The 57,063-nt window shown below is 65.0% G+C and carries 54 protein-coding genes and 1 tRNA gene (2 of these 55 only partly in view); 17 read left to right on the plus strand and 38 right to left on the minus strand.

Going from position 1 to position 57,063, the window contains the following annotated elements:
- The 9 genes from J2W22_RS15135 to J2W22_RS15175 all read right to left on the minus strand — a co-directional run.
- Window positions 1-297, minus strand: partial view of a hypothetical protein gene (locus J2W22_RS15135; RefSeq protein ID WP_307119067.1) — the 5' portion only. 126 nt of this gene lie to the left of the window's left edge; only the first 297 of its 423 coding nucleotides appear in the window; the start codon lies at window positions 295-297; its stop codon lies off the left edge, out of view.
- Window positions 267-626, minus strand: a complete 360-nt coding sequence (locus tag J2W22_RS15140) for an N-acetylmuramoyl-L-alanine amidase (RefSeq protein WP_307119068.1) — start codon at window positions 624-626, stop codon at window positions 267-269. The genes J2W22_RS15135 and J2W22_RS15140 overlap by 31 nt, the downstream gene beginning before the upstream one ends.
- Window positions 627-723: 97 nt before the next feature.
- Entirely contained in the window at window positions 724-1,062 is a 339-nt protein-coding gene (locus J2W22_RS15145) for a hypothetical protein (RefSeq protein ID WP_307119069.1), read from the minus strand.
- Window positions 1,063-1,278 (minus strand): tail protein X, encoded by a 216-nt coding sequence (locus J2W22_RS15150; protein WP_307119070.1) that lies wholly within the window; start codon window positions 1,276-1,278, stop codon window positions 1,063-1,065.
- The gene (locus tag J2W22_RS15155) at window positions 1,275-1,739 is read right to left on the minus strand and encodes a head completion/stabilization protein (protein WP_307119071.1); all 465 of its coding nucleotides are present in this window, start codon (window positions 1,737-1,739) and stop codon (window positions 1,275-1,277) included. The genes J2W22_RS15150 and J2W22_RS15155 overlap by 4 nt, the downstream gene beginning before the upstream one ends.
- A 144-nt stretch (window positions 1,740-1,883) precedes the next feature.
- The gene (locus J2W22_RS15160; protein WP_307119072.1) at window positions 1,884-2,027 is read right to left on the minus strand and encodes a hypothetical protein; all 144 of its coding nucleotides are present in this window, start codon (window positions 2,025-2,027) and stop codon (window positions 1,884-1,886) included.
- Between the two features lies 1 nt (window position 2,028).
- Window positions 2,029-2,766, minus strand: a complete 738-nt coding sequence (gene gpM / locus J2W22_RS15165; protein WP_307119073.1) for a phage terminase small subunit — start codon at window positions 2,764-2,766, stop codon at window positions 2,029-2,031.
- 8 nt (window positions 2,767-2,774) lie between these two features.
- Window positions 2,775-3,800, minus strand: coding sequence for a phage major capsid protein, P2 family (locus J2W22_RS15170; RefSeq protein ID WP_307119074.1), 1,026 nt, complete (start codon window positions 3,798-3,800; stop codon window positions 2,775-2,777).
- A gap of 35 nt (window positions 3,801-3,835) precedes the next feature.
- Window positions 3,836-4,681: a GPO family capsid scaffolding protein gene (locus tag J2W22_RS15175; protein ID WP_307119075.1), complete on the minus strand. Its 846-nt coding sequence runs from the start codon at window positions 4,679-4,681 to the stop codon at window positions 3,836-3,838.
- A gap of 216 nt (window positions 4,682-4,897) precedes the next feature.
- Here J2W22_RS15175 and J2W22_RS15180 point away from each other — a divergent pair, with 216 nt between their 5' ends.
- Both J2W22_RS15180 and J2W22_RS15185 read left to right on the plus strand, forming a co-directional pair.
- A complete protein-coding gene (locus J2W22_RS15180; RefSeq protein ID WP_444875419.1) occupies window positions 4,898-7,042 on the plus strand; it encodes a DUF1804 family protein in 2,145 nt (714 codons plus the stop codon).
- Window positions 6,951-7,868, plus strand: coding sequence for a phage portal protein (locus J2W22_RS15185; RefSeq protein ID WP_307119076.1), 918 nt, complete (start codon window positions 6,951-6,953; stop codon window positions 7,866-7,868). Before J2W22_RS15180 ends, J2W22_RS15185 begins: the two co-directional genes overlap by 92 nt.
- Before the next feature lie 26 nt (window positions 7,869-7,894).
- Here J2W22_RS15185 and J2W22_RS15190 read toward each other — a convergent pair whose 3' ends face one another.
- From J2W22_RS15190 to J2W22_RS15200, 3 genes are read right to left on the minus strand one after another with little or no spacing between them, the layout of a single operon-like run.
- Window positions 7,895-8,458, minus strand: coding sequence for a hypothetical protein (locus J2W22_RS15190; protein ID WP_307119077.1), 564 nt, complete (start codon window positions 8,456-8,458; stop codon window positions 7,895-7,897).
- The gene (locus J2W22_RS15195) at window positions 8,455-8,790 is read right to left on the minus strand and encodes a hypothetical protein (protein ID WP_307119078.1); all 336 of its coding nucleotides are present in this window, start codon (window positions 8,788-8,790) and stop codon (window positions 8,455-8,457) included. The genes J2W22_RS15190 and J2W22_RS15195 overlap by 4 nt, the downstream gene beginning before the upstream one ends.
- 54 nt (window positions 8,791-8,844) lie before the next feature.
- Window positions 8,845-9,426, minus strand: coding sequence for an SOS response-associated peptidase family protein (locus J2W22_RS15200; RefSeq protein ID WP_307119079.1), 582 nt, complete (start codon window positions 9,424-9,426; stop codon window positions 8,845-8,847).
- A gap of 119 nt (window positions 9,427-9,545) precedes the next feature.
- On the opposite strand from J2W22_RS15200, the gene J2W22_RS15205 reads away from it, so the two are divergent.
- The 5 genes from J2W22_RS15205 to J2W22_RS15225 all read left to right on the plus strand — a co-directional run bounded on the left by J2W22_RS15205 (window position 9,546) and on the right by J2W22_RS15225 (window position 13,912).
- The gene (locus J2W22_RS15205) at window positions 9,546-9,983 is read left to right on the plus strand and encodes a hypothetical protein (protein ID WP_307119080.1); all 438 of its coding nucleotides are present in this window, start codon (window positions 9,546-9,548) and stop codon (window positions 9,981-9,983) included.
- 2 nt (window positions 9,984-9,985) lie between these two features.
- On the plus strand, window positions 9,986-10,291 hold the full coding sequence (locus J2W22_RS15210) for a hypothetical protein (RefSeq protein ID WP_307119081.1): 306 nt from the start codon (window positions 9,986-9,988) through the stop codon (window positions 10,289-10,291).
- Between the two features lie 465 nt (window positions 10,292-10,756).
- On the plus strand, window positions 10,757-12,688 hold the full coding sequence (locus tag J2W22_RS15215) for a hybrid sensor histidine kinase/response regulator (protein WP_307119082.1): 1,932 nt from the start codon (window positions 10,757-10,759) through the stop codon (window positions 12,686-12,688).
- Between the two features lie 224 nt (window positions 12,689-12,912).
- Window positions 12,913-13,353 (plus strand): hypothetical protein, encoded by a 441-nt coding sequence (locus J2W22_RS15220; RefSeq protein WP_307119083.1) that lies wholly within the window; start codon window positions 12,913-12,915, stop codon window positions 13,351-13,353.
- Between the two features lie 151 nt (window positions 13,354-13,504).
- Entirely contained in the window at window positions 13,505-13,912 is a 408-nt protein-coding gene (locus J2W22_RS15225; RefSeq protein ID WP_307119084.1) for a hypothetical protein, read from the plus strand.
- 385 nt (window positions 13,913-14,297) lie between these two features.
- On the opposite strand, the gene J2W22_RS15230 is transcribed toward J2W22_RS15225, so the two are convergent.
- The 3 genes from J2W22_RS15230 to J2W22_RS15240 all read right to left on the minus strand — a co-directional run bounded on the left by J2W22_RS15230 (window position 14,298) and on the right by J2W22_RS15240 (window position 16,638).
- The gene (locus tag J2W22_RS15230) at window positions 14,298-15,119 is read right to left on the minus strand and encodes a hypothetical protein (protein WP_307119085.1); all 822 of its coding nucleotides are present in this window, start codon (window positions 15,117-15,119) and stop codon (window positions 14,298-14,300) included.
- Between the two features lie 22 nt (window positions 15,120-15,141).
- Entirely contained in the window at window positions 15,142-16,389 is a 1,248-nt protein-coding gene (locus tag J2W22_RS15235) for a tyrosine-type recombinase/integrase (protein WP_307119086.1), read from the minus strand.
- Between the two features lie 159 nt (window positions 16,390-16,548).
- Window positions 16,549-16,638: transfer RNA gene (locus J2W22_RS15240), tRNA-Ser, on the minus strand.
- Between the two features lie 128 nt (window positions 16,639-16,766).
- On the opposite strand from J2W22_RS15240, the gene J2W22_RS15245 reads away from it, so the two are divergent.
- The 5 genes from J2W22_RS15245 to J2W22_RS15265 all read left to right on the plus strand — a co-directional run bounded on the left by J2W22_RS15245 (window position 16,767) and on the right by J2W22_RS15265 (window position 21,640).
- On the plus strand, window positions 16,767-17,792 hold the full coding sequence (locus tag J2W22_RS15245; RefSeq protein WP_307119087.1) for a lytic murein transglycosylase: 1,026 nt from the start codon (window positions 16,767-16,769) through the stop codon (window positions 17,790-17,792).
- The gene (locus J2W22_RS15250; RefSeq protein WP_307119088.1) at window positions 17,776-18,933 is read left to right on the plus strand and encodes an SPOR domain-containing protein; all 1,158 of its coding nucleotides are present in this window, start codon (window positions 17,776-17,778) and stop codon (window positions 18,931-18,933) included. Before J2W22_RS15245 ends, J2W22_RS15250 begins: the two co-directional genes overlap by 17 nt.
- Window positions 18,934-18,950: 17 nt before the next feature.
- Window positions 18,951-20,120 (plus strand): D-alanyl-D-alanine carboxypeptidase family protein, encoded by a 1,170-nt coding sequence (locus J2W22_RS15255; RefSeq protein WP_307119089.1) that lies wholly within the window; start codon window positions 18,951-18,953, stop codon window positions 20,118-20,120.
- 170 nt (window positions 20,121-20,290) lie between these two features.
- A complete protein-coding gene (locus tag J2W22_RS15260; RefSeq protein ID WP_307119090.1) occupies window positions 20,291-21,268 on the plus strand; it encodes an AAA family ATPase in 978 nt (325 codons plus the stop codon).
- A gap of 51 nt (window positions 21,269-21,319) precedes the next feature.
- A complete protein-coding gene (locus J2W22_RS15265) occupies window positions 21,320-21,640 on the plus strand; it encodes a hypothetical protein (RefSeq protein ID WP_307119091.1) in 321 nt (106 codons plus the stop codon).
- Between the two features lie 247 nt (window positions 21,641-21,887).
- Here J2W22_RS15265 and J2W22_RS15270 read toward each other — a convergent pair whose 3' ends face one another.
- Both J2W22_RS15270 and J2W22_RS15275 read right to left on the minus strand, forming a co-directional pair.
- A complete protein-coding gene (locus tag J2W22_RS15270) occupies window positions 21,888-22,340 on the minus strand; it encodes a hypothetical protein (protein ID WP_307119092.1) in 453 nt (150 codons plus the stop codon).
- Window positions 22,341-22,392: 52 nt separating this feature from the next.
- Window positions 22,393-23,031 carry a hypothetical protein gene (locus tag J2W22_RS15275; RefSeq protein ID WP_307119093.1) on the minus strand — a complete coding sequence of 213 codons (639 nt, stop codon included), beginning with the start codon at window positions 23,029-23,031 and terminating at the stop codon, window positions 22,393-22,395.
- Between the two features lie 180 nt (window positions 23,032-23,211).
- Here J2W22_RS15275 and metG point away from each other — a divergent pair, with 180 nt between their 5' ends.
- The 4 genes from metG to J2W22_RS15295 all read left to right on the plus strand — a co-directional run bounded on the left by metG (window position 23,212) and on the right by J2W22_RS15295 (window position 27,041).
- Window positions 23,212-24,729, plus strand: a complete 1,518-nt coding sequence (metG, locus tag J2W22_RS15280) for a methionine--tRNA ligase (protein ID WP_307119094.1) — start codon at window positions 23,212-23,214, stop codon at window positions 24,727-24,729.
- Window positions 24,726-25,505 (plus strand): TatD family hydrolase, encoded by a 780-nt coding sequence (locus J2W22_RS15285; RefSeq protein WP_307119095.1) that lies wholly within the window; start codon window positions 24,726-24,728, stop codon window positions 25,503-25,505. Before metG ends, J2W22_RS15285 begins: the two co-directional genes overlap by 4 nt.
- Before the next feature lie 127 nt (window positions 25,506-25,632).
- Window positions 25,633-26,400, plus strand: coding sequence for an MBL fold metallo-hydrolase (locus J2W22_RS15290; protein ID WP_307119594.1), 768 nt, complete (start codon window positions 25,633-25,635; stop codon window positions 26,398-26,400).
- Window positions 26,397-27,041, plus strand: a complete 645-nt coding sequence (locus J2W22_RS15295) for a retropepsin-like aspartic protease family protein (RefSeq protein WP_307119096.1) — start codon at window positions 26,397-26,399, stop codon at window positions 27,039-27,041. Before J2W22_RS15290 ends, J2W22_RS15295 begins: the two co-directional genes overlap by 4 nt.
- 11 nt (window positions 27,042-27,052) lie before the next feature.
- Here J2W22_RS15295 and J2W22_RS15300 read toward each other — a convergent pair whose 3' ends face one another.
- The 14 genes from J2W22_RS15300 to J2W22_RS15365 form a co-directional block, all read right to left on the minus strand.
- On the minus strand, window positions 27,053-27,220 hold the full coding sequence (locus tag J2W22_RS15300; RefSeq protein ID WP_307119097.1) for a hypothetical protein: 168 nt from the start codon (window positions 27,218-27,220) through the stop codon (window positions 27,053-27,055).
- A 621-nt stretch (window positions 27,221-27,841) separates the two neighbouring features.
- Complete coding sequence (locus J2W22_RS15305; RefSeq protein WP_307119098.1) at window positions 27,842-30,559, minus strand: hypothetical protein; 2,718 nt, start codon at window positions 30,557-30,559, stop codon at window positions 27,842-27,844.
- A complete protein-coding gene (locus J2W22_RS15310; RefSeq protein WP_307119099.1) occupies window positions 30,556-31,605 on the minus strand; it encodes a hypothetical protein in 1,050 nt (349 codons plus the stop codon). Before J2W22_RS15310 ends, J2W22_RS15305 begins: the two co-directional genes overlap by 4 nt.
- On the minus strand, window positions 31,605-32,633 hold the full coding sequence (locus tag J2W22_RS15315; protein WP_307119100.1) for a trypsin-like serine peptidase: 1,029 nt from the start codon (window positions 32,631-32,633) through the stop codon (window positions 31,605-31,607). The genes J2W22_RS15310 and J2W22_RS15315 overlap by 1 nt, the downstream gene beginning before the upstream one ends.
- Window positions 32,634-32,866: 233 nt before the next feature.
- Complete coding sequence (locus tag J2W22_RS15320; RefSeq protein ID WP_307119101.1) at window positions 32,867-33,691, minus strand: matrixin family metalloprotease; 825 nt, start codon at window positions 33,689-33,691, stop codon at window positions 32,867-32,869.
- 288 nt (window positions 33,692-33,979) lie between these two features.
- Complete coding sequence (locus tag J2W22_RS15325; RefSeq protein WP_307119102.1) at window positions 33,980-34,969, minus strand: CHAT domain-containing protein; 990 nt, start codon at window positions 34,967-34,969, stop codon at window positions 33,980-33,982.
- A 45-nt stretch (window positions 34,970-35,014) separates the two neighbouring features.
- Entirely contained in the window at window positions 35,015-35,881 is an 867-nt protein-coding gene (locus J2W22_RS15330; protein WP_307119103.1) for a hypothetical protein, read from the minus strand.
- Window positions 35,878-39,264 carry a hypothetical protein gene (locus J2W22_RS15335; RefSeq protein ID WP_307119104.1) on the minus strand — a complete coding sequence of 1,129 codons (3,387 nt, stop codon included), beginning with the start codon at window positions 39,262-39,264 and terminating at the stop codon, window positions 35,878-35,880. Before J2W22_RS15335 ends, J2W22_RS15330 begins: the two co-directional genes overlap by 4 nt.
- Window positions 39,265-39,279: 15 nt before the next feature.
- Window positions 39,280-39,666 (minus strand): hypothetical protein, encoded by a 387-nt coding sequence (locus J2W22_RS15340; protein WP_307119105.1) that lies wholly within the window; start codon window positions 39,664-39,666, stop codon window positions 39,280-39,282.
- Between the two features lie 372 nt (window positions 39,667-40,038).
- On the minus strand, window positions 40,039-42,801 hold the full coding sequence (locus J2W22_RS15345; protein ID WP_307119106.1) for a phospholipase D-like domain-containing protein: 2,763 nt from the start codon (window positions 42,799-42,801) through the stop codon (window positions 40,039-40,041).
- A gap of 4 nt (window positions 42,802-42,805) precedes the next feature.
- Window positions 42,806-44,053 (minus strand): ferritin-like domain-containing protein, encoded by a 1,248-nt coding sequence (locus tag J2W22_RS15350; protein WP_307119107.1) that lies wholly within the window; start codon window positions 44,051-44,053, stop codon window positions 42,806-42,808.
- Window positions 44,050-45,714 (minus strand): GMC family oxidoreductase, encoded by a 1,665-nt coding sequence (locus tag J2W22_RS15355; RefSeq protein WP_307119108.1) that lies wholly within the window; start codon window positions 45,712-45,714, stop codon window positions 44,050-44,052. Before J2W22_RS15355 ends, J2W22_RS15350 begins: the two co-directional genes overlap by 4 nt.
- A complete protein-coding gene (locus J2W22_RS15360; RefSeq protein ID WP_307119109.1) occupies window positions 45,711-46,025 on the minus strand; it encodes a hypothetical protein in 315 nt (104 codons plus the stop codon). The genes J2W22_RS15355 and J2W22_RS15360 overlap by 4 nt, the downstream gene beginning before the upstream one ends.
- Window positions 46,026-46,090: 65 nt before the next feature.
- A complete protein-coding gene (locus J2W22_RS15365) occupies window positions 46,091-46,960 on the minus strand; it encodes a phosphate/phosphite/phosphonate ABC transporter substrate-binding protein (protein WP_307119110.1) in 870 nt (289 codons plus the stop codon).
- 417 nt (window positions 46,961-47,377) lie between these two features.
- Here J2W22_RS15365 and mazG point away from each other — a divergent pair, with 417 nt between their 5' ends.
- Complete coding sequence (gene mazG / locus J2W22_RS15370; protein ID WP_307119111.1) at window positions 47,378-48,136, plus strand: nucleoside triphosphate pyrophosphohydrolase; 759 nt, start codon at window positions 47,378-47,380, stop codon at window positions 48,134-48,136.
- Between the two features lie 20 nt (window positions 48,137-48,156).
- On the opposite strand, the gene hflX is transcribed toward mazG, so the two are convergent.
- From hflX to dusB, 7 genes are all read right to left on the minus strand, one after another.
- The gene (gene hflX, locus J2W22_RS15375; RefSeq protein ID WP_307119112.1) at window positions 48,157-49,446 is read right to left on the minus strand and encodes a GTPase HflX; all 1,290 of its coding nucleotides are present in this window, start codon (window positions 49,444-49,446) and stop codon (window positions 48,157-48,159) included.
- Between the two features lie 8 nt (window positions 49,447-49,454).
- The gene (hfq, locus tag J2W22_RS15380) at window positions 49,455-50,009 is read right to left on the minus strand and encodes an RNA chaperone Hfq (protein WP_307119113.1); all 555 of its coding nucleotides are present in this window, start codon (window positions 50,007-50,009) and stop codon (window positions 49,455-49,457) included.
- 394 nt (window positions 50,010-50,403) lie between these two features.
- Window positions 50,404-51,783, minus strand: a complete 1,380-nt coding sequence (gene ntrX, locus J2W22_RS15385; RefSeq protein WP_307119114.1) for a nitrogen assimilation response regulator NtrX — start codon at window positions 51,781-51,783, stop codon at window positions 50,404-50,406.
- Window positions 51,780-54,092: a sensor histidine kinase NtrY-like gene (locus J2W22_RS15390; protein ID WP_307119595.1), complete on the minus strand. Its 2,313-nt coding sequence runs from the start codon at window positions 54,090-54,092 to the stop codon at window positions 51,780-51,782. The genes ntrX and J2W22_RS15390 overlap by 4 nt, the downstream gene beginning before the upstream one ends.
- A gap of 60 nt (window positions 54,093-54,152) precedes the next feature.
- A complete protein-coding gene (ntrC, locus tag J2W22_RS15395; RefSeq protein WP_307119115.1) occupies window positions 54,153-55,598 on the minus strand; it encodes a nitrogen regulation protein NR(I) in 1,446 nt (481 codons plus the stop codon).
- Window positions 55,595-56,698 (minus strand): two-component system sensor histidine kinase NtrB, encoded by a 1,104-nt coding sequence (locus J2W22_RS15400; RefSeq protein ID WP_307119116.1) that lies wholly within the window; start codon window positions 56,696-56,698, stop codon window positions 55,595-55,597. The genes ntrC and J2W22_RS15400 overlap by 4 nt, the downstream gene beginning before the upstream one ends.
- Window positions 56,674-57,063, minus strand: the final stretch of a protein-coding gene (gene dusB, locus J2W22_RS15405; protein ID WP_307119117.1) for a tRNA dihydrouridine synthase DusB. It continues 609 nt past the right edge of the window; 390 of the gene's 999 nt are visible here — the last part of the coding sequence; its start codon lies beyond the right edge, outside the window; the stop codon is at window positions 56,674-56,676. The genes J2W22_RS15400 and dusB overlap by 25 nt, the downstream gene beginning before the upstream one ends.

Consider the following 57,063-nt stretch of genomic DNA (forward strand, 5'->3'; position numbering starts at 1 on the left):
GCGATACACAGGGCGATCGACCGTGATGCGTTCGATTTCATGGCGAACCTCCGTCATGGTGTTGGTCCGTTGGGCCTCGGCCTGGACGGCGCCGGCGCCGACCTGGTCGACGCGCTGCTCGCGCGCTGCGCGTTCTTCCGCGACGGCGCGGGTGGCAGTTGCCTGCTTGCCCTGCTCGATGGCCTGGCCATCGCCGCGGCCGACGACATAGGCGCCGGCGAGCAGCGCGATCGCGGCCAGGCCGCCGCCGAGAACCGCCCAGGGGTTCATGCCGCCAAGCCGATCGACGCCAGCCATTTGGCGACGTCGAAGCTGGGGCAGGCCTTCGCGACGCCCGGCCAATCGCGATGACCGCGGATTCGTGCGCGCGGGAATTGGCGACGGAGATCCTTGACCAGGCGCGCCATCGCCTCCTTTTGGGCCGCCGTCCGGGTGTCCTTCGGCGCGCCGCCAGCGTTCAGCGTCGCGGTGCCACCGACATAGCTGATGCCCAGATTGCCGGTGTTGCGGTTACCGACATGCGCACCCTTCTGATCGTGGCGCAGCGTTGGCACGACGTCGCCGTCCAGCTCGATCACATAGTGGTAGCTGGCCTGCCCGAAGCGCTCGACGTCCCAGCGGGTCACCTCGGCCGCGGAATTGTCGCGGCCCTCAGGCGTCGCGGGCAGTGGATCGTGATGTCCGTGATCCGGTTCGGGTCCATCCAGGCGGGCGAGCCCATGGTCATTCTCCTTTCGGAAGGTAGCGATCGCGGATGATGCCGGGGACGCCGGCCACGACGTCGACGGCCGAAGCGATGAAGCGGGGCGTGGCCTTGAACGCGATCATGCCGATCGTGAACTTGACGCCGTCCATCACGAATGGATCGAGGCCGTGCCAGATCGCGCCGACCATGCGCGCGGCGTAGAAGCTGACCACGGTGCCGACCGCGAGCTGCAGGAAGCGCTGGCCCCAGGTGAGGCCGCGCTCAAAGGCGAGGGTGACGGTGGCGCCGATCGCGCCAGGCACCAGGCCGGCGAGCAGGGTGCCGGCGGCATCGAGGAGGGCAGGGAGCTTTTGCATCTACAGGTCCCAGAGCTGGACGAGCTCGGCGGTGGCCGGCGCGGAGACGTTGTCGGGAATGGTGACCTCGAGCCCTTCGGGCAGGGCGGACGCGAGATCGGCGAGGCCGGGATTGGCGGCGAGGGTGCGTTCGACCGCCTCGGGACCGCCGCCGGTGGCGCGCCAGACCAGCGCGTCGAGGGTTTCGCCGGCGAAGGCGGGAGGCGAGAGGCTCATATCAGCGTGGCCCGGTTGCGCGTGCGGCCGCGGATCCTGCGAATCGCCGCGGTAGCGTTCCGCCGATGCTCGACGGCGGAGGTAGCGCGGATCTCGTTGCGCTGGCGGCCCGCGTCGGTTGCCGAGATATCGTTGGACGTGTCGGCAAGATCCGCGCCGGCAAGCGCGAACACCGCGCGCCGATAAAGCGTGACCAGTTCGCTCTCGCCGGCGAAGGTCGGCGCGTCGACCAGCTCGAGCGACGAGGCGCCGGCGGCTTCCTTCAGTTCGCGCCAGCTGGCGAGCTCGCGCGTTGCCTCGATCATGCCTGCGACCAGGGCATCCTGGATTCTGGCGGTTGTGAGGTCGCTTGGCACGCGGATTCCGGCCTTGAACGCGTTCAGGGACAGGCTCGGCCACCAGCCGTCGCCGGCGACGATCGTGTCCGGAGCAGCAGGTGGGTTGGCGACGAAGCCGGTCATCGGGATCCTCGAGGCGGCCGCGGTTTACGGGGGGTGAGGCGCGCGCGGGCGGGGCGATGGCCGAAGGCCGGTCCCAATCCGTTCGTTCCGCCCCCCGAGCGCCGCGGGGCGAGCTGGTGAGACGCCGGCGCGCCGGCGGGAATGTCAGTTGCCCTTGCGCGGGGCGCGCGGCGTGGCCGGGAGCAGATGATCGTGGGGGCGCGATGCCGTGACGCGGTGGCAGGCGTAGAGGCCGCCGAAGATCACCAGCAGGGCAAGGAGCGAAGTGAGGATGACGAGCCAGTCCATGTCAGCTCTCCGGCACGGCGAGCTTCTTCAGCTCGCGCTCGAGGCGGGCGATGTCCTTCTGCACGCCCACGGTGGAGTTCTTGGCGAGGGCCTTGCGGAGGTACTCCAGGCCTGACGCCATGCCGGCCTTGCGGGCGCCCGCGGGCCCATCGGCCGCGGGATCCATGGCTTCCGCCTGCTCGGCGACGAGCAGGCCGATCTCCTTCAGCAGCTTGGCCCGTGCCTGGTCGGGCATGTCCTCGTCCGCGGTCAGCTCCTCGATCGAGAAGAGCAGCTCGAGCGGGAAGGCTTCGCCGATCTTTCGCGCTTTCGCGGCTGCGTCGGCCGCCGTATCGACCATGAACGTGCCTGCGGTGCTCTCGAACCGCGAGGGCATATCGAGGTGGTGCCGCAGGACGTAGCCGCCCAGCCTAAGCGCGGCGTCCCAGTCGCCGATATCGAACGACCATATCATTACCTGGACGAGCACATCGTCGGCGGCGCCCGTGTCCGCGCCGAGCACGCCCAGGACCCAATCGGCATAGCCCGGGACCAGTTCGCGCTTCAGCTCGATCTTGCGGTCGATCGACTGGATCTCGCTCAGGCGGCGGAGATCCACTCCCAGACGCGCCCGCTGCAGCTCGTATTCGGACGCTGCGGCGGTGACGCGCGCTTCCGCGCCGTTGCGAGGCGTGGAGGCCTCCACAGCGGCACGGGCTGCCATTTGCCGGGCATAGTGGCGCTGGGCAGGGGTGATCATCGCCGGCCTCAGCCTTCGTCGATGTCGATCAGCTCGATATTCTCGAGCAGGATGGCCTGTTCGTAATCCTCGATCACGAAGCCTTCGTTCGACGAGGAATAGTCGGCGACGCGATCATATTCCGGCTCGTCCTTGATCAGCCGGCGGCGCTTCTCGTCCTGGTAGTAGATCGAGAGGTTCTTGAGCGGGGTGAGAAAGACTGAAGCTTCCGGGAAGTACGGCACGACGCCGGCCTGTTCACCCCCCAGGCGGCGGGTGGACAGGATGATGTCGCGCGCGACCTGTTCGGTCGGCTTCTCGTCCTGGTTGACAAGGCGGAAATACTTGTCGTGGAGTAGGTTCGAGCCGCAGATGGCGACCATGTCGGTGCGGTTGCGCTGCCAGCTGGGAAGCAGGCTGTGCTTCGCGTCCATGACCAGGGCATCCAGCGTCTTGTAGTCGCCGCCCTGGCCGATGCGGATCTTGTTCGAACCCTCGACGCCTTCCGACATAACCCGGGCCGCGTTGTTGGTGCGCATGTCCTGGAGCCAACCGATGTTGACGTCCTGGAGCAGTGGATTGGCGGCGCGATCCGTGGCGGCGGCCGCGCTGGTGCCGTTCCACCCGATCATGATGCGATCGAGCGCGGCGCGCTCCATGAAGGCGCCCTGCAGCAGCGTCTGGAACTCGGGGAACTTCGCCCAGGCGTCGAGCAGCGCGTAGGAGATGAAGGTGTCGAAATTGGTCTGCTTCAGCTCATAGCCGGTGGGCGAGGTGCCCTGCGGGCTGCGCGGATTGCGGCGATTGCCGCCGGCGGTGTCCGTGCGGCCAGCGATCGTCGAGTTGACGCCCAGGCCGACCTTCTCACCCTTCAGCTCGGGCACGCCAATGATGTTGATCATCGACAGGAAGGCGCTCGATTCCTGGGTCTTCACCTCGAGCGTCTGCTGCACCGAGGGATCGACGTTGAACTTCGAGCGGATGTCGACGCCGGGGTTCAGCTGCTCGACGCGAGCGAGATAGGTGTTGAAGGCAAGGCGGGTTTCGGTGCGCATCGGGAGGGAACTCCGGTCAGATCAGCGGGGGAGGGTCAGAAATCGGCCTGCGGGCCAGTGCCGCCGCCGCCGGTGGAGAAGGTCCGTCGCGGGCCGCCGGCATCGGTGTTGCCCAGCTTGGTCTTGAGCTCGGCGTGGCCGGTCTCGATCGCGGTGAGGCGGGTGCCGAAGCCATCGACCGAGGCGCTGAGCTTCTCGACCGCGCCCGCGAACTTGCCCAGCTCGGTGAAGAGGACAGACATGTTGTCGTTGGCTGGCGCGGGGGCCGGGGTGGGGGCGGGCGTCGGCGTCGGGGTCTGCTCCTCGGGCGTCTTGCTGAAGCTCTTCAGGAATGCCGTGAAGCTCTTGGCGAGGGTGGTAACCTCGCTATCCGGCGCCGGCGGCTCGGGCGCTTCGAAGGCGAGGTTGGTCTCGTGAGCGGCCGAGAGGGCGTTGCCGCTGACCTTGGCGCTGAACGCCAGGCGCTCCGTGCCGAGCGAGGCCGGCGTATCGGTCATCGCCATGCCGACCAGCCCGGCTTTGCCGGTGCCGGCATAGTTGGGCGCGATCTCGACGCTGGTGAACACCTTCTGGTCGGCCGAGTTCACCTTCACGGCCTGGTCGTTGACCTCGAAGCGCGCATACAGGCTGCGCAGCTTCTTGGGCTTGCCGTCGATCTGCAGCTCGTCGTCCTGGCTGCGCAGCTCGATCACGTCGCCATAGGCGTTGAACGGCGGCTCGGGGCTGAAGCCCGGGATATGCTCGAGGTTGATCCGCGGCGTGTAGGTGGCGGTGTTGAAGTTGCCGACCATCTGATCGATCCAGGCGCGCTCGATCGTGCGGCCATCGACGGTGGGGCCCTCGACAGCGACGCGGAAGAACTTGGTCTTGATCTTTGCCATGGCGGGCACGCGCTCCAAAAGGGGTGGCGACCGGATCTTCGGAGAGGAGAGGTCAGCCGATCCGGTCGCCAGGATTGGACCGGCTAAGGGGGCACCGATCCTTCGCGGGAAGAGGCGCGGGGAGGGGAATTTTCGCAACGAGGGGCTGTTGTAAGCGCCCCGGTTACAACAGCGGCACCGGTGGCGCGGCGGCGCGCCCGGCTAGCGTCGGCCCCGATGACCGGGACGATCCCCTTCGATGCCCGCCGGCGGGCAAAGCACCTCTATTGGGCCTGCCACACGCTGGAGCAGGTGGCCGAGGTGCTGGACGTCAGCGCGGCGACGGTACGCAGCTGGAAGGCGCGGGACGCCAAGGCCGGCGCGGATTGGGACAAGGCGTCGCCGCTCGAGCGCATGGAGGGCGTTACCGAGGCGGTCTACTGCGCGAAGGTGCTGAAGGAGCACAAGAACGGATCGGACTATAAGGAGATCGACCTGCTCGGCCGCCAGGCGGAGCGTTTCGCCCGGGTGCGCCGCTATGAGGCGCCGGGCGGGCATGAGGGCGACCTCAATCCCAATATCGAGGCGCGCAACGCCGGGCCGAAGAAGCGGCAACGCAAGAATCACCTGACGGCCGAGCAGATCGCCGCGGTGATCGACGCTTTCGAGAACGACTTGTTCGAATATCAGCTGGCCTGGCGCGGCCCGCGGACGAAGGGCGAGCTGCTCGCGTCGACCACGCGGTTCATCCTGAAAAGCCGGCAGATCGGCGCGACCTTCTATTTCGCCCGCGAAGCATTCATCCGGCTGCTCGAGACCGGCAACAACCAGATCTTCATCTCGGCGAGCCGCGCCCAGGCGAACAATTTCCGCCAGTACATCGTCGACTTCGTCCTTTCGGTCACCGGCGTGAAGCTGACCGGCGATCCGATCGTGATGGACCTGGACGAAGTGAAGGGGCCGCTGGGTGAATCGCCGAAGCTCTACTTCCTGGGTACCAATTACCGGACCGCGCAGAGCTATCACGGCGACGTCTATGTCGACGAGTGCTTCTGGATCTACGGGTTCGAGCAGATCGACGACGTCGCATCGGGCATGGCGAGCCAGGCGCGCTACCGGATCACCTATTTCTCGACGCCGTCGACGATCGCGCACGAGGCGTATCGTGCCTGGTCGGGCGAGCGCTACAACGAGGATCGGCCGAAGAGCGAGAGGGCGGACTTCAAGTTCAGCGACGAGGAGCTGCGCAAGGGCGTGCTCGGCGCCGACGGGGTGTGGCGCCAGCGGGTGACGATCGTCGACGCGGAGGCCGGCGGCTGCGACCTGTTCGACGTCGACCGGCTGAAGCGCCGCTATGCGCCGGACGTCTTCGACAACCTGTTCATGTGCAAGTTCGTCGACGACAGTGACAGCATGTTCCCATTCGCGTTGATGCGCCGGGCGATGGTCGACAGCTGGGAGACCTGGAAGAAGGATTTCGATCCATATGCGCTGCGCCCCTATGGCGATCGTGAGGTGTGGATCGGGTACGACCCCGCGGAGAGCGCTGCCGGCGACGACGCGGCGCTGGTGATCGTGGCGCCGCCGTTGGTGGCCGGCGGCAAGTTCCGGGTCCTGGAGAAGTTCCGCCTCAAGGGCCGCGACTTCCAGGAGCAGGCGGCGAAGATCATCGAACAGCTCGATCGCTACAATGTCGGTTATATCGGCATCGACAGCACCGGCGCCGGCGCCAGCGTGTGGAAGCTGGTGAAGGCGCGCTTCCCGCTCGCGAAGCGGATCGACTACAACGTCGCGGTCAAGACCGAGATGGTGCTCAAGGCGAAGAACGTCTTCATGGCGGGCCGCATCGAGTTCGACAGCGGCGCCCAGGACATCGCCAACAGCTTCATGGCGATCCGCGCCGAGCTGACGCCCAGCCAGCGCCAGGTGACCTACAAGGCGAGCCGCGCCGGCGACACCGGCCATGCGGACCTCGCCTGGGCGATCATGCACGTCCTCCACAACGAACCGCTCGACCCGGCCAACCTGGGCAAGCGCAAATCCCGAGTAAGGATCTCCGGAAATGGCAGAGAAGAACCAGGTGCCCGCGGTGGTCGCGGGCGCGAGCAGCAGCACCGCGATCGCCGCGACGCAGACGGGTGGCGGCGCCGGCAAGGCGCGGATCTTCCGCTTCGGCGATCCGGAGCCGGTGCTCGATCGCCGGGAGTTCCTGGGGTACGCCGAGTGCTGGCAGAACGGGCGCTGGTACGAGCCACCGGTGCCGATGAGGGGGCTGGCGCGCTGCTACGACATGTCGCCGCACCACCGCAGCGCCATCATCTTCAAGCGCAACCAGCTGCTGCGCCACTTCGTGCCGCTGGACCGCTTCGGAAATCCGGTTGAGGACTACATCGACGACGACGGCATTAAGCGGAAGGGAAGCGGCCTGGCGCCGCTACTCGATCGGCGCAACTTCGGCGAGCTGGCGCTCAACCTGCTGCAGATGGGCAATTGCTATCTCGAGCGGCGCGACAGCATGCTGGGCACGCCGCTGGTCCTGGTCAATTCGCCGGCGATCCATACGCGTCGCGGCGTAGAAGAGGGCGCCTTTTGGTGGGTGCCGGGCTACAAGCTTGAGACGCCGTTCGCAGCCGGCGCGGTGTTTCACCTCTACGAGGCGGAACTTACGCAGGAGATTTATGGCCTTCCCGAATGGACCAGCGCCATGCAGTCAGGCCTGCTCAATGCCGACGCGACCGTGTTCCGGCGCAAATATTATCAGAACGGCAGCCACATGGGTTACATCCTCTACGTCAGTGAGGAGACCCTCAGCGACGAAGACGGCGATGCCATCGAGGCCGCAATGGACGAGGCCAAAGGGCCCGGCAACTTCCGGAACTTCTTCCTCCACCTGCCCGGTGGCAAGGAGAAGGGCGTCCAGGTGATCCCGGTCGGCGAGGCCACGGCCAAAGACGAGTTCATGGGCATCAAGAACGCGACGCGCGGCGATATCCTGACTGCGCACCGCGTGCCGCCGGTGCTGATCGGCGTGGTGCCCGAGGTGAACGGCGGATTCGGCAAGCCGAGCGAGGCGGCCGACGCCTTCCATTTCGCCGAGATCGAACCGCTGCAGCTGCGGTTCCTGGAGGTCAACGCTTGGCTTGGCCTCGAGGCGGTGCGCTTCCGGCGGTATGAGAGGCAGGCAGCGCCGGCGGCCGCGGCCGCATAGTCGCCTTCAGCCCGCGAGCGACGCGCCTACCACTCGCCCTGGTCCTCGATCGAGGCGAGGACATGCTCCTTCTTGCGGGCGAGGCGATCCTCGACCGTCTCGATCCGATAGAGCCAGATGTTGTCCGCTGCGGGCAGCTCGTCGTGGCGGGGATCGTCGTCGTCCGCATCGTCGAGCGCCCGCCAAAGCTCGCCTGGATCGCCCGGAGGCAAATCTCGGCCGCGATAGGCATTGCCCATCGTGAAATCGCCGGCATCGGCGATCGTGATCACGAGGCATTCCTCGTCGTGCTCGTCGTCGGCGGCGGGAAACCGGACCATCGCCTTTTTCGGAAGCCTGGTGACGGTGCCCTTGGCACCGGAGCTGCAGGTCGCCTCGGCACCATCGATCAGCACGACGCGGGCGCTCCCGGCCTCATAGGGTTCCTCGTCGACCAATATGACCCATTGGCCGTCCAGCGCGAAGCTGGGCGAGATGCCGGCAATGCGCTTTGCCTGTTGCTGGCTCAGGCCGATGCTCTCCAGCTCGGCGACCGACAATGCCCATGCCGGCGCCGGGTTCATGCTTCCGCCTTCCAGGTCGAGCATCATGCGCGCCCTCCCACCGAATCCACCGGCCAGGCGAAGCGCGTCGCAGCACCCTCGTCGTGAGAGCTGGCGACGCTCCGCAGGATGCCCTTGACCACGTCGCGTACGTCTTCGCCGATCTGACGAGATCCGCGCGGAGTCCGATACTCGGGAACGTTGGATGCCATCCAGCCGATCGCAGTGGCGACGCCATCGATGACGAGCGCGATATCGAGGATCGCCTTGTCCGCGTTCTCGCCGCCGCAAGTCTCGATGACGGTGTCGACTACCGCGTGCGTGATACGGTTGCGAAGCTCCCGTTCTTGCTCGCTAATTTCGTTCCGAATGTAGTGCATTGCCAGCTCCGACCGAGTCGAGCCGATATAGAACAAAATTAGAACAAATGCGAGTCAGCGGACCTGGACAACCTCGAGGGTTCCTGCCGGCGACGGGCGAAGGAGCTCGCTGGCGGGGACGGCGGGATTGAGCCAGGCCATCCAATCCTTGAAGGCCAGCGGCACGATCTGGCGGCTATGATAGGGCGACACGTCCGGGCCGGGCTCGGTGGTCAGCATCGTGAACGCCTCCCCGACGGGCGTGTCCGTGCGGCAATAGCCGGCGATGGCGAAGAATGGCTCCCCGCGCATCGTGAAGAGCCACTTGTCCTTTAGCCTCTTCTTCGGCGCATCGTCGGCGGGTGCGGGCGTGGTGAACTCGTAGAACCCGTCCGCGATGATGAGGCAGCGGCCGACCGGGAACTCTCGACCCTCCGAGCGGAAGTTGTAGACCGGCTTGGCGCTGCCCGGGCCCGGCCAGCTCCACCGCCTCGCGACCAGTTCGACGCCTTGGTCGCCCTCGGCCGATGCCCTGACGATGGTGCCGGTGTCGGTGATCCTGATGTCATCGCGAGGCTCGCGGTTCGGCGCCCCCTCGGGAAAATGGACGGGGATGCGGAGCTCCGAAAACTTCGCGCGGAGATCGTCCAGCAGCACGTGGTCGCGGTAATCGTTGCACATAATCCACAGCTTGGCGCGGGCGCGGCAATGAGTCGAGGCCTTGCTGCCGACGGGAACAAAATGCGAACACTCCGGCTTTTGAAGTCGGAGGGCATATGCGGAAGGTCGATCGCGACGAACTGGTCTTCGTAATCTATCACGAGCTGCGCAATTGGGGCGTCGGCTATCGACGCGCGATTTTCAAACCGAGTCACGACCCGACCGCTTGCCCGGAGCATATCCCTGCGATGAAGGTCGCGGAGGTGCTGCGCAGGGTTGAGATCATCGACCCTGCCGAGCCGAGAAGAGTTCTGTCGCTCGATGAGCTCGTCGCGATATTCGTTCCCGCGATCCGCGCCTTTCCGGGCGCGATCGGCAAGCTGTGGTTGTCGCGGATCTCCCAGCACGAGACCGACGCCCGCCAGGCGGCGGCGATCCTGCTGGCCAAGACCCTCGATCCGTATTTCGTCCTCTCGGCCGGCAAGGAGATGGTGCTGCCGAGTTACCCGCGCTTCGAGATCAAGCCCTACGCGCTTCAGCCCAGCTGGCCCTGAGCATGGGCGCGAACATCAAGATCCTGTCCCTGGGCGACATCGTGCGGCGTGGCTGGAACGTCGAGATCGAATGCCGATGCGGCCACAAGGGCGTCGTCGACGCGGCGAAGATGGACCGGTGGTACATGTGCCACATGTGGTCGACCTCGATCTCTGCGCTTCGTCAGCACCTATACTGCCTGGGGTGCGGTGGGATGCCGCCGGCGGTCCGCATCCGGGCCACCGCCGCGGCGCCTAACACAGCGCGCGGCCGCTTCCCAGCCAACGAGGAGGGGTGGAAGCGCCTGGTCAGGGGCCTCCGCGGCTAAAAAGGGGCAGGGTGTCGCCGCTCAACGTGACGAGCCGCGCTAGCCCCCGCGCCTCGCCTGCGGTCTTTTGATATCGAAATCGTTGCAGTCGACGCCGTCGCGGAGGTCTATTTACGGCGAGAAACTGCATTGAAGCGCGTTGCGCCACGTTGCATCTCGACGCATCTGCCTGGTCGAGCTCGCGTTCGTGAACCCATTGACGACCGCTATCGTCGGGACCGCTGAACGGCCGAATATGGGTGGAAAGCGGAATCGCAGCTTTTGGGCCGAATGCCGCGAAAACGGACGTTCCTGCGCCTCGTCGTTCTAATGTCCGCTACCGCCCACTGCCCGTCATTATGCGCGAGTGCGCCGGGCCGAGAGGCGACCGCTGCACCGCCGCTCGCAAATAGCAAGGCGTGTGATATAGGAACAGTCCGTGATCGCGCTCGTTTGTCGTCGCTACGGTGAGAGTACCAAAGGGCAATGACTGAATCCGAGCGCGCATCCACTCCCAGCAGCAAGTTCGAGCTGCTGGTCCAAAGTGTCACGGACTATGCGATCTACATGCTCGACCTTGAGGGGCGCGTGACCAGCTGGAATGCCGGTGCCCGCCAATACAAGGGGTATGAGGCGGAGGAGATCATCGGCCAGCACTTCTCTCGGTTCTACACACCCGAGGAAAGGGAGCTGGGGATACCTCGGATCGCCCTGGAGACTGCCGAACGCGAGGGCCGCTTCGAGGCGCATGGCTGGCGGGTCCGCAAGGATGGCAGCCGGTTCTGGGCGAATGTCGTTATCGATCCCATCCGGGACCCTTCCGGGAGCCTGATCGGCTTCGCCAAGATCACGCGCGACCTTACGGAGCGCCGGGCGGCGGAAATGGAGCTTCGCGCGAGCGAGGAGCGGTTCCGCCTGCTCGTCCAGAGCGTCACGGACTATGCGATCTACATGCTCGACCCCGAGGGCCGGGTCAGCAGCTGGAACGCCGGTGCGGAGCGCTTCAAGGGCTATGCCGCCGACGAGATCATGGGCGAGCACTTCTCGCGCTTCTATACCGAGGAGGATCGCCAGGCCGAGATCCCGCGCATCGCGCTGGAGACTGCTCGCCGGGAGGGACACTTCGAAGCCGAAGGATGGCGCGTCCGCAAGGATGGGACGCGCTTCTGGGCGAGCGTGATCATCGACCCGATTCGCAACGATGATGGCGAGCTTATGGGCTTCGCCAAGGTCACGCGCGATCTTACCGAGAAACGCGCGATCGAAGAACAGCTTCGCCAGTCGCAGAAGATGGAAGCGGTGGGTCAGCTCACCGGAGGGATCGCGCACGACTTCAACAATCTGCTGACCGGCATCAGTGGCAGTCTCGAGATGATGCAGATGCGGATGGCGCAGGGACGCACCGCCGAGTTCGACCGGTACTTCATGGCAGCCCAGGGCGCGGTCCGGCGCGCGTCCGCCCTCACGCACCGCCTTCTGGCGTTTTCGCGGCGCCAGACCCTGGATCCGAAGCCGGCCAATGTGAACCGGCTGCTCACCGACATCGAGGAGCTCGTCCGGCGCACCATGGGCCCGGGCATTTCGGTAGAGGTCGTCGGCGCCAGCGGCTTGTGGACCACGTTGGTTGACACCAACCAGCTCGAAAACGCGATCCTCAACCTTTGCATCAACGGCCGCGATGCGATGCCGGACGGCGGCAAGCTGACGATCGAATCTTCCAACAAATGGATCGACGAGCGCGCCGGGCGAAGGCACGACCTGCCGCCCGGGCAATATGTCTCGATCTGCGTGACTGATACAGGCACCGGCATGGCGCCGGAGGTGATCGCCAAGGCGTTCGATCCCTTCTTCACTACCAAGCCGCTCGGCGAGGGGACCGGCCTCGGGCTCTCCATGGTCTATGGCTTTGCGCGCCAGTCCGGCGGTCAGGTGCGGATCTATTCCGAGCTCGGACAGGGCACGACCATGTGCATCTATCTGCCGCGTCACGACGAGGATCCGTCGGTCGAGAAAGAGGCGACCCATTCGGCCGCCCTCGCCCCGACCGGGGAAGGGGAAGTTGTGCTCGTCATCGACGATGAACCCACGATCCGAATGCTGATCGCGGAAGTCCTCTCCGAGCTCGGCTATGCCGTGATCGAGGCGCCGGACGGCCCCGCGGGCCTCAAGGTCCTGGAGTCGAACGCACGAATCGACCTGCTCATCACCGATGTCGGCCTTCCCGAAGGAATGAACGGCAGACAGGTAGCCGATGCAGCACGGGTCAACCGGTCCGACCTGAAGGTGCTCTTCATCACCGGCTATGCCGAGAATGCGATCCTCAGCCGCGGCCGCCTCGAAAATGGAATGTTCGTCATGACCAAGCCATTCCAGATGGAAATGCTTGCGGACCGCATTCGGGAGATCATCGAGAAATAGTGCTGCGGCGCCTCGAGCGCGGAAGCTATAACGGAATCTGCTGCGCGAAGCCGTTAGTCGGGAAAAGGCCAGCTTGTGACGAAAAGCAGCTATGTCCGCTTTTGGGAAACGCTGGTCCACACTTGAACGGCAAGAGGTGGGTGGGAAGCGGCGAGGCGGCTTGCGAGCCACGATATTGAAAAAGCAGCCGTTGTCACCACGCCGAGATTGTGGATGCTGTGTCTATGGCCCCCTCGTTTTCAATAGACCGGCAGACCGGCAATATCCGTATTGGCGACACTGTAGTGCTCAAGTCAGGCGAGCAAAGGGCCGCCGTTGAGCCACAGGTTGCGACACTGGCAGACAGCTCGCGAGATCACGGTAACGGCTTTGATTGGCTCCACCTGCGCGGACTGACGTTCGGTGGTCAACCAGCGCACCTCTCGTTGTGCTTTCATGATAATTTGCTCGAACAAGCATCTTGGAGCGTACGGCTGCCAGATGCCGAAACGGATGGTGGTTGGCCGACAAGAGACGCGATCGATGCAGAGGTCGCGTTCGTTCACCGCACGCTGACTAACGAGATGGGAATACGCGCTGGCTCGTTACCATGGGGCGAGGTTTGGAGCAGCTTTGATGCCAAGGGGTTTTTGGCAGCTAATGGGCTTCGCTATTATCGCGCTTAACGTCCGCTTCTGGGGCGTTGGCTGCCTGTCCGCTCCTGGACCGGCGGCTGCCCGGCTGAGCGCCCGACAATGGGTGGATAGCTGCCTGACGGCTTAGCCGCATTTCTAGTTGGAAGCCGTCATTCGGTGTGTCAGCTTGAACGGCATGCGAGTGCTTGAAACTTTCGAAATTGAGCGTGGGCTGGTGATCGCAGTCGAAGCATCGACCGGCCTCCCGGTTGGCAAGCGACTTACCGCCTCCGTGACGCGCGAGGATGGGACCACCCTTTCAGCAGTTGCGTTCAAGGAGTGGCTGCTGCGGCGCGATCCGCGCCCACTTGAGAATGAAGCCTACCTACTGCCGGGGTTGAAGAAGACGGATGTTCCCGTCGGCAGCGAGGTTAGGCTTGAACCAGCGTTCGCACTCGGAACGGCTCATTCCGCCAGCGTTGCAGCACAATTTCAATCGCTGGGCTGGTCGCTGACCAAGGAGTTTCGCGTCGCAGGCGATATCGAGCCCTACGAGTACCTGTTTGAATGGCACCGGGAGGGTGAGCCCGTTTATCCGACGAACCAGTAAACAGTCGCCGTCTCTGGTTTCGCGGCAGGAACCGCCCGTCGGCTTTTAGAGGCGTCGGCCGCAACCCGGAACGTCTGCAATTGGGGCGATAGCCGACAGGCCGCTTTCGTGAATTCCCCGGAATGCGCTGCGGACCCTCCCGCGGTTTCGGACACCTCTTCCCCAACGCAGCTCCCGACCGGCGGCGCCGCAGACTCTGCGGAACGAGGGGAGTGGCACGGTTCATGCTCGTCCCCCCTCGCATACCCATCGGGCGGCGCAGCCGCCCGGGCCCGACGGCCAATTCTTGGCTGTCGGGTGGTAGAGTGCTCGACATTTCGGGGTGGGGGACCAGCTTACAGGAGCATCGGGTCGCCCAAGCGACCCGATTCCTCACTGGGCTATATCATAGCCCCCCGGTCTCATCGCCCGTGGAAGATTCGCCCCTCTGCCTCTCACGGCGGTCGACAGCGGCCGCCAAGCTCCTCAGCGTTTCGCCAAGAAGGGTGCTGCCGGTCCAGGTGGCGGCGATCTTTTCCTCGTTCGTGAGGCGCGCGAGCATGGCCTCGTACTCCGCCTTCTCGCGCTTGCGGCGGTCCTCCTCGCACTCGGGCATCGGAGCCTTACCGATCAGGCGGCCCAGCCACCCGCGCATGCCCTCCGGGCAGAGCAGGGCGTAGGCGTTGCTGACCTGGCGAACGATCTGTCCGCCGGGCTCGGGGTCTTCCACGGGCTCACTGCGGCGGATCCAGGATAGGAACCCATGCTTGCGAAGGCGCTCGATCGCCTGGTGCACGGCTTTGTAGGAATGGCCGATGGCGTCGGCGATCGTCCGCAGCGCCGGCTCGAGGCGGCCTGTGGCGTAATCAACCGTCTCGTACATGAAGGCCAGGACCTCGATGCCGATCGGGCCGAGGGCTCCGTTGCGCGCGCCTGGTTCAACTTCACGGCGCGCGGCGCGGGTCTTCAGCTCAAAGCTCTTCGCTGCCTTCAGCAGCGCCGCCGTCCAGCGCTTGCCGCCGCGCGCGGTACCGCCGTTGATCGGCTTCCAGATGCAGTCCTCGATCTGGCCTACATAATAGCTGTTGCGCCAGACCGGCTGGCCCGATCGAGGGCTGTCGCCCCGCTGAAGGCGGGCGCGTGTCTGCCGGTCCTGGACCCGGCCGGCGACGCCGGCTGCGAACGCGCCGATAGGGCGCGCGGTGCTGAACGGGGGCTGCTCGCTCATGCGCGTGCACCCCCGGCAAATGTTAGCGCCTCGGGCCCTCCAACAGCGACACGGCCGGAGGAAGCCCCTCCAAGACCATATCGGCCCACAGCTGCGCCAACTCTCGTCGACGAGCCATGAAGGCGGCGCGGTTGTATGCGGCCTCCACCCCCTTGGGGATGTGTGCCAGCATCAGGTCGATCACAGCGCGATCGCCAGGCCGTTCCTCGCGTTCGGCCAGCTCGTTGAGCTCGGTCGAGAAGGTGGCCCGCCAGCCATGCGGCACATGCCGGCCCCTGAACGCCGGCAATCGATTGTACATCGCGCCGATCGTACCATCGCTCATCGGCCGGTGCGCATTGCGGGTGCTCGGGAAAAGGTACGGCCCGGGCTTCGTAAGCGCGATCGCCATCTTGAACAGTTCGACCGCCTGCGACGAAAGCGGCATGACGAACTCGAACGAGGGGTCTTCCTTCCGATCCCGCGCGAGCTTCATTTTTTCGGCCGGCACACGCCAGATCGGCTCGGGCCCGTCGAGGGCCTCCAATTCGCCGGCCTGTGCCCACCGAATCACACCTGGTCGCGCCGCAGTCAGTGCGAGCAGGCGCGATGCTATCTTCACCAGGGGTTGACCAGGTTGTGCTTCGCTCTGCCTCAGGAGTTCGCGGGCGTCCTCGATCTTGCGCAGAGCCGGCTGACGGCCGCGCCGAATCGGCGTCAGTGCACCCTGGACGGCTGCAGCGGGATTGTTCTCGCACCTGGCCGAGGCAATCCCGTAGGCGAAGATCGCGTCCAGGCGCTGACAAACCCGGTGCGCCGTCTCCACCGCGGGGCGCTTCTCGATCTTGCGCAGCACCGCCAGTACGTCCGGCGGCTTGATCTCGGAGACGAGCATGTTGCCCAGCTTGGGGAAGACATGCGTATCGAGGCTGCTCAGCACATCGGCCGCATGCTTTTCGACCCACCGAATCTTCTGCAGCTCGTGCCACTCGGTGGCGAGCTCCTGCAGTGTGGGCGTGCCGATCGGCCCACCACGCTTCTTCTCCAGCGACGGATCGCCACCCTCCCGAAGGATCCTGTGAGCATCGTCCCGCTTGTCGCGCGCCCTCGCGAGCGACAGGTCCGGGTATGGGCCAAGGACGAGCGTGCGCTCCTTCCCGCGAAAGCGATACTTCCAGCGAAACGAGCGGAAGCCCGTCGGGGTGACGAACAGGTACATCCCGCGTGAATCGGCGAGCTTGTAGGCCTTGCCCGTCTTCGCGGCCGCGCGGCATTTCGCGTCGGTTAGCACGCGGTGCCCCCTTGGAAAGAGGTGCGTGCCCCCGAAATACCCCCAGTTCGGCTGCGCTCGTATGCGACTCGTTGCGACATTTCGCGACCGGGCTTAGAGTAATTTGTCTCCTTGGCCAGCCACTTACGCAACACGATGCATCACTATGCGACAATCCCTTGGCGGAGAGGGTGGGATTCGAACCCACGGTGCGCTTCCACGCACGGCGGTTTTCAAGACCGCTGCCTTAAACCACTCGGCCACCTCTCCGCGTCGCGGCACTCGCTATCCGGATTGTCGACGGTCCGCTACAATTTGTTGACGAAAGCGGACGCCGGGGGGTTCTGCATCCCGTCTCCCTGTGGCACAAAAAGCGCATGCGGGGATCGAGTAGAGTGATGCGTAGCCTGTTGGCGCTCGGCGTGGCCGTGATTGCGGCGGCGCCGATGGGTGCCCCTGCGATCGCGCAGGACGAGAGCGGGTTCCAGACCTATCTGGGCGAGCTTTCGCGCCAGGCTGCGGCGCAGGGCGTGAGCCGGCGGACGATCGACAGCGTGATCCCGACGCTGACCTACAATGCCCGGGTAGTGCAGCTCGACCGGCAGCAGCCCGAGACCGCGCCCAACGCCCCGATCTCCAATTTTGAGCCCTATCGGGTCAAGCATGTCGACGCGGCGCGGATCGGGCAGGGCAGGGCGGCCTATCAGCGCCAGCGCCCGCGGCTGCAGCGGATCGAGGCCGAGACCGGGGTGCCGGAATCGATCATGGTGGCGATCTGGGGCCACGAGACCAATTACGGCAAGGTGATGGGCGGGTTCGACCTGCCGCGCGCGCTCGCCAGCCTGGCCTATGAGGGGCGCCGCCGCGACCTGTTCGCCAGCGAGTTCATCGCGACGCTCAAGATGATCGACCGTGGCGTGCCGCGCGAGAAGCTGGTCGGCAGCTGGGCCGGCGCGTTTGGCGGGCCGCAATTCCTGCCCTCGGTCTATCTGCGCCTCGCCCGCGACGGGGATGGCGACGGCATGGCCGATATCTGGACGAGCGAGGCGGACACGCTCACCTCGATCGCCAATTATTTCGTCAATGCCGGCTGGCGCAAGGGCCAGCCCTGGGGCTTCGCGGTAACCGTGCCGGCCAGTCTCGACCGCAGCGCGATCGTCAACAGGACCGTCGCGCCGCGCTGCCCGCGCGTGTTCGACCGGCACAGCCGCTGGAAGACGATGGCGGAGTGGCGCGCGCTGGGGATCGTGCCGCAAACCCGCGCCTGGCCGGGCGACAATGTCCAGGCGACTTTGCTCGAGCCTGACGGCCCGGGGAAGACCGGCTATCTGCTCACCGGCAATTATCGCGTGATCCTCGACTATAATTGCTCGAATTTTTACGCTTTGTCGGTAGGCCTGCTCGCCGATGAGGTCGAACGCTAGCATTTTCGCGCTCTCGCTCCTCGCCGCGCTTGGCGGCGGAGCCCCGAGCTATGCCCACGCCCTGCAACAGGGCTCTGTGGGCGCGCAAGCCTATGGCGGGCAGGATCAATCCGCCGAGACCTGGCGCGCCGCCGACGGCACGATCCGCTCGCGCCCCGCACGGGTGCAGCCGAACTATCAGCCGGCTCCCGAGCCGGTCGCGCCGCCGCCCGAACCCCAGCCCGAGCCGCAGCCGCAATGGGCAGATCCCGCGCCCGCGCAGCAGTCGGGCGCGCCGGGAGCCTCCTATGCGGTACCGGGCAGCACGCCTGCCCCGCAGAAGAAGGGAAGGGCGCCCGCGCCGGTCCGGCATCAGCCGCAGCCGGCTCCTTCGCTGCCCCAGGACTATAGCGACCCCACCGCCGGCGTGACCGGGCCGAGCGGTTCGTCGCAGCCCGGCCCGGGCGAGACGCCGCGCTATGACGAGATCGGTTATGCCGGCATCCGCCCGGTCAGCGACGCGGCGGACAAGGCAGTGGTGGCGGTGCACCGCTCGCTGCCGGCCAACTCCTATGTCGAAGTCACCTCGCTCGACACCGGCAGGACGATCCTCGTGCTGGTCACCGGCTCGGACCCCGGCGCCGATCACCCGATCGACCTCTCGGCCGGCGCCGCCCGCCTGCTCGGCGCGCAGGGCGATTCGATCGCGGTGCGCATTCGCAGCGTCAACCCGCCTTCCATGGACAAGGCCGCGCTCCAGGCCGGACGCCCGGCCGGCGACCGCGCCGACGCGCCGCAAGTGCTGCTCACCGCGCTGCGCAAGCGCCTGCCGAACCAGCCCAGCTATGCTGCCGCGCCACCGCGGGTGACTCCGCCCGCCTATAGCCCGCCGCGTACCGCTGCGCCGCGCCCGGCCCCCGTCCGGACCTCCCCGCCAGCCCCGCGCCCCGCCGCGCAGGGCAAGTTTCTCGTGCAGGTCGCCGCACTTTCTAACGCCGGGCGCGCACAAGCGCTTGCCCAAAGCCTTGGTGGGTTCGTAAAGCCGGGTGGCGGGCTCTATCGCGTCCAGCTCGGTCCCTTCGCCACGGCGGGCGAGGCCGAAGCGGCACGACGGCGCGCCGCGGGCGCGGGCTATGGAGATGCACGCGTCCAAGCCAACTGAAAGGCCGGACGGACCCCATGAAGAAGTTTTTGCTTGCCGCATCGTTCCTGGCGCTCGCCGCCGCCCAGTCGACGAATGCCGCCGGCCCGCCGCCTTTCGACACGCCGGCGCCGATCGCCTACATGGAGGACCTGTCCTCCGGCGCGGTGCTCTATGCCAAGGATGCAGATCGCCGCATCCCGCCGGCGTCGATGGCGAAGATGATGACCGTCTATGTCGCCTTCGACCTGATCAAGCGGGGCGAACTGAGCCTCGACAAGCAGATCGAGGTGCAGCCCGAGACCTGGAAGAAGTGGCACAGCCAGGGCTCGACCATGTTCCTGGCGGTGGGCGAGAAGCCGACCGTCTCCGACCTGCTCAAGGGCATCGTCACCCTGTCCGGCAACGACGCCTGCGTCGTCCTCGCGGAGGGCATTTCGGGCACCGAGGAAGCGTTCGTCCAGCGGATGAACGAGGCGGGCAAGAAGCTCGGCCTGACCAACAGCCATTTCGGCACGTCGAACGGCTGGCCGGACGAGGGCCGCACCTATGTGACCGCGCGCGACCTGGCGCATCTCGCCAAGGCGACGATCAAGGATCATCCGAAGCTCTACAAGGACTTCTACGCGCTGCCGAGCTTCACCTGGGGCAAGACGCTGGGCGCCGGTGCCGCGATCAGCCAAGCCAATCGCGACCCGCTGCTCGGCAAGGTGCAGGGCGCCGACGGCCTGAAGACCGGCCATACCGACGAGGCCGGCTATGGCTTCACCGGCTCGGCCGAGCAGAATGGCCGCCGTCTCGTCATGGTCGTCGCCGGGCTCGACACCTATGGCGGCCGCGCCGAGGAATCGGTGAAGTTCATGAACTGGGGCTTCCGCGCCTGGCAGGCCCGGCCGATCGTCAAGAAGGGCCGCAAGGTCGGCGAGGTGCAGGTGCAGGGTGGCACCACGGGCAGCGTCGGCGTGATCGCGCCGAACGACCTCAACGCCACCGTCCCCGCCGGCACCGCGCCCGAGATGCAGGGCCGCATCGTCTATAACGGCCCGGTCCCGGCCGGCTTCAAGGCGGGCGACCATATCGCCGACCTCGTCATCGACTCGCCGGGCCTGCCCTCGCAGACCGTGCCGCTGGTGGCGGAGCAGGACGTCGCCGAGGCGGGCTTCTTCGGCCGGGCCTGGCGCGGCTTCTGGTCGTTGTTCGGCTATTGATGCTGAAACTCCCCTCCCTGAAAGGGAGGGGTTGGGGGTGTGTTGCGCCCCCGGCCTTCCGGGGGCGCCCGGCGAGACGGCCCGAAGAAAAGAAAAGGCCGGGCGTCGAGCCCGACCTTTTCTAACCCACCCCTTGCCCCTCCCTTGCAGGGAGGGGAATAAGAGAAGCCATGCCCCTGATCGGCAACGAACCCGCCCGTGAGGCACTCGCCGCCGCTATGCGGAACGGCAACCTGCACCATGCCTGGCTGATCGCCGGGCCCGAAGGGGTGGGGAAGGGGAGTTTTGCCCGCCAAGCGGCGCTGCGGATGCTGTCCGAGGCGGCGGGGCGCGATCATCTCGCCCCCGGCTGGGACGTGCCCGCCGAAAGCCAGACCGTCCATCTCGTTGATGCCGGCGCGCACCCGGATTATCGCGAGCTCGTGCGCCTGCCCAAGGATCCGGACAAGCCCGACGAGGCGTTGGCCCGCTCGATCACCATCGCGCAGGTCCGCTCGCTCCAGGCGTTGTTCGCCACCAAGCCGAGCTTCTCGCCGCGCCGCGTGATCGTGATCGACGCGATCGACGATCTAGAGCGCGGCGGCGCCAATGCGCTGCTCAAGAACCTCGAGGAGCCGCCGGCGGGAACGATCTTCCTGCTGGTGAGCCACGCACCCGGCCGGCTGCTGCCGACAATCCGCTCGCGCTGCCGGCTGCTCCGCTTCGAGGCGCTGAACGACGGCGACGTGGCCGAGATACTCCATGCGCAGCTGCCCGATGCAAGCGGCAGCGAGATCGCCGCGCTAGTGAAGGCGGGCGAGGGCTCACCGGGCCGGGCGCTGGGCTTTGCCGGGCTCGATATCGCCGCGATCGAGGCGGAGATGGTCGCCCTGGCCGAAACCGGCGACCCTTCCAACCAGATCCGTGCCCGCCTCGCCAAGCTGCTCGGCGCCAAGGCCGCGCAGCCGCGCTACGAGGCGTTCCTGGAGCGCGCCCCGAGCTTCATCGCCGAGCGGGCAAGGATGATGTCGGGCGATGCCCTGCGCACCGCGCTCGACGCCTATGCCGCCGCCCGCGAACTGGGCGGGGCGGCGACCGGCCTGTCGCTCGACGCCTCGGCGACGGTATTCGAGATGAGCGGCATCCTTGCCCGGCTGGGACGCGCTTAACGCTGCCTTAGCCATCCGCGGTTATTCCGGCCCCGAAACAGGGGATATCTCATGACCGCGATCACCGGCATCACCGGCATTGGCGCCAACTCGACCTCGCAGGCTGCTGCGACCAACGGCTCCAGCGACCTGAACTTCGACGCGATCCTGGAGGCCTTCAAGAAGGCTGCGAGCGAAACGCCCGAGCAGCGCGCCCGCGACGCGGTGCTCAAGAAGCACGACCTCTCCGAGGAGGACTACAAGAAGCTCCCGCCCAAGGAGAAGGAAGCGATCGACAAGGAGATCGCCGAGGCGGTGCGCAAGGTCCACGAGCGCAAGACTGGCGTGGCGATCGGCGATTCCCCGGTGCCGACGGAGAAGCTGTTCGGGTGATCGTGCGTCTTCCTCTCCAAAGAGAGGGGAAATGTGGCACACTGCCCGTCCTACTTCTTCGTCGCCCCGGCCTTGTGCCGGGGACCACAGTGCCGCAGGGGATGTCCTGGAGCCTCTGTTCCATCGCCAGCCTCCCGGTGGACCCCGGCACAGGGCCGGGGGACGGACGAGGTTATACCGCCTCCGCTTTGCTCTCCAACTTGGTTCCCAAAGGCGGGGAACGGAAGGGGTGAGCTCTATTTCGCTATCAACGGAAGAACTCGGCCTCCATCCCGCTGATCAGCGCCTTCCGCGGCGGTCCGTGCGAGAAATCCAGGGGGAGATTGCCGTCGCCGGGCTTCTCGGCAATGCGCAGCACCGATCCGTGGACGGAAAGCGAGACAGGGTGCGGCGGCGATGCGGCATATTGGCCAAGATATTCCCCGCCGCGAAAGACGAGTATCCTCTGCCCGCCATGGTCCACGGCTGCCTGGGGAGGGCGGTAGCGGTATCGATAGTCGTAGATCGCGTACCCGTCCCTGGCCGTCTTCCCCACCAGCGTGAACGTTGCGTCCTGGGGCGCGCAGATGATCGGGCCGCTGAAATGCCCCGCTGCCAGCGCCTGTCCCATGCCGGCCATGCAGGTGCCCCGCCCAACCGCCGTCGAACTGGCGGAGACCGAGAAAAGGGCGATCAGGGACGTCGCGACAAGGCTCTTCACCGGTTTTCCTTTCTCGCTATCCGGTGCGGCTCGGCAGATGGCGGCCGGAAGCCTATCCGCCACCCCAGCCCAGCAGCTCGTCCGGATCGGGCGTATCCTCCATGTATAACGGCAAGCTCGGCTTCTTGCTCTTCTTCTCGATGATCCGGTCATAGGCGGCATCGCCCTTGCCGCTCTTGTTGAGCTTCATCTCGCGGGTGATGTAGTCGCCGGTCAGCAGGTTCCAGCTGATCTCCAGCCCGTCATGCGCATAGGTGCGGCTGTAGAGCGTCGCGTCGAGCCCGATCAGCCGCATGCGCGGCTTGGGGCCGGGGACCAGCCGGTAGCGATAGACGGTGTTCACCGCGGTGGTGCCGCCGACCAGGTCGGTGATCTTCAGCACGCCCTTGGCGACGCTCACCTCGGCCGCGCCGAGCGGATAGCTGTCGAGCTTGAGCGTGCCGATGGTGACCAGGTCGACATCGAACTCGCCCCTGGCGAGCAGCATCGCCTTGACCGTGCGGCTCTCGTCGCCGCGGCCGATCAGCACGGTGTCGGCCTGGCCGTCCCCGTTCAGGTCTCCATCGGTGCGGCTTTCGACTTCCTCGCCCTTTTCGAGCCAGGACTTGAGGGACTCGTCGCTGATTGGTGAGGCCGTCTGCGCTGCCGCCGGCGTGGCGATAAGCAATGCCGCGAGTGCCCAGATCCGCATCTTGGTGCCTCCCCCTAGGTTCGTGTATTCCATATCCTATTCCGTCACCCCCGCGAAGGCGGGGATCCGGGATTTCTCCGCCGGGCCGCTCTTGGCTCTGGATCCCCGCCTTCGCGGGGATGACGAGGGAAGGGTGTGAGCCGGGGTGACGCGACGAAACTGATCGCCTAAAGGGCCGGGATGGCCGACCCCTTCTACATCACCACCGCGATCCACTATCCCAATGGCCGCCCGCATATCGGGCATGCCTATGAGATGATCGCCGCCGACGCGATCGCCCGTTTCCAGCGCCAGCAGGGCCGTGACGTCTTCTTCCAGACCGGCACCGACGAGCATGGCCTCAAGATGGTCAAGACGGCGCGCGACCGCGACATGACCGCACGCGAACTCGCGGACGAGATGTCATCCTATTTCAGCGAGATGGCCGAGAAACTCGATATTTCGTGCGATCGTTTCATCCGCACTTCCGAAGCCGATCACTACAAGGCCAGCCAGGCGATCTGGCAGGCGATGGCCGATGCCGGCGACCTGTACCTCGATCGCTACGAGGGCTGGTATTCGGTGCGCGACGAGGCGTTCTACGAAGAGAAGGAGCTGGTCGAAGGGGAAGGGGGCGAGAAGCTCTCCCCCCAGGGTACCCCGGTCGAGTGGACCGCCGAGGAGACCTGGTTCTTCAAGCTGTCCAAATACGAGAAGCCGCTGCTCGATTTCTACGCCGCCAACCCGGACTTCATTCGCCCGGAATCGCGCCGCAACGAGATCCTCCGCTTCGTGGAAGGCGGGCTCGCCGACCTGTCGGTCTCGCGCACCAGCTTCGATTGGGGCGTGCCGGTGCCGGGTTCGCCCGGGCATGTGATGTATGTCTGGGTCGACGCGCTGACCAACTACCTGACCGGTGCCGGCTATCCGGACGACCAGGAGCGGCTGGCGCGCTATTGGCCGGCGGATATCCACCTGATCGGCAAGGACATCGTCCGCTTCCACGCCGTCTATTGGCCGGCCTTCCTGATGTCGGCGAAGATCGCGCTGCCGAAGCAGGTCTTCGGCCACGGGTTCATGCTCTATCGCGACCGCAAGATATCGAAGTCCGAGCTTGCGCAGATGGAGCGCCCGCCGGTTGTCGATCCGCTGGCACTGGCGGACTATTACGGCGTCGATGCGTTGCGCTATTTCCTGCTGCGCGATGTGAGTTTCGGACAAGACGGGAGCTTCAGCGACGAAGCGATCGTCACCCGTGCGAACGCCGACCTTTCGAACAGCTTCGGCAATCTCGCCCAGCGCACGCTCTCGTTCATCGCCAAGAATTGCGAAGGCAAGGTCGAGACCGGGCGCGTCGAAGAGGCAGACGGCGTGCTGATCGCGGAGGTCGAGAATGCCTGTGGTGGCTTCATCCGCGCGTTCGAGGATCTGGCGCTCAGCCAGGGCGTCGAGCTGTGGATGGCCGGGGTGTTCGCCTGCAACGCCTATATCGATGCCCAGGCGCCCTGGGGGCTGCGCAAGACCGATCCCGAGCGGATGCATGCGGTGCTGAACACGCTACTGCGCGCGATCCGGCGTCTTGCCGTCACGATCGCGCCGGTGGTGCCGGGCTCGGCGCAGAAACTGCTCGACCAGCTCGGGCCGCAGGGCGACGCGGACTTCCGGATCGCGCCGCCGACCCCCATCTTCCCTCGCCTGGAGCTTAGGCAAGAACCGTGAACCTCGCCGACAGTCACTGCCACCTGATCTACAAGGGCCTGGGCGAGCAGCAGCCTGAGGTGCTGGCGCGCGCCCGCGAGGCCGGCGTCGTGGCCATGCTCAACATCTCGACGCGCGAGCGTGAGTGGGACGAGGTGATCGCCGTCGCCGAGCGCGAGGCGGACGTCTGGGCCTCGGTCGGCATCCATCCGCACGAGGCGGACGAGCATCCCGATGTCGACGCGGCCAAGCTGGTCGAGAAGGCGCGGCATCCACGCGTCGTCGGCATCGGCGAGACCGGGCTCGACTATTATTACGACCATAGCGACCGCGACCGCCAGCGGGCGAGCTTCCGCGCGCACATCGCCGCCTGCCGCGAGACCCAGCTGCCGCTGATCGTCCATACCCGCGATGCCGAGGCGGACACCGCCGAGATATTGCGTGACGAGATGGGGAAGGGGGCCTTCCCCGGCGTGATCCACTGCTTCACCGCGAGCCGGGAATTCTCGGAGATCGCGCTGGGGCTGGGCTTCTACATCTCGATCTCGGGCATCGTGACGTTCAAGAACGCCAAGGACCTGCAGGACACCGCGGCGCAACTGCCGCTTGACCGCCTGTTGATCGAGACCGACGCGCCCTTCCTCGCGCCGGTGCCGCACCGGGGCAAGACCGGAGAGCCGGCCTTTGTCGCGGATACCTGCCGCTTCCTCGCCCAGTTGCGTGGAGAGGATCCCGAGGCGCTGGCCGAGGCGACCCGGGCGAACTTCCACAGGCTCTTCTCGAAGACGCTGGGATGAGGGCGCCGCGGTCCGTTCCCCTTCCGCTTGCGGGAGGGGTCAGGGGAGGGGATGCTCCTTTCCCGACCGCACGGCCGAACAAACCCGCTCCCAGCCCTTCCCGCAAGCGGAAGGGGAGTAAGCGGTGCTGAACTTTCGCCTCCTCGGCTCCGGGACGTCGTCCGGCGTGCCGCGGATCGGGAATGACTGGGGCGCCTGCGATCCCGCCGAGCCCAGGAACCGCCGGACGCGCGCCTCGGCGCTAGTCTGGACCGAGACGACGCGCATCCTGATCGACACCAGCCCGGATTTCCGCGAGCAGGCGCTGGCGGCCGGCATCAGCGATGTCGATGCGGTGATCTGGACGCACGACCATGCCGATCACTGCCACGGCATCGACGATCTCCGGCAGGTGATGCATGCGCGGGCAGGGGAGCCGGTGCGCGGACTGGCCCGGCCCTTCACCCTCGAGCAGCTCGACCGGCGCTTCGGCTATGTCTTCAAGGGCAGCAAGCTCTATCGCCCGACGGTGGCGATCGAGCCGCTGCCCGATGCAATTGCGATCGGCGATATCCATATCCGTGTCGTCGATCAGCCGCACGGGGGGATTACCTCCGCGGGGCTGCGCTTCGAAAGTAACCGAAAATCCATAGCTTATGCTATAGATTTCAATGAGATGACGCAGGATATGCGTAACTTATATCAGGATCTGGATCTCTGGGTGGTCGATTGCCTGCGCCGCTCGCCGCATCCGACCCACGCGCATCTCGATGCGGTGCTCGGCTGGGCGAGGGACCTCGCGCCGCGGCGCGCGCTGCTCGCGCATATGGACAATTCGATGGACTATGCGACCCTCGTCGCCACGCTGCCCGCCGGAGTCGAGCCGGGCTATGATGGCATGGAGGTCACGCTGTGAGCGATGATCGCATCATTCAGCTGCTGCTGTTGCTTGGCGCGCTGATGCTCGCGTTCCGGGCCTTGTCCGCCCAGCGCGTCACCTTGCGCGGCCTCGCCCAGACATTGCTGCTCTGGGGGATCGTCGGCGTGACGATGGTCATCGTGATGTACCACCGCCAGGAACTGGGCGGGCTGCTGGCGCGGGCTTCGGAGAAGCTCGGTTACGAGCAGCAGGTCGTCCAGGGCGATACGGTACGGATCAAGATGAGCCCGGATGGGCATTTCTGGGCGCGCGTGCGGATCAACGGCGTCGAGCGGCGCATGCTGGTCGACAGCGGCGCGACGGTCACCGCGATCTCGCGCGACACCGCCGAGGCGGCCGGCGTCAAGCCGGTGCTGGCGCCGCCGGTGCTGATCGAGACCGCTAACGGCACCGTCCAGGCACAGGAGGCACGAGCAGACGACGTCGCGATCGGGCCGCTATCGACGCAGGACCTGCCGCTGGTGGTCGGCGAGAGCTTCGGCGACCTCGATGTGCTGGGAATGAACTTCCTGTCGCGGCTCAAATCCTGGCGGGTCGAGGACCGCACGCTGATCCTGGAACCGCGCAAGGGAGCCGAGGCGAGGGTGATGATCCCGCGCTCGACCGAACAGGACTGAAGGGCTCGGATTTAGTCGAGTACAACGTTGTCAGCATGGCGCGGTTCGAAGCCGCGCGCCCGGCGCTCATATTCATGCGCCATTCCCATATGGGCGCGGAAGCTCGCCATGCCCTTGGCCCGCATTGCGGCACCACGTGCTTCATCGGCACGCTGCGCGTAATATTTGCTCTCGGTCATGGCAGTTTCCGTAATCATTTATTGCAGAGGTAAGCGGTCGGCCGGATCGCGGCACTCCGTAAAACCGCGTAGTCAGGGATGGACCGTGTGCATTGTGGGTCAAAATTCTGGGGATAGTGCCCATACCGGGTCGGGTACTCTGCCGAGCTATATTTTACATAATGTATATTATCGATCTAAGGCTTTGTAAGCGCGCGCTTCAAGTGCGGCGTTTCTACAAAAGTGAGATTCGCCCAGGCGCGCTTGCGCGATTTGTCCCGCTCCCGGGTCGGCGGCGTATGCCAGGGACGAAGACGAGTCTGACATTGTAGGATCGGTGAAGCCTGAGAGATGTCGACGCGGCGTCAGGTTGGACAATGCTGCGTTGAAGCGCTTCAAATGTAAGCTTTGGATCGCCCTGAGTGGCGGAGAATGACCGCATTGGACAAAATTGTTCTCTTGCGGATTCCGTGCCCCTCCCCTGGCTCCCGCCCCTCCCGCTGCTAAATCGGCGGCAAGCCGAAGGACGATGATCGGAAACGGAGCTACCGGTCAATTGTCCAAGGGCCACCGATCTCGACTGGTTTTGGGCGCGCTGAGGCGCAATGTGTTGGAGATCACTTTGCCACGGGCAGACGCGTCTCAGCTTTGATCCCTCGCTTGTGCGAGGTCCAGCGCGAGCGAAGCGTCAACCTCCGCGCGCATTGTGGTGACAAGCAATTCGTTCAGCTCTGAATCCCGCATATATAGTGCTTTGGAACAGTCAGCATTGAGTGCCTGGGCGCCTACATCGCGGCCGCTTCCACCGCTCAGATAGCCCGCAAGCGCATTACGGTGGCGCGCTTGCCCGTCGAGTCCGATCAGGAAAAACTGGCCCGACTCAAACAGGTAGGAGGCGAGCTGGAGGAGAAAGATACAGGACGACTCCTCAGGTCTTTCGAACATCCTTTCGGATAGTTCCGCTACCGCTTCACGCGCCGTGACTGGCCGCTCATAGAGGATCGAGCCAGTCTCGCTGACCAGTTCAAGCGCCCGCGTGACTGACCCGGTCACCGGCTTGGACTCCCGTCGGCGCCGCGATCGCAGGATTCCGATGGCAGGCGCGATCCGGTCGATCAGCGGCGCAGCGTCGGCGGCGGTCTCCGCCAGGGCCCAGAATTCAGTTGCCTCGTAAAAGGAACGCTGAGCCTCAAGGAGGCCGGCGACGGTGGAATAGACACCAAGCCGCACCCTGCTCGACACTTTCGATTTTCGCTGCCGAAGATCGACCCCACATTTGATCGCTTCTTCGATCCTGCCCCGCGCAATCAGCGATTGGACGTAGATATCTCCCAGCGGTGACAGGACGCTCCGCATATCCTGGCTTCCCTGCGCCAGCAGATCATCCAGGAAGGAATTGCCTGACTGCAGACGGCGACGCGCCTCAATACGTAGCTCCTCATATCGGGTTTCCCGCTCGGGGGTCGCTGCGCCTCCGGCGTTGCGCGTTCGCACGTAACGCGCACTCTCCGGCGGAAGCTCATCGATGGCCCCGCGCAGCCGACGCCCGGCCGCCGGGGTCCATCGCGCGTCAAGAAGCTCGGGTGACTGCTTTAGCTGCAGGCGGGAATAGAGTTCCTCGCCGCGATATAGGGGCGAGTTTTCCTTCGCCGCATAATATTGGACGGCCCTCTCATGGATGGAGCGAAACATATCCGGAGAGACCTTCTTGGAAAGGTCATCGAGCATTTCGCTTCGAACATAATCCAGATGCCACAAGGCGTTAGGGTCATCCTCGTTACGGAAGAACAGCTGCGATTGATCGCGCCTGGCTTCCTCCATGAGCCGCTCGGCGTCAGCAAGGCCGATATTGAGGCCGCATGGAGTTGCGAGCACCTCAACGATGATATTTGCGCTGAGCCGTCTCAGGAGCAGTCCCGGGAGAGCCAGTTCCCGCATTCCCCCACGAAGACGCTTCAGAACGCGCTCGTACAGGATGGCATCCGACCCAAGCTCCTCGCTACGGCATTGCCTGAGCCAGGCTCGCACATCGAACGCGTTGGGATCTTCTCCCATTAATGCGACGGCGAGCCGTAGGCGCAACGGCATCCTGTGCAGCGAGAGCTGCGCCTGATGCGCGGACTCGTCATCGAGCTCGATGCCGTGCTCTTCAGCGGCTTGCTTCAGGTACTGGATCGCCTCGCGTTGGCCGAAGCGGCCGAGTTGCACCTGCGCCGGAGGGTGGCGGTCAGCGAATTCGCCGGGCCTGGTGAAGCTGCGGGACGCATAGATTTCGAAGACATCGGCGCCCGCCCGGCGAAGGAGCTTGCAGAACTCTGGGACGCTCTTGGCAGCATGGTGATTGTAGCTGTCGACCTTTTCGAACGTATCGCCAAACACTGCGATGAGAGGACGTTCATCTCCCAGGCGGATGAGGGAAAGCGCATCTCGAGTGACGGCGAGTTCATCGCGCGCGGCCTCCTGGCTCCGCGACGCGACGCTCAACGACTCCAGGCCTTCCAAGGCACCGCCTCGCGCCAGGTCGAGAAGTCGGCTTGCCTGATCTGGTCGCCACCATTTCGCGAACTGTCGGAGCGCGTCCGCTTGCAACGTCGCCACGCGGGCGTCCTGAAGATCGAAGCGGTCGAAGTCGAAATGCAGAATGGCGAGAGGCCGGCGTGTGGGGTCCTCGTCGTGCAGGCGATCGATAAGGAACTTCGCGATCGCGAAGGACTTCCCTATCCCACCGGCTCCCCGGACCAGGACTGCTGGCCGTCTATCTTCGGGCAGGTCCCAGAGAGTCTCGAGGGTTCGCATCATTCGGCTGCGCCCTACGAAATGCTCGAGGTCCGGCCCGGCGAGGTAGGCCTCAAACGAGGCCAGCCGCTCTTTACGTTCGACCTCTTCCGGGGAGATTGGCGGATTCGCTCCAGCGGCCAGTGCCCAGTGGAGTGCTGTCTTGAGGGCAAGCAACTCTTGCGGCGTCGACAGGTCCGCTGTGGGCAGCGAGTTTAGAAGTCGCTTGAATAGTGACTCCGTGAGCGTCGGCTTCGGCTGCGCCGCGATAAGCGATCGAACGAACGCCAGCCCCGCGATCCTTAGCAGGTCCAGTCTCGTGCCGCTCTTGAGCTTTCTTGCCTCCCGGCCGTCGTGATCAATCGCCGGGGATGTCTCTCGTTCGAGTTCGCTCGCAGCATCCACCGCGAGCTGGATCGCGTCGTCATCGGCATCGGGATGCGAGCCGATCCAGCTGTCTGCCAGTTTCTCTGGATCACATCGCTCGAGCACGGCGGCTCTCAGCAGGATCTCTCGCGCCGGATCGCCCCGGTTGAACAATTCGATCAGGGATGCCGACGCTGGTGAGGTATCTGCATCGGTCATAGGACGCGCAGTTCCCGGCTGAGAGAGATCAGGAGCCGTTCGACCTCTGGAATCGAATTCGGCCAGGCACCATCCTGGACCGCAGCGTGGATCGCATCGACTCGTTGCTGAAGTGTATCAGGATCGAGCGGATTGTCTCCAAGCCCGTTGATCTGCTCCGCCGCCGTCTTCAGCTCGATCGGCAGGAAGTCGGAAAGCTGCTCCACCTCGACGAGGGCGGGTTTCGTCAGGGCGAAGTCGGGACCCCAACCAAGGATGAAAATGGTACAACCCTGAAAGACGCTGTCGCACGCGGCGTCGCATAATGCGCGCAGGAAAGGCACGATGGAGGGATCGATCGGGCGGTCCACGCTATCAAACACGAGCCACAACCGCTCGCCGGCAGGCCGCAGGGCAAGACGCTCAGCAATTGCGCGCGCATAGCGCTGCCCCTTGATCTCAGGGGTTACCCCCACGGAACTCGGCGCCTCGAAGCCGGTGATGTTCGCCTGCTCGACAAGTCCCTGAACCAACTTCTCGAGCCTGCGGTCCTGGTCCGGCCAGGCCGTCAGGTCGAGCCAGACTCTATCGATCCCATGCGTGTTCGCCACCTGACGGATCATGTGCCAGGAATGAGTCCTTCCTGACTGCCGAACGCCCGATACGCCGACGACGGGACGCGGGTGTCCAAGAACCACGTTCTCGTAGAGGACGTTGCGGAGCTGACTCCTGTTCACCATCACCTTGATGTCGACCAGGATGATGTCCCTCGGATCGACGACCACGACCCGCTGGAGCCGTTTGAGCAGCAATTTGACTGCGTCGAGATGCTCATTGTCCGGGAAGCGAAGGCAGAGTTCCTTGGCGACGTCGATGCAGTGGGTTTCGTTCTTTTCGAGGAAACGAATGCATTTCGCGACGAGGAGGGGCCGTGCGGCTGGGGCGGTAATATCCTCAAGCGCAAGGCCGATCGCGGTGAGCAGGAGTTCATCAATCGCATCGACATCGAGGCATGAGGCGAACATGCCCTGGAGGGCTGTTGTCTCTGGTTTCGTGAACTTAGCCATCAGAGCGCCACTCCCTTGGCGCGAGCATCTGCGACAATCAATGAGATAGGCACTGCCTGGTTGATCGGGGGATCGAGATTCGGCCATTCATAGCCGGCATGGTGGAGGGCGATAAGCGTCAACTCGGCGTCGAAGACAGGCGCTCCCGATGAGCCACCGAGCGTATTGGCGGTGTGACGGACCCGCACGTTGTTTCGCCAGGTGACCGCGCCGAGATCGACACGCATGGGCTGTGCATTGGGATGCTGGAGGATCAGGATGCCTTGGCAGTCGCCTGGCGCCGGCGCGAGGTGAGACACACTCGTATGCCCACGCAGCTCGCCGCCGTCGACGATCGGCTTCGAGGCGACCTTTCCCGACAGGTCGAGAATGGCATAGTCGAGAAAGTCGGCGGACTGGGTGACAGGTTCCGCCTTCAGATCGTCCGGGGAATAGGGACTGCAAGCTGCAACCCTTACCGCTGCGATGGAGGTAGGGGGATTAATCTCACCCGCTTCGGTTTCGCGAAAGTCAAACTGGCAGACGACATCGCGAAGCGCGTCGCCATCGATAGCCTTCTCGACAACATGGAAATTGGTCAGGACTAGCGCTTCGCCGATCAAGATGCCCGTACCGTGGCGATTTCCACCGATCCGGATCCGGCAGAGGCTGTTCTCGCGCGCGGCGAGCTTGCGCCGGAAGCTCGCCGGATCGTCGCCGATCTTCCCACCCTGGGTTGGCCGGACCAGCACCTGCAAGGCCTCATGCGGCGGCAGCGTCAGAAGTCCAGCGGCTTCGGCGAGTTCGGTGAACTCGGGAACACTCGGTCGCGCGTCGCGGACGGCTGCTACAAGCTGCTCGATCTGTTGAGCGCGGTTGTAGAACTCCACCAACTTTCGGTTACGAAATGTCGCGTTTTTCGTGGCTGACACGATGTTTTCGAAGCGCTGGTTCAGCCGCCGGGAGAGCAGCACTTCCAGTTCGTCCTGGTCGAACGCATTGCCGATTGCGTCGTCCAGGCGATTGAGATGAGCGAGCTCAAATTGCACGGGCAAGATGCCTCTCTCGCTGACGAAGCGAGCCTGCTGGTCCCTCCCCCCTTTTGTCGGGGACACAAAGGGAGCGAACGACCGGGGGAATCGAATATAGGGCCAAGAGCGTGATCACCAGTTAGTGCTTTCTGACAATGATACGTGCGAGACGCTGGCGGAGGCGGACCGTGTAAACGAATCGCCTGAGCCTTCGGTAAGTGGGCGGTCCGGGTTTGCTGGTCTCGTGACGATCAAACTGCGGGAAGGAGCGCCTCGGACGTAACGATACCACTGTCGTGATACGGGCGGACAAGGCGGATCGGTGTGCCGTTGATTTCAGTAAGTTCGCCGGACCAGACCATGGAATACAGCCGCTTCAGGTCGGATTTATCGGCGTCGGTCAGCTGGCTCAGCTCGCCATAGTTCATGATGCTGAACTTGCTATGTTCGCCGAACACGACAGAAGCCCATTGCGACTCCGATATCTGCGCGAAAAAGTGGCGAAGGCCGAAGATATGGCCGATTTCGTGCACCATCGTCTCGACCTGCTCGCGCCGAACCTGGGTGAACATCTTGGGATAGATGAACAGCTCGTGCCGACCGGCGTCGGGGAAGAAGGCGCTTGCGAGGACGCAGCCCATACGGTTGCAGTTGTCGCTCTCACGAACGACGATCTCGAAATCCCAGGCATCGTCGCGCTGGGCGAACTTGACCGGCGCCGCATCGCCCCATTCGAGAAGCGCTTCGCCGAGCAGCTGCTCAACCTTGGCGCGCACGGCTTGGGGGTTCTCGAAGCGCGCCAGCGAAGACTCGCGGAAGCGCCAGCGCAGCGTCGTATCGGGGGCCCAGAGGGGGATAAACCCTTCGGAGGCATCAAGTACGATCTCAAGCGGAGACAGACCGCGCGGTGTGGCCGAGCCGGCATCTTCGGTTTCGCAGATGATGCTTTCGCCGAGCCGATGGACCTGCTCGAGCGCGGCCAGGTCCGCTTCCGGACGGAGCCTCAGAGCTTCGGCGGCGAGCGCCTCGAGGCCGCTCTTCTGTTCTTCGTTAAGCTTCGAAATCTCCAGTGCCATGCCATCCCCCTAAAAATGGCCTCAAAGACTTACATTACTGCCGAGTGCCCCGTCCCTTGTCGTGTTGCCAAGCCAAGCGAGATAATATGTCGCATCGGATTCCTTTTTGGTATTGTGCCGAATTGCCAATTCGATGCCAAGATCGTAGTTTTCATCCGAAATGACTTGAATTATGCCCGAAGATCTGAGGAAACCTATTTGGGTGCGGATCTTCGTCTCGATCCTGCGAACCTCGGCAATTGCTTTCTTGGTGCGAAACCGGGTGGAATGCCGGCCCATCGAGGAGGTTTAGTTGCCCGCCCTCGATGGCGGTTTGAAGGTCGAGAGGAGGCCTAGCGCCCTGTCACGGGTCTGTTTGTAGACAGCACGTTCCTTCTCGAAATGAGAATGGTCTAGGATGGCAGTCCGGAGACGCTGGGAAAGCGCAAAGGTCTCACCGCTCGACAAGAGACCGCATGCAGCGATCCAGCAGTCCGAATGGAGGATCATAGCGTCGCTCCAGGCTGCGCCGTCGGATATGTCGCGCTGAAGGTCGGATGTCGCCGGGGGCTCCGACGGCTTGTTGGATCGCGCGTCGGTGAAGAAGCAAATCTGCATGAACTCGCGGCCGACATCCACCAATCCCAGCCTTACCGTTATCGCGCCAGTGAGTTCATCGACCGCCTCGACCCGCGCGATCAGCCGCGGAGCCGGATTGAGCACCATCGAGGCCGAGGGCGGGAAGAGCTCGATCGCCACTTTCCCGCCGTCCACGACGCGGCCGAGATGCGCAATGACCTGGAACGCCTGTTCCAAGGAGGCTCCGTCCAGCAGCTTCGCATAGAATTGCGTGGCGATCGCGGTTGCCGCTTCGTTCGTGATCGGGGCAGTCGTCCCGATCGCCGCGACGCCCAACTCGGCCAATTCGCGAGCGATGCCGATTGAATCGCATGCGTTGAGCAGGACAAGTCGAGGCGGATGCCGGCGGCTGAAGAACGCGGCCAGCGCCTTCGCATCGACAATCACCACCTCGCTGCCTCCGCCTTCGAGGTTCCTCGACGCGAAGCAGAGGCCCCGAGGGTCACCGTGCGTCGAGATATGGAGGACGTCGGGCTGGAATTTCTCGAGCGCCTCGGCAAGATCCTCCACGATCAGGTCCGGAAGGAAGCTGGCTTTGTCTCGCCGCCAGGCAGCGCGAGAAAAGCAGAGTTCTATGTTGTGGATCTCGCCGGCCTGCAGAAGTTGCGCAGTGCCGTCCTGCTGCTCATCGATCCGCGATCCGACATAGAGGAGGCGCATGCTTTTCCGTCCCGACCGTTGGTACCCGTCGCATTGTCCTCGACGTCACTCTCGCTTCGGGAAAATCGTCGACAATTGCTCGATCGCATCCGTCATCGAACGGGAGAAGGAGATGACCGCGGCCGGCTTCAAGAAACTCGGCATGCGGGTGTTCGCTTCCGCCAGAACGATCAGCTTCTTCTGATTGCTCGGCAGGGCTGCGATCACGCCGAGTTCCACATAGGCCTCGGCCCGCGCCATATGCGTCACGTCGCCTTCCGCTTCCTCAAGCTCGATGTCGGCGCGTAGGATCTTGATAATCCACTGCTTGTCGAGCACGGCTTCGCGAATGCCGCCCAGGTCGGGCGGGCGCGAAGCGACATGGAAGGTCCATCCGAAGGATTCGAAATGGGCCTTGAGTTCCGCGGTCAAACTGCATTTTTCGTCGCCCGCGCCGAGGATGAGCACCTCCCCCGCTTTCGTCCAGCGCCCTTTCTGGCGAAGTTCGTTCCGGATCGCGGTGACGATCTCCTCCGATCGCCAGCGCTTCGAAAAGGCTCTCAGCTTGCTGTTCACGAGCGCCATCACCGGTATCGACTCGACTTCGCTGGAAAGGAGAAAGATCGGGAATTCCGGATCCCCGACATCCACATCGTCGCGCATCAGGTCACGGATGATCTTGGCATATTCGATGCCGACGGGGTCCTCCCCCTGGTAGACGTCGAAGATGGCGAAGCTATAGCCGCCTCGCGTCAACAGGCCCGGGACCTTGTCCCAGTCGGTTTGCAGATCCAGCTCCACGCCTTTGTACGAGAATGTCTGCTGAAGGTGTTCGACGCGTTCGCGCTGACGAATCTCCAGCATGAAATCGCTGCCCGCTTCCTCCTGCCTGGCGGCGGATGAGCCCAGATCGTCCCAGATCAGGCCCTTCATGCGCGCCTCCCTTCCGCATGCCGCGTGATTTGCGGCAATGTCACGGTCACCTCGAAATAGTCGGCGGTGTGATCGTCTATATCGACACTGCAGTTGAGTTCGCTGAGCTGGCGGCGATGATCGTGAGTCGTGCTGTGCCGATTTCGGCTCTCGTCCCGGTCGGTCCGGCCGCCAGCGCTCCAGAACGAGACCTCCACATGCTCCTTCTGCCCCCCTTCCCTCACCGTGATCCTGCCGACCTCGGGCCCGGACTCGGCATCACGCCTGAAGTCGCGTGAATATTGGAAGTTGGAGATGAAGTTCTCGAAGGCGGAAACGAGCAGCGTCTTGTCGCCGAGGACGTAGAGCCTTTCGGCGTCCAAACCCGCGAGTTCCCAGGCTATCTTCGCGAAGCTTTCCTTGGAACGGGGCATATCCCGGCCGCCCCCCTCTGCCCCTTGCCTCAGTCGTTCCCACGCCTTGTCGACGGCACTGTGAATGACGTCGCTTAGCTTGCACTCGAAATTGCATACATATTGGAAGAACTCGCTGGTTGCATAAGCGGATTCTCCGTTTTCCCCGGTGCTCTGAAAACTCCAGAGGTTTCGAACCATCGCCTGACACAGGCGCTTTATCTCGACGACGTCTTCCGCGAGTATTTCGCCCTTGCCGCGCGAGGATTGGGCGATGCCGATAAGCACGCTGACATGCGCTTCGAGCGAGTCCTCATCCCTCCCCAGAAAATAGCGAGACCAGTTCTGGTTCTCCGACGTTTCCGGAATTATGCGCCGGCTATGCTCGTTCAGGACGCGGAGCCTCGCACCGGTCAGGATGAGGTGGTTCAATTCCCTGATCAGGTTCTCGCTCTCGGGATGCGATTTGAATCTGAAAGTGCCCGACTTGTCCTTGTTGTCCTCATATATCCCCCCAATGATCTCGGGGCAGGTCTCAAGGTTGATCGCAGCATAGGTGTGTCGCGGGCGGGGCCAGGTGATCTCGCGCCGGACAGCGGCCAGGCATTGGCCCATGTTCACCGAAGGTTCGGGCGTCAGCGCGTCGATCAGCTCCGACGTCGAGGTGATGAGCTGCGGCAGGGCGCTCCTGTTGCCGGAATGGGTCTCGGCAACGTCCTGAATCTCCGCCGCGGTCGGAAAAACGGCCTCCTCGCCACGCAGGCGCAGTATCGCGAGCTCGCGGATATGGTCCAGCGCATCGCCCAGGTTGAGTTCGGCTATATCGTCCAGCCCTTCGTCATCCTCGTCCGCCGCCGGCTCTCTGTCCGTCGCCAGACCAAGCTCCAGCTCGAGCATCAGAGCGGCGAAGGAGATGGCATAGGACCACTCCACATTGCAGAGGCGAGCGATCAGCGGCATCGACGCAGGGGTCTGGCCGAAGCGCCTGAGCAGGTTCAGGATCGTGCCTCTGACCGTGACGCGATCGGGGCCTCCTTCCACGCCGATCAGGAGTTGGGAAAAGAGGCCCGCGCCGATGAGCAGATCCCGCTCGCGCCCGATCGCTTCCGCCAGGGCTGGTTGGCGGGAGCCGGGCGCGGACGGAGGATTGCCCAGAACGGCGTCGATATCCGCAGACGCCCGCGTCAAGGCCGCGACAAAGCTTTCGGACAGAGTGCGCCGGTTGGTTCCCAACCCGCCGGGATCTGCCAGGAGATAGCGATAGACGGAGAAAAGCCCGTTCTTCGACAACCCCGGCTCGCGGATTAATCCGAGGAGCCTGTCGAAGTTTCGGGCGGCGAACGCTTCCTTCGCGGCCAGGCTGATCGCGACCGTCTCGTTTCCAGAACCCCGGGCCGGCGCTTCACCGGGATCCGACGGAAATTCTGCTTCGGCTCTTGCGTCCGCCACCTTGAACTGCAGCATCTCGGGCTCGAAATATTGCAGGTCGGCGTTCGATAGCTGGCGCATGATCTCGGATTTGCAGCGCCGCCAATATCGCTGGAACTGCGCATGGGCGAAGGCCTCCATCTTGGTCAGATCGGAAGCCGAGAGATCCCAGACGCGCAGCAACGAGACCAGCTCGAAATAGTTGCCGCGATGCCCCCTACGATTAAGGCGCCGGCCTGGCTGCTTCGAGGAGGGGGGCGCGGCCGAGCTTGGATTCTCGGCGAGCCGCAGCACCCTTGCAAGGAAACTCGCAGATGCGGGATTGGCGCGATTGATCACACAGAAGATCGTGACGTCGCGGCAGTTGTGAAGCGACAGCACGGCGGAAAGGGCACGCACGGTCTCGGCCGATTGGATCGTGGCGAGCAGGATCAGCGCGGGGCGGTCCCTTACCGTCTTCTCATCTTCCTTCTTGAGCAGGATGTGCGTGTACGAGCCATCAAAGTCGTCGGTCCGGGAGAAGAGCGCATATTCGGGCTCGAGGCTCGCGACCTTCGGATGCTGAAGGATCGTCCGCAAGAAATCCCGGTTTTCCTTGGAGGGGGTCGAGACGAATACGGGCGCCTTGCCGCACCTTCTGGCGAGATCCTTATACTGACCACATATCTCGTCTGCCAGGATGTCGACATGACGCTCGATCAGGCGCCCCGTATCGAAACCCAGGGTGAAGCGCTCTTGGCTCGGTCCGGCGAAGCGTCCCTCCTGGCCAGTGAAATAGCCGATCTTGAGCGCCCCGCTGGCGCCGGTCTCGGCAATCTCCGTCTCGAGATCGACAAGCGATCCCGACAGGGGATCGCCGCGAAGCTGCGGTTGCGGCAATACGGTTTCCGCATCAACGGGGATCGCAAGGCTTCCCCCCAGATCCGCAGGGCGTCGTGCTTCGGCAAAGATGTCGCGGAAGCGGACAAGATCATAGCCCCGCACCTGCGGGCCTTCGGCCGCAAGGCATTTGAAGCGCGCCCGCGTCTCATCCACCTCGGTCACGCGCTGGCTCAATGCATGCCGCACCCAGACCAGCGTCATGATGCCGGCCACCGGCACGCGATTGCTCGCGAGAAAGGCAATCATGTCTTCGACGCCTTGGCCGGTGGAAAGGACGTCGGTGAATATCAGGGTCGGGCGGTTCTGCCGCCAGATCCGCTCCGCGCGGATCGGAAGCAGCGGATAATTTCCGAGATAGTCGATCATGATGTCCGAGGCGACATAGGGACGAACCGCCTCAAGCATGTGCCGCACGGTCATGGTGCAGCCGACGACGACCTTGGCGCCCAGCTTCCGGCACCGACGCTCGATCTCCTGTCCGGTCAGCTTGGCCAGCGGCTCGAAGAATTCGAGATCCTCGATCAGCGGCCAGATCGAGATGAACCGATCCTGCAAGATTCCGCTGGCGAGGCGGAACCACGACCCATTGCTGCCGGGCGCGACGCGCTCGGCATCGATCTCGAGCAGGCCTTCATTGTCCTCGAGGAATGATCGCAGCCCCATGCTGGTCCTCGCGTCCATGATGCCATCCCCCGCTCAGAGCCTATGGATTTCCGCATCCTTGGCCCGGGCATCCTCGCCGCGCAGATGATATCGCGGAGCGTAGATCTGGAAGCTCCTCGTTCCCTTCCAGCGTAGATAGCCCGCACGCACGGCATCGGCGTCCACATCCCCGGCCGGAGTAGCCGATGCCACCATGTGCCCGAGCGAGCGCGCCAGGGTTCCGATCTGTTGCCGATGGATCTTGTCCTGACGCTTCTCGTCCAAGTTCGGAGCGCCCGCGGCAGCCGCTGCGCTGGCGACGTTGCCCCATATAAAGGCCTGCTCGAGCTTGGCCAGAAGCGGCTCGGCCACTGTCTTGGTCCGCTGCTGCAGAATTATCCTGAATTGGCTTCCCGCATATTCTCTCAAATCGGTCGGCATTGGCTAATCCATCTCAGATCTATTGCATGCGGGCCGTGGATTGGCCCTGCATTTCCAATACGCAAACAGCCGCGTCTTCAGCAAAAATATTGATTTTTCACGGAAACAACGCAGGGCGATTCGATATGCCACCGCTTTGCCATCGCAACGCGGTAACATATGAACCATGAGTATACATTTCCACAATACAAGATCAATGCTTCGTTAATTGTACGAAATTGGCAATTTCCATCGCCTATAATCTGTAACAATTCGCGCCTGTCCAAGCATCCTGCATGATGCCAGACTCCAGTGCCCGGTCGAGATTGCCGTCTCTGCCGCGCCGCGCCCCGTGGCAAGGATGGTAACGTGCGCTGCGCGGATCGCGCAGCTTCAGAGCCCCAGCGCCGCCGCGGTCACCGCGCGCATCCCACGCGGCGGGCGTTCGCCGGGCACCGCACGCCGGACACCCGTGCGGGACTCGGCCAGCTCGCGCTGTGCCAACCGCTCCCAGTCATGCTCGAACACGCTGCGGCAATACCGGGCGATTTCGGGATCGTCATAGAAGATCAGGCTGGCGTCGCGGTTGATCGTCGTGCCCTGGTTGGTGAAATTATGACTGCCTATGACGCTGTGCTCATCATCGATGATCCACATCTTGTTGTGCAGCTTCGGCTGGATGCGGACCAGGTCGGGAGTGACCCGGAAGCCATAGCTTTTCATCTTCTCGATATTGGGGCGGGCATCGATCGGCCCTTCATTGCCGCGCAGCACGATCCGCACGTCGATCGCCGAATCGCTCTGTTTCTCCTTCAGCGCCGCCAGCAACGCCTCGAACGAATCCGCCCGCGTCTGGGCGATGCCGAAGGACTGGTTGTGGAAGAGGATCGACTTCCTGGCCCCCCGGATCAGCGGCAGCAGCTTCTCGCTGAAATTGTCGGGCGTCAGCAGCGGCATCATCCGCACCTTGCGATCGATCTCCAACGGCGGAAAGAAGATGGGCGGCCGCGCCGCCTCGGTCACGAGGGGGACATCCTCGTCGGGAACCCAGAACATGGGTTCGGCAAACACGGCCGCCTCGTCCGAAAAGGCGGCTGCGGCGTCCTTGGCGTCCTCTTCGACATGCCGGCGATAGAGCTCGGCGACCGTCCGGTTGTGGACGATCACATGGAATTCGCGGTTATGCTGGCTGTGGGGGCCTTCCTGGTCCTCCTTGGGCTGGTTGGACGATTGCCAGCTGCCGCTCGACAGCCACAGGGCGCGGTCGTCCTGCGCGGCGACCTTGATATGATAGGACGGGTGGATGGCGCGCGCGGACCATTGGTTCTGGAAGCGATTGCCCATCTCCGCCTCCAGGCGGGCGACGGTCTCCTCGTCCTTGATGTCGAACTTCTTCGCCCCGGAGCCGCCGATCGACTCTCCCTTCTGGAGCACCATCCCGAGCCGCTTGCTGCCGCCCATCGCCGCCTCCGTGGCCGTGACGACATGCGGCGCGGTGAATTCGTACATCCCCACGGTGAGATGGTCCTGCGTCGCGTCCAGAAAGTCGCGCAACATGCCCGATCCGGCGTCGGGCCCGGGGCGGATCGAGATCCGCATGCGCGTGTTCACTTCCTGGGGCATCAGCTCGGGCCGCATCCGATAGGCGATCCGACGCGCCGCCTCGGTCAGGAATTCCTCGGTGCCGAACCTGTCGATGACATCCTGGGCGCTGGCGATCGTGACGTCGATCGGGAAGCCGGCGAAGCTCGCAGGGAACGGGATGCGGCCTGCGGCGATCAGCGAATCGACTGGCTCCTTCCTCTCCACGGCGACGACGATCGCAGGCGTGTCGGTGATGGCGCCATTCGTCACCTTCCAGCCCGGCCGGACGTGAAGCACGTCGGCCCGTGTCGCGAAGGCCTCCCGCGCCTGACCGACGGCGCTTTCCAGATCGGGCGCGGTCGGCTGCGGAGCGGCAGGCGATGGCGCGAGGGCGGCGATATCGGCACCGCCGCCGACAGAAAGGTTGATGGTCAGGGTCAGCGGGATGGTCAGCGTCGCTGCGGTTCCTCCACCAATGTCGATCGGTCCCCGTGATAGGTTCATGTTCCCCTCCCTCCTCGATAGCCCCGGCGCGCGCAGGTCGTTCAGCAGCTTGAACACCACCTGCGCCGGAAGCGCGTGATTCACCGGATTCCGGCGATCGGGAATGCCGCCATAATGCAGGCCCAGCAGGTGGCCGGTTCCGAGCTCGATCAGCGGCGACCCGCTATTGCCGCCCAGCGTGTTGCAGAGATGGCGTATCGCGCTCGATCCGACCTGGCCCAGAAAGCCCGGTGCAAAGCGCTTCCATCCCCAGATGTCGCCGAAATAGCGCTCGAGCTCGACCTTATCGATCGTGTCGTCGCGTTCCGGATACCCGATGACGGCGACCTCGGGATTGAGCGGGAGCCCCCCCCGGAAACAGGGTATAGGCTCGGCGGCAAGGCCGCTGCCGGCGATGCGCAGAAAAGCTATGTCAGGATCGCGCGTCGGCGAGACATAGAGAATCTCTATGATTTCGTGCTGCGCCTGCGCGCTGTTGGCGTCCTCGTTCGTGTCGAGGCCGGCCCGCATAGGGCGATTGTCGAACCCCTGCTGCGATCGGAAGCGCCAGCCGCGGTCAGCAGTTTCCGCGAAGTAGCGCGCGACATGGGCGTTGGTGACGATTACGTCGCGGTCGATCAGCCAGGCAGTCCCCAGCCCTTCCGGCCCGAACGGGCTCAACGTCGCCTCGATCCTGCCGATGGCCGCATAGCGCGGCTTGAGCTTCGCATCGAACTGGTCGAGGCGGTCGATCCAGCCCTCCTGCCCCGGCTTCGCCGTCGTGCGGTCGATGACGCCGTCCTTTATGCGGAAAACGGGTGCGGCCATGCGGATGACGACTTCGCGCTGTACCGCCTCCTGCTCCGCCACAAGGGCGGCGTCGTCGATCGCCCGGTCGGGGCCGGCTTCGCCGGGCAGGATCGCGGCCGCCACTTCCCTGGCCAGCGCCCGCGTCTTTCTGGATCCGGTCGGCCGGGCGACGCTCTCCAGCACCGCCGCCGGCGTCTCGGCGGCGGCTACGAAACGATCCGGCCAGCGCTTGCGTGCAGCCGCTTCAAGTTCCGCATAATCGATATTGGCGTCGAGCATGGGATCATCCTTGTGCTGGCTGGTCGGGTACGAGCTCGCGCTGGATGCGGCGCAGATTGGCGACGGCGCCGGTGATCTGATGCCGCGGGCCGACGGCAATTCCGTCCTGGGCCAGCAGCAGCGCGCCATGCTCTGCGAGTTGCGCCAGCCGGTCCGCGATCACGGCGATCGCGGCCGCCGCCTGCGTCGGCAGCGCGACATGGCGGCGCAGCTCGAAGCTTGGGCCGGCATTCGCGCCGTCCAGCCCGCTCGGCAACCGGCAGATCGCCTCTCCCATGGGCTTGATCACCGTGATCATCAGCTCGATCGCGCATCGGGAAACCCGCTTCAGATGCGCCGCCTCATCCGTCCGGCTGACGAACAGGAAGGCCAGCGCCTGCAGCATCAGCTGATAGACGTCGTTGAACAGATCGACGGCGTGCACCGCGACCGGATCGGTGAGCATCGTGACGCGGATGCCCGCATCGCTGAGCCGGGTCGAGGCAAGCGTCGAGGGCGCCAGGGCCGATGTCGCGATAAGCGGATTGTCGCCGACCGGCAGCGCATAGTCGAACCCGTCCCCTCCGATGACGTTGCGGATCGCGCTGAACACGCCGAAATGCGAATCCGCGCGATTGCCCGAACTGCCTTCACCCTGGGTGACGATACCGTGGATCGCCGCGGCTGCTGACGCCTGGTCCGTGACCGCGATGATGTCGTAGAAATCCACCAGATGCTGGCCGCGCTGACCGGATACATCGTCCACGAACAGAACGGCCGGATCGGCTTCGGCGATGATCCGGCCGATCTCGCCATAGAGCTCGCCGACATGATCATATGCATATTTCTCGTCGAGCGGCCACAACAGGCCCGACGCGCCGACGGATTCATCGAGCACCACCTCGCCCGGATTCTCATAGATCATGAAGCGGTCGAGCGTCGCCACGTCGAAACGGCGCAGCGTCAGTGCGACGTTGAGAGGAAAATTGCGGGCCGGTTGCGGAAAATTCGGCCGGTCGTAATAAGCGCCGCCGCCGGTCGCGGTGAGCAGGTTCCAGGCCTGGGCGAGGTGTAGCATCTCCTGTGCAGCGACATGGTATATCTGGCTCGCCCATTTGCGGGCAACCTGCTGCCGGCGCCAATCGAGCCCTTCGGCGAGGTCGCGGCGCATGCTGAACGCCGCGAACAGATAGGAGCAGCATAGGGCATGCTCTAGCTCACAGGCCTCGGCCAGCAAGGCATGGAGGCGGGCACGGGTAGCTTCGCCCGTCATTCCATGCCCTTCAGGCGAGCGGCCAGATGATCGGCCAGCCGCAAGGCCAGCGCAGCCAGCGTGAGCGTGGGGTTGGCCGTGCCGGAGGTCGGGAAGACCGACGCCCCGGCGATGTAGAGATTCTGCGCGCCATGGACCCTCCCGTCGGCATCGCAGACCGAGGTTCTGGGGTCGGTCCCCATGCGGGTGGTGCCGACGATATGGCCGGCGCCCGAATAGTTCGAATCCGGCCAGGTGAAGCGGGCATCGCGCGCGCCCATGGCGGCGAACATCGCGGCGAACAGCCGATTGCCCGTGTCGAATGCCCGGCTATTATAGTCGGGCAGCGAGAAGTGGATCGCCGGCCGCAGGCGATCCGGCTCTCCGCCTGCCGCCAGGGTCACGCGGTTGGTTGGATCGGGCAGCATCTCGGTCGAGTAGCTGAGGCGGATCATATGCGTCGCACGCGCGCCGATCGCGCTGCGCAGCTCCGCTCCCCAAAGGCCGGTGGCGACCAGATCGGTGACCGTCTTGTCCAGCGGTTCGGGGCGACCCCAGCCATCATTGCCGATCGAGATGCGGAAGGCGGCATGATCACCGCGCCAGGAACCATCGCGCCAGGCATCGATCCCCGTTATTACCGGTGGGCCCCGATAGGGAAAGACCGGCTCGGGCATCAGCGCCATGCCATAGCCCTGGAGATGATCCATCAGGCACCCGCCAACAGGACTGTCGGGCGCGATTCCGCTATTGATCAGGATCAGCGGCGTCTCGATCGCATGAGCTGCGACGACGAAGACGCGTGCGCTGGCCCGCTCGGGGACCCTTCCCGTCCCGTCCTCGCTCCAGCGATGGTAATGAAGCTCGGTAACGCGCGCATCGGCATCGTGATCGAGCCGATGGACGACCGCGCGCGGCCGCACGTCGCAACCGGCCGCGCGCGCCATATCGACATGGACGGTCGCGTCGTATTTGGCCTGGATCGGGCAGGTCGGGACGCAGCTGCTGTTGCCGGCACAGGGCGGGCGACCCTGATAGGGGATGGAGTTGCGCGCCTGAGGCGTGATGCGGATACGCACCGGCACATCGTCAATGATCTTGCCGTCCAGTCGCGCACGTACGACCTTGTCGCCATGGGACGGCCAGATCGGCGGCATCGGGAAGGGATGCGACCGCCGCCCGCCGCCCAGGCCATCCCATTCATCATGGTCTCCGGCGGCGCCCATCTCGGCTTCCGCCTCGCAATACCAGGGTTCCAGCACGTCATAGCCGAACGGCCAGTCGTCGGCGATCCCGTGGCGGGTCCTCATCTCGAAATCGGCCGGCAGGAAGCGCGGCACATTGCCCAGGAAATGCAGCGTGCTGCCGCCCAATGTACGTTGATAGGTGCTCTTGAACGGAGTCGTCGGCGTCTCCTGCAGATAATGACCGGTCTGCGGAGGATCGTTGACGCGCGGCGAAGGCGCGAACGTATCTGCCGCCACATTCCGATACGGGTCGTGCGGCAGCCGGGTGGCGGAAGCGGCGAACCGGCCGACCGCGGCCAGCCGGTCGCCAAGCTCCGGCCCTGCGTCGAGCAGCAGCACCGACAACCCCTTGCGGGCCAGGCGCGCGGCGATCATCGCACCGGCCACGCCCGCGCCTATGATCGCGACGTCATGATCGGGCGCCCCGGCGCTCATCCGTTCGCCTCGTCGGGCGGATAGCTCCAATGCCCGAAATAGCCACCGCTGAGCGCCGGCGGATGGGCCAGCGCGGCACGCCACATCAGACTCTCATAATGGTTCTCCGGCGTGTCGGCGGGCATCCGGTCCACGCCGAAGCCGGTGTAGAGGAAGGTCAGCAGCGCCTGCATCGGCGCCCGCAATTCCGCATCGGTCGCCACCGCTGCGGCGCCCCCCGCTTCGAACCTGCGAAGCATCGCATCGACCGTGTCGGCCCCCGATCGGCCCATCAGATCATCGATCGCCGCATGGGCGAAACGTTCCGACACATCGTCGAAACCGCTTAGGGACCGGCAAAGGCGAAGCACAAGGAGATCGTCGTGCGCGGCCATCGTCAGGCCACCATATCGACGTCGCTCAGGGACAGACGCTTGAGCGCGCTTTCGATTGAGGCATAATTCTCGTGCCGAGTGGGCGCGAGGCCCTTCACCCAGCCCCAGAACAGGTCAAGCGCCCCCAGCACCTCGGGATCGCTGCTGATCGCCACGCAGGCCTTCTCGATTGCCGCCAGGGTAACCGGCGCGGGCAGCGCATCGGTGTCGACCACAACCGGATCGCTATGGATGTCCTCCTGCCCCAGCTGGATCAGCATGTCCTCGGCATCGGGATATTTCTGAGCAAGTATCTTGATGACGCCGTCATGGCCGCAGCCGATATCGGCGCATCCTTCATAGACTGCCTCAGCGGCGAAATCGTGCCCGCCGAAGAATCTGACGGACCTGAAGAAAAGGAACGGATGGACGCCGCCGGTCGCCAGGACATTGGCGGGGATCAGGAAATTGGAGGTGGAGAAGCGATCGCCATAGGCCAGGCGCCACTTCGCCGGCTCGCTCGCCGCCAGGTCGGCGATCGAAGTGAAGCCGAGGCTGCGACGCGCGTAGACCTGTCCGAAATAATGGTCACCGACTTTCCCGTCGATGGGACGCAGCGCGACGGCACCTGGGAGGATGCCTGGGCGCTTTTCATGCGCGAAGACATAGGCGACCGGCTTCATCAACGCGATATGCGATCGCCCTTCGAGGACCGCACGATATTGGTCCGCTACCGACAGCACGGGCAGGACGTCGATCGCCACGTCTATGCGTAGATCGCGCGTCAGCTGAGCGGCCAGCCGCTCCGAGAACAGCACGACGTTCGCGCGCACATCCGCATCCGTCTGCTTCTGCGTGATGTCAGGATAATAGCTAAGTGACAGTTGAACCATTCGTCCCGTGCCCCCACCAACGAAATGATCTCGCTCAACAAGCTATGCATGCTACAGGATCGGCTCGCCCTTCCCCAATCCCCAGTTGATGCTTGCCATCTTGATAAGCATCATGTCCGAAAATCAAAAAGCCTTCCAGAGGGTTTTTGGAAATTATGGTCATGAATCTATGAAATCCCCTCCACAGAGTCGCAATTATACTTGAGAAATATAATTCCATTCAAAATGGACGAAATAACTCTGGCTTGGATTGATGGAGGATGCGGGATCCAATGGAGGAACGGGAGCAGTCCGGAATGCGATGAAGGTCGCGAAAGCGCCCGCAGCAATGGCTTTCGGGCCTGATCGATCGCGCCGGGCTTTTCTTCCCGGCGGTCGCTTTCTAGGGTCGGCGCGTATTCTCCGGAGGTTCCTTCCTTGACCGCACCCGCGCCTGCCATCGACCGCCTCGTCGCCATCATGGCGCGGCTTCGCGATCCCAAGACGGGCTGCGAATGGGATACGGTGCAGACCTTCGCCACGATTGCGCCCTATACCATCGAGGAAGCCTATGAGGTGGCCGATGCGATCGAGCGCGGCGACATGGCGGACCTCAAGGACGAGCTTGGCGACCTGCTCCTTCAGGTGGTCTTCCATAGCCGCATGGCCGAGGAGACGGGCGACTTCGCCCTGGTCGACGTCGCCAATGCGATCAGCGACAAGATGGAGCGCCGCCACCCACACATCTTCCTCGGCGCCGCCGAGGGCGGCCATCATCTCTGGGAACAGATCAAGGCCGCGGAGCGGGGCGAAAAGGGGCATGAAAGCGCGCTGGACGGCGTGGCGATCGGTCTCCCCGCCTTGCTCCGTGCCGAGAAGCTCCAGAAGCGCGCCGCCCGCACCGGCTTCGACTGGCCCGATGCCAGCGGTGCCCGCGCCAAGATCGACGAGGAACTGGCCGAGGTCGAGGCCGCATCGACGCCGGCCGAGATCGAGGAGGAAGTCGGTGACCTGCTGTTCGCAGTGGTCAACTGGGCGCGAAAGCTGGGCGTGGACCCCGAGGTGGCCCTGCGCGCTGCGAATGCGAAATTCGAGAAGCGTTTCAAGGCGATGGAGGGCGAAGCCGGCGATGCGTTTGAAGAGCTCGATCTTGATGCCAAGGAGGAACTCTGGGCGAAGGCAAAGCGGACGGGGTGACGCCCACCTTCATCTGAGCTTCAACCCCGCGTCAAAAACCGCTCGTAATCGCGCGGTGCCATCCGGACCTCGTAGACCGCCTGATCCCCCTCGATCCGCTGGTCGAGCACCTCGCCGTGCTGGTGGAGCCAGGCGGCGCCCTGCCCGTCGGCCGGATCGAGCGGGATGGTGTAGCGGCGATGGCCCTCGGTCAGGCGGGCGGCGACGGCGGCGATCAGGGCGTCCACCCCTTCCCCGGTCACCGCGGACACGGGCATGACGTCCTCGCGCTTGGCCGCTTCCGCCAGCAGATCCTCGCGGCGCTCGGCGTCGAGCAGGTCAATCTTGTTCCAGGCCTCGAAGCGCGGCGTGGCCTCGGCGACGCCGATCTCGGCCAGCACGGCCTCGACATCGTCCTTCTGCGCCTCGCTGTCCGGATGGGCGACGTCGCGGACATGGATGAGCAGGTCGGCGGAGACCACCTCTTCCAGCGTCGCCTTGAATGCGGCGACGAGCTGGGTCGGCAGCTCCGAGACGAAGCCCACCGTGTCCGACAGGATCGCCTTGTCGATGCCGGGCAACGAAATCTGGCGCAACGTCGGATCGAGCGTGGCGAAGAGGAGGTTCTCCGCCATGACGTCACTTCCGGTCAGGCGGTTGAAAAGCGTGGACTTTCCGGCGTTGGTATAGCCGACCAGCGCGATAACCGGCCAGGGTGCACGCTGGCGCCGGTCACGGTGCAGGCTGCGGGTGCGGCTGACCGAATCCAGCTCGCGGCGCAGGCGGGCCATGCGGTCGCGGATCAGCCGGCGGTCGGCCTCGATCTGGGTTTCGCCCGGGCCGCCGAGGAAGCCGAAGCCGCCGCGCTGGCGCTCGAGGTGGGTCCAGCTGCGCACGAGGCGGCCGGCCTGGTAATCGAGGTGCGCCAGTTCGACCTGGAGCCGGCCCTCGGCGGTGCGCGCGCGCTCGCCGAAGATCTCGAGGATCAGGCCGGTCCGGTCGATCACCTTGCACTTGAGGCCGGTCTCGAGGTTGCGCTGCTGCACGGGTGTGAGGCTCGCGTCGAACACGGCAAGCGTCAGCTCCTTGTCCCGAACCGTCTCGGCCAGGGCTTCCACCTGGCCCGAGCCGATCAGCGTGCCGGGCTTGGGCGCGCGGATGCGCAGCGGCACCCGCTCGACCACATCGACGCCTATCGCGGCGGCGAGGCCGGCGGTCTCTTCAAGGCGTGCGTCAGCGTCGCGCGAGCTGCCGCCGAGGTCCGGATAGACCACGACGGCGCGCGCGCCCCGGGTGAATTCATCGGGGTCGCGTTCGAAACCGGTAGTCATACAGTCGCTCAGTCGTCGCTATTCTGTTCCTCGGCGAGGTTCAGCGGGTGCGCCGGCTGGATCGTCGAGACAGCATGCTTGTAGACCAGCTGGGCCATGCCCTCGCGCTGGAGCAGCATGCAGAACAGGTCGAAGGACGCGATCTGGCCCTGGAGCATCACGCCATTGACCAGGAACATGGTGACATTTTCCTGCTGGCGGCGGACCGCGTTGAGGAAAATCTCCTGCAATACCGGGTTCTTGGACTGATGCTCTCCCACCGCTTCGAGAAGCGGGGCAAGATCCACCGGGCCCGAGGGCATGATCGTGGAGATCGCGTGCTTGTAGATGAGCTGCGACTGGCCGTCGCGGCGGAGCAGCACCGAAAAATTGTCGAACCAGGTGACGATGCCCTGGAGCTTGACGCCCTTGACCAGGAACATCGTGACCGGCGTCTTCGACCGGCGCAGCGAGTTGAGGAACAGATCCTGAAGCGAGGTCTGCTTTTCGGCCATCGTACGTGACTCTCTTTGTTGGCGGGAGTTTCCCGCTTGGCGCCGTTCTCTGGCGTCGGGACCGCGCACCCGCGTGGCGCGCAGCGCGGCCCTTTTATGCTGTGGGGGCCGAATCGTCCAGCCGATCCTACGCCTCGCCAGCAAGCGACTCGTCAAAGTTCACGAAGTTCATGCCCAGCGCTGGTTCTGCGAGGTTCTGAGGCTGCCTTTCCCGATGCGTAAGCCGCTTCGTGCAATCATGATGCGCGAAGGCGATCCTATCTTTCCTACCAGGTCAAAGAGCGGCCGGATGCACACCGGCGGCGGGAGGGAAGCAGGCGAAATCCTACATTGCAAGGTATCCGTCATCCCGGCGAAAGCCGGGATCTCGTGCCGCTCTTTCCCGCGTTCGCCTGGGATCCCGGCTTTCGCCGGGATGACGGTTATGGGCAGAGGGGCGACGAATTTGGGAAGGGCTGGCCCCCTATTCCTCCCGACTGTCGGTGATCCCCAGCAGCTTGAGCTTCCGGTGCAGCGCCGAGCGCTCCATGCCGATGAAGCTCGCCGTGCGCGAGATGTTGCCCGAGAAGCGGCGGATCTGGACCTTCAGATATTCGCGCTCGAAGCTCTCGCGCGCTTCCTTGAGCGGGGCGCCCATGATCGCGCTGGTGCCCATGCCGCCGCCCGTATCGGCCGGGCGGCCGAGCACTTCGGGGGGCAGCAGGTCGAGATCGATGCGGCCGATCCGGTCGCCCGGGGCGAGGATCACGGTGCGCTCGACCACGTTGCGGAGCTGGCGGACATTGCCCGGCCATTCGTAGCTCTGCAGCGCGACCATCGCGTCGGGCGCGATCTCCGGCGTCGGCACGCGGCGCTCATTGGCATAATGGGCGACGAAATGCTCGACGAGGACAGGAATGTCCTCGCGCCGCTCGGTGAGCGGGGGGATGGTCACGGGGACGACGTTGAGGCGATAGTAAAGGTCCTCGCGGAAACGGCCCTCGGCGATCTCGCTCATCAGATCGCGCGCGGTGGCCGAGACGACGCGGACATCGACCTTGACCACGCGGGTGCCGCCGACGCGGGTGAAGCTCTGGTCGGTCAGTACGCGCAGGATGCGCGCCTGGGTGGCGACCGGCATGTCGGCGATCTCGTCGAGGAACAGGGTGCCGCCGTGCGCCTGCTCGAGCAGGCCGGTGCGGACCAGGTCCCCACCCTCCTCCACGCCGAACAGCTCCTCCTCGACGCGCTCGGGCTGCATGCGCGCGGCGCTGACGATGACGAAGGGCGCGGCGGCACGCTGGCTCCAGCCATGGAGCAGCCGGGCGGCGACTTCCTTGCCGGTGCCGGCGCCGCCGGTGATCAGCACGCGGCTGCCGGTGGAGGCAACGCGCTTCAGGGTGGCGCGCACGGTGTTGATCGAGCCCGACTGGCCGGTGAGATCCTCTTCACGCCCGATCGAGGCGCGTAGCGAGGCGACCTCGCGCTTGAGCCGCTCGGTCTCGGTGGCGCGCTCGACGAGGAACAGCAGGCGCTCGGCCTCGAACGGCTTCTCGATGAAATCCGAAGCGCCGCGGCGGATCGCTGCGACGGCGGTATCGAGATTGCCATGGCCCGAGATCACCAGCACCGGGATTGAAGGATCGCGCCGCTTGATCTCGTCGAGGATCTCCAGCCCGTCGAGCCGCGAGCCGTGCAGCCACACGTCGAGCAGCACCAGGCTGGGGCGGCGCTCGGCAATGGCTTCGAGCGCCGCGTCGCTGTCGGCCGCGCCCCGCGTCGTATAGCCCTCGTCCTCCAGCACGCCGGCGACCAGTTCACGGATGTCGCGCTCATCGTCGACGACCAGGATATCGAGGCTCATGATTTGGCACTTCCAGTACGCGTAAGCACGGCGGGGCGCGGCTCGTCGCCGCCCTCGCCTTCAGGGGCGCTCGCCATCCCGGCGAGCTGATCGGTATCGAAGCAGATCGTCACCAGCGTGCCGCCGCCCGGACGATCCGAGAAGGCGATGGTGCCGAAATGCTCCTCGACGATCTTCTTCACGATCGCGAGGCCGAGGCCGGTGCCACGGCTGCGCGTCGTCATGTACGGCTCGACGATCCGGTCGCGCTCGACCGGCAGGCCGATGCCGTTGTCGGCGAGCGTGAGGGTGAGCTTGCCATCGGCCTCGGGGTGGATCGTCATGACGATCTCGCCCTGGGGCAAGGCCTCCCCTTCCCCGCGCGCCTCGATCGCCTCGACGGCGTTCTTCACGATGTTGGTGAAGGCCTGTCCGATCTGGCGCCGATCGCAAATCAGGCCCGGCGCCGGATCGGGAGCATCCATCTCGAAGCGAACCGTGGGGTGCGCGACTTCGTGGAGGAACATCGCCTGGCGCGCGATGTCGAGCAGCGATTCCTGGCGGAACATCGGCTTGGGCATGCGCGCGAAGGAGGAGAATTCGTCGACCATGCGGCGCAGATCGCCGACCTGGCGGACGATCGTGTCGGTCAGCTGGGCGAAGGTGCCGTCCTCGGGCTCGATCTTCTTGCCATAGCGGCGCTTGAGGCGCTCGGCGGCGAGCTGGATCGGGGTGAGCGGGTTCTTGATCTCGTGCGCGATGCGGCGGGCGACGTCGGACCAGGCGGCGCGGCGCTGGTCGTTGAGCTGCTGGGTGATGTCGTCGAAGGTGAGCACCCTGCCCGCCTCGTCGCTGGTCACCTTCACTGCGAGGGTGCGCGCATCGCCGCCGGTACCGAGCTGGATCACCGCCTCGCGGTCGCCGGTATCGAGCAGCTCGTTGAGCTCCGGCGCGAGCTCGACCAGCGGGTGGCCGACCAGCTCCTGCTCGCCCTGGTGGAGCAGCTCGATCGCGGATTCGTTGATCAGGCGGACCCTGCGCTGGGCATCGATCGAGATGACGCCGGCGGAGACGCCCGACATCACGGCTTCGATCAGGACGCGGCGGCTTTCGGCCTGGGCATTGGCGGTGACGAGCGCGTTGGTCTGCGCCTGGAGCCGCTCGGTCATGCCGTTGAAGGCATTGCTGAGCGTGGCGACCTCGTCGCGCCCTTCCGGTTCCGGCACGCGTGCGCTGAGGTCGCCCTCGGCGGCGCGGCGGGCTGCCGCGACCAGCAGGTTGAGCGGGCGCACCAACCGGTCCGCCACGGCGAGCGCGACCCAGGCCGTCACCGCCATGATCAGCAGCGCAACGCCGAACAGCGCGACATTGAAGCGAAGCTGCAGCGACTGCGCGCTCTTCTGCAGCCCGTTATATTCGGTGATGATCGACTGTGCCTCGACCACCTGGCGGTTCAGGAAGGCCGCGTCGACTGCCGAACCGACATAGAGATAGGTGTCCTTCAGTCCCTTGACCGGGCGAACGATCCACAAGGTGTTGCCGGCATTGCCGACATAGGGCTTGCCGCCGCGGCTGAGGTCTTCCGCAAGCTTCGGGGTTACGCGGACCGAGAAGATCTCCTTGAGCAGCTTGTCCGGCGGCGGAAGGATGCGCTCTGCCTGTGGCAGGGTGTCTTCCGGGATTTGCCAATAGTCGTAGATGTTTACGCCGTTCTCGCTGGTATAGGAGAACAGCGCCGCCTGGTTGAGGTTGCGATAGAAGGTGTTCTGCGAGAAGAACTCGTGGAAGCCCTGCGTGCCTGGCCGCAGATTGCCCGCTTCGCGCGAGATGTCGCTGGCCATCGTATCGCTTTCCTTCACCCAGCGATCGATGATCCGCGTCTGCGCGCTGCGGACCATGTCCATCGAGGCTTCGAAAGCGTGCTTGGCCCGGTCCGAGACCCAGAACTGGCCGCCGGTCTGGAACATGATCGAGGCCGCGATCACGGTGAGCACGATGGGGACGGAGGCGAGTAGCGAGAAGATACCGACCAGACGGACGTGCAGCTGTCCGCCGCCCTCCGCCAGCATCTTGGCGGCACGGCGCCGGGCAAAACGGCGCGCGACGAGCATCATCACCGCAACTGCGGGCACCAGATTGGCGATCAGGAGCAACGCCAGCAGGGTCGGCGTCATCCGATCGGTCGCCCTCTCGCCGCTCAGCACGAAATAGCTGGCGACCAGCACGACGATCGCAACGGCAACCACCGCGATTTCTGCCGTAGCGGTAAGGGCCAGCCGCCTCCGCGGCGGCAGCGTTTCGGTCAGGGGCTCGGCGGTGACGGCATCCATCGTGGCCAAGCTAGATCGAGATTGTGGCAAAAAGAACACATAATCGTGCTCGGCCTGTCGCTATTCGGTACCATCCGGGCGGCCAAGGCCGACATCGATTCCGAGCGTGTCGAGCCGCTTGCGCAGCGTGTTCCGGTTTATTCCCAAGGCCCGGGCGGCACGCAGCTGGTTGCCGCCGTGGCGCGCCAGCATCGCCTCGATCAGGGGGCGCTCCACTTCGCCGATGATCCGGTCATAGAGCGTGCCGTCGTCGAGGGTGCGGGGCTCCTCGATCGCGATGCGCTCGAGCCGGGCGCGGACCGCGGCCTCGATCCCGGCGTCGCGAGTCGCGGGCGCCGGCATCGCACTCGCCTCGCCCAGTGCGCGACGGATCGCGTCGGCGTCGATCACTTCGTCGCGACTGAGCGCAGCGATGCGGCGCATCAGGTTTTCGAGCTGGCGGACGTTGCCGGGCCAGTCATAGCCCTCCAGTACCGCCACGGCATTGGCGGCGAGGCTCTTGCGCGGCAGGCCGTCCTCGGCGGCGCGGTCGAGGAAATGGCGGGCGAGCAAGGGCACGTCGTCGCGGCGCTCCCGGAGCGAGGGCAGCGCGATGGGGACGACGTTGAGGCGGTAGAACAGGTCTTCGCGGAACTGCCCGGCCTGAACCAGGGCGGCGAGATCCTTGTTGGTCGCGGCGACGATGCGGACATCGGCCTTGATCGCGCGGGCGCCGCCGACGGTGGTGAACTCGCCCTGCTGGAGCACGCGGAGCAGCCGGGTCTGGGCGTCCATCGGCATGTCGCCGATCTCGTCGAGGAACAAAGTGCCCCCCGCCGCCTGCTCGAACTTGCCGGCAACGCGCGCCTGGGCACCGGTGAAGGCGCCGCGCTCATGGCCGAACAGCTCGGCCTCGATCAGCTCGCGCGGGATCGCGGCCATGTTGAGCGCGACGAAGGGCGCGCGGCGGCGGGGCCCAAGATCGTGGATCGCCTTGGCGACCAGCTCCTTGCCGGTGCCCGACTCGCCCGAGATCAGCACGGTGAGGTCGTTCGAGACGACGCGGGCGATGACCCGGTAGACCTCCTGCATCGCCGGCGAGCGGCCGATCAGCGAGGAGCCGCCGTTCAGCTCGTCCTCGGGGAACTCGGCGGGGGCGTGGCGGCCGCGGGCAATGGCGCTGCGCACCGCCTGGCCCAGCACGTCGAGGTCGAAGGGCTTGGGGAGGTAATCGAAGGCGCCGACCTCGGTGGCGCGCACGGCCGTCGCCAGCGTGTTCTGGGCCGAGAAAACGATCACCGGAAGTGCGGGATGCTCGGCGGTGAGCCGGGCGACTTCGTCGAGGCCGTTGCCGTCGGGCAGCACCACGTCGGTGACCAGCACGTCGGGGAGCGCGGCGCCGATCGCGCGGCGCAACTCGGCGAGGCTGGCTGCCGTCGTGACGGCATGGCCTTCTCGGCGCAGGGCGGCCGCGACCACGGTGCGGATCGCGCTGTCGTCGTCGACGACGAGGACCGAGCCGGTCATGCCTTGGCTCGCGGCAGGAGGATGCGGAAGACAGTCATTTCGGGCGCGCGCTCACGGGCATATTGGACGATGCCGCCCATGTCGCGGACCAGCTTCTCGACAAGGGGGAGGCCGAGCCCCTTCCCCTCCGGCTTACCCGAGACGAAGGGCTCGAAGAGATGCTCGGCAATGTCCTCGGGCGCGCCGGGGCCATTGTCCATCACGCAGATCTCGATCGGCAGCGGCACGCGCGGGCGGCCGGCGCCGGTGCTGACCGACATGCCGTGGCGATAGGCGGTCGACAGCACGATGCGCGGCTGGGCGAGCCCAGTCAGCGCCTCGGCGGCGTTCTTGAGCAGGTTCATCATCACCTGCTGGAAGGCGTCGGGATCGATCAGCACCGGGGGCAGCGAGGGATCGAAGCTCTCCTCGATCACCATGCCGCGGGCGAAGCCGGCCAGGGCGACCTTCCGGGCATGGTCGAGCAAGGGATAGATGTTGATCGGCTGGAGCTTCAGCGGGCGCGTGTCGGTGAAGTCCTGCATCCGGTCGATCAGCGCGGCGATGCGGTCGACCTCGGTGGTGATCAGGCCGGTGAGCTCTCGATCCTCGCCCGAGGCGGCGAGCAGCTGGGCGGCGCCGCGGATGCCCGACAGCGGGTTCTTGATCTCATGGGCCAGCATCGCCGCCGCGCCCACCGCGGCCCTGGCGCCGGCGGTGCGGTCGGCACCCTGGGCGACGCGGCGGGACTGCGGGGCGTGGTGGAGGGTGACGATCCGCCAGCCGGCATGATCGGCGACCTGAGTCTCGACATAGTCGACCCGGATGCGCGGGCCGCGGATCGCCTCGATCTCGATGTCGAAGGCAGCGAAGCCATGCCCGTCGCGGCGCTCGACATAGCCGTCGGGCGGGCTCAGCACCGCGTCATAGGGCTGGCCGACCATCGTGGTCTCGGCATGGTTGAGCAGCGCCTCGCAGGCGGCATTGGCATGCGCGATGCGGCCGTCGGGATCGATGACGAGAACCGCGACCGGCAGCGCGGCGAACATCTCGGCGAATTTGGGGCCGGTGGCGGGCGGCGCGGGCCGCAGCCGCCTCAGGCCGCCGCGCGGGAACGCCACGGCGCGTAGAATTCGTCGAGCATCGCCAGCACGGTCTTCGCGTCCGGCACCTGGTTGACCTTGTTGCGGAACTCGGCCGAGCCGGGCAGGCCCTTGGTGTACCAGCCGAGATGCTTGCGCATCATGTTGACGCCGGTCATCTCACCATAATGTTCGAGGCTGTCGACGTAATGCTCTAGAATAACGCGATATTGTTCGTCGACGCTGGGTTCGGCGCGCTCGCCCTTGCCGGTCAGCGCGTCCATCACCTCGCGCAGGACCCACGGCTTGCCATAGGCGCCGCGGCCGATCATCAGCCCGTCGGCGCCCGACTGGCGGAGCGCCTCGCGGGCATCCTCGACCGAGCAGATGTCGCCATTGACGAT

The sequence above is a fragment of the Sphingomonas kyeonggiensis genome, from assembly GCF_030812785.1.
GTDB classification, from domain to species: Bacteria; Pseudomonadota; Alphaproteobacteria; order Sphingomonadales; family Sphingomonadaceae; genus Sphingomonas; species Sphingomonas kyeonggiensis_B.

Bases quoted from the DNA above. Each gene is read 5' to 3' on its own strand.
- J2W22_RS15145 (WP_307119069.1), bottom strand. From the start codon at position 1,062: ATGCAAAAGCTCCCTGCCCTCCTCGATGCCGCCGGCACCCTGCTCGCC.
- J2W22_RS15150 (WP_307119070.1), bottom strand. From the start codon at position 1,278: ATGAGCCTCTCGCCTCCCGCCTTCGCCGGCGAAACCCTCGACGCGCTG.
- J2W22_RS15155 (WP_307119071.1), bottom strand. From the start codon at position 1,739: ATGACCGGCTTCGTCGCCAACCCACCTGCTGCTCCGGACACGATCGTC.
- J2W22_RS15160 (WP_307119072.1), bottom strand. From the start codon at position 2,027: ATGGACTGGCTCGTCATCCTCACTTCGCTCCTTGCCCTGCTGGTGATC.
- gpM (WP_307119073.1), bottom strand. From the start codon at position 2,766: ATGATCACCCCTGCCCAGCGCCACTATGCCCGGCAAATGGCAGCCCGT.
- J2W22_RS15170 (WP_307119074.1), bottom strand. From the start codon at position 3,800: ATGCGCACCGAAACCCGCCTTGCCTTCAACACCTATCTCGCTCGCGTC.
- J2W22_RS15175 (WP_307119075.1), bottom strand. From the start codon at position 4,681: ATGGCAAAGATCAAGACCAAGTTCTTCCGCGTCGCTGTCGAGGGCCCC.
- J2W22_RS15180 (WP_444875419.1), top strand. From the start codon at position 4,898: ATGACCGGGACGATCCCCTTCGATGCCCGCCGGCGGGCAAAGCACCTC.
- J2W22_RS15185 (WP_307119076.1), top strand. From the start codon at position 6,951: ATGTCGCCGCACCACCGCAGCGCCATCATCTTCAAGCGCAACCAGCTG.
- J2W22_RS15190 (WP_307119077.1), bottom strand. From the start codon at position 8,458: ATGATGCTCGACCTGGAAGGCGGAAGCATGAACCCGGCGCCGGCATGG.
- J2W22_RS15195 (WP_307119078.1), bottom strand. From the start codon at position 8,790: ATGCACTACATTCGGAACGAAATTAGCGAGCAAGAACGGGAGCTTCGC.
- J2W22_RS15205 (WP_307119080.1), top strand. From the start codon at position 9,546: ATGCGGAAGGTCGATCGCGACGAACTGGTCTTCGTAATCTATCACGAG.
- J2W22_RS15210 (WP_307119081.1), top strand. From the start codon at position 9,986: ATGGGCGCGAACATCAAGATCCTGTCCCTGGGCGACATCGTGCGGCGT.
- J2W22_RS15215 (WP_307119082.1), top strand. From the start codon at position 10,757: ATGACTGAATCCGAGCGCGCATCCACTCCCAGCAGCAAGTTCGAGCTG.
- J2W22_RS15220 (WP_307119083.1), top strand. From the start codon at position 12,913: ATGGCCCCCTCGTTTTCAATAGACCGGCAGACCGGCAATATCCGTATT.
- J2W22_RS15230 (WP_307119085.1), bottom strand. From the start codon at position 15,119: ATGAGCGAGCAGCCCCCGTTCAGCACCGCGCGCCCTATCGGCGCGTTC.
- J2W22_RS15245 (WP_307119087.1), top strand. From the start codon at position 16,767: ATGCGTAGCCTGTTGGCGCTCGGCGTGGCCGTGATTGCGGCGGCGCCG.
- J2W22_RS15250 (WP_307119088.1), top strand. From the start codon at position 17,776: ATGAGGTCGAACGCTAGCATTTTCGCGCTCTCGCTCCTCGCCGCGCTT.
- J2W22_RS15255 (WP_307119089.1), top strand. From the start codon at position 18,951: ATGAAGAAGTTTTTGCTTGCCGCATCGTTCCTGGCGCTCGCCGCCGCC.
- J2W22_RS15260 (WP_307119090.1), top strand. From the start codon at position 20,291: ATGCCCCTGATCGGCAACGAACCCGCCCGTGAGGCACTCGCCGCCGCT.
- J2W22_RS15265 (WP_307119091.1), top strand. From the start codon at position 21,320: ATGACCGCGATCACCGGCATCACCGGCATTGGCGCCAACTCGACCTCG.
- J2W22_RS15275 (WP_307119093.1), bottom strand. From the start codon at position 23,031: ATGCGGATCTGGGCACTCGCGGCATTGCTTATCGCCACGCCGGCGGCA.
- metG (WP_307119094.1), top strand. From the start codon at position 23,212: ATGGCCGACCCCTTCTACATCACCACCGCGATCCACTATCCCAATGGC.
- J2W22_RS15300 (WP_307119097.1), bottom strand. From the start codon at position 27,220: ATGACCGAGAGCAAATATTACGCGCAGCGTGCCGATGAAGCACGTGGT.
- J2W22_RS15305 (WP_307119098.1), bottom strand. From the start codon at position 30,559: ATGACCGATGCAGATACCTCACCAGCGTCGGCATCCCTGATCGAATTG.
- J2W22_RS15310 (WP_307119099.1), bottom strand. From the start codon at position 31,605: ATGGCTAAGTTCACGAAACCAGAGACAACAGCCCTCCAGGGCATGTTC.
- J2W22_RS15320 (WP_307119101.1), bottom strand. From the start codon at position 33,691: ATGGCACTGGAGATTTCGAAGCTTAACGAAGAACAGAAGAGCGGCCTC.
- J2W22_RS15325 (WP_307119102.1), bottom strand. From the start codon at position 34,969: ATGCGCCTCCTCTATGTCGGATCGCGGATCGATGAGCAGCAGGACGGC.
- J2W22_RS15330 (WP_307119103.1), bottom strand. From the start codon at position 35,881: ATGAAGGGCCTGATCTGGGACGATCTGGGCTCATCCGCCGCCAGGCAG.
- J2W22_RS15335 (WP_307119104.1), bottom strand. From the start codon at position 39,264: ATGGACGCGAGGACCAGCATGGGGCTGCGATCATTCCTCGAGGACAAT.
- J2W22_RS15340 (WP_307119105.1), bottom strand. From the start codon at position 39,666: ATGCCGACCGATTTGAGAGAATATGCGGGAAGCCAATTCAGGATAATT.
- J2W22_RS15345 (WP_307119106.1), bottom strand. From the start codon at position 42,801: ATGCTCGACGCCAATATCGATTATGCGGAACTTGAAGCGGCTGCACGC.
- J2W22_RS15350 (WP_307119107.1), bottom strand. From the start codon at position 44,053: ATGACGGGCGAAGCTACCCGTGCCCGCCTCCATGCCTTGCTGGCCGAG.
- J2W22_RS15355 (WP_307119108.1), bottom strand. From the start codon at position 45,714: ATGAGCGCCGGGGCGCCCGATCATGACGTCGCGATCATAGGCGCGGGC.
- J2W22_RS15365 (WP_307119110.1), bottom strand. From the start codon at position 46,960: ATGGTTCAACTGTCACTTAGCTATTATCCTGACATCACGCAGAAGCAG.
- hflX (WP_307119112.1), bottom strand. From the start codon at position 49,446: ATGACTACCGGTTTCGAACGCGACCCCGATGAATTCACCCGGGGCGCG.
- ntrX (WP_307119114.1), bottom strand. From the start codon at position 51,783: ATGAGCCTCGATATCCTGGTCGTCGACGATGAGCGCGACATCCGTGAA.
- J2W22_RS15390 (WP_307119595.1), bottom strand. From the start codon at position 54,092: ATGGATGCCGTCACCGCCGAGCCCCTGACCGAAACGCTGCCGCCGCGG.
- ntrC (WP_307119115.1), bottom strand. From the start codon at position 55,598: ATGACCGGCTCGGTCCTCGTCGTCGACGACGACAGCGCGATCCGCACC.